The organism is Sphingomonas sp. NCPPB 2930 (assembly GCF_042867205.1).
Classification (GTDB): Bacteria; Pseudomonadota; Alphaproteobacteria; order Sphingomonadales; family Sphingomonadaceae; genus Sphingomonas.
On sequence record NZ_JBHZQU010000003.1, the window covers coordinates 57,672 to 115,342 of the forward strand.

The 57,671-nt window shown below is 66.4% G+C and carries 37 protein-coding genes and 1 riboswitch (2 of these 38 cut by a window edge); of the genes, 15 read left to right on the forward strand and 22 right to left on the reverse strand.

The genetic code is table 11. The annotated features are described in order from the left end of the window. The 8 genes from ACFX59_RS05465 to ACFX59_RS05500 form a co-directional block, all read left to right on the forward strand. Nucleotides 1-761, forward strand: partial view of an IclR family transcriptional regulator gene (locus ACFX59_RS05465; RefSeq protein ID WP_387430392.1) — the 3' portion only. Its footprint begins 43 nt before the window's first position; the window shows 761 of its 804 coding nt (coding positions 44-804); its start codon lies off the left edge, out of view; its stop codon occupies nucleotides 759-761. Between the two features lie 104 nt (nucleotides 762-865). Beyond that, the gene (locus ACFX59_RS05470) at nucleotides 866-1,681 is read left to right on the forward strand and encodes a rhamnogalacturonan acetylesterase (protein ID WP_387430394.1); all 816 of its coding nucleotides are present in this window, start codon (nucleotides 866-868) and stop codon (nucleotides 1,679-1,681) included. Then, nucleotides 1,669-2,868: a rhamnogalacturonan acetylesterase gene (locus ACFX59_RS05475; RefSeq protein WP_387430396.1), complete on the forward strand. Its 1,200-nt coding sequence runs from the start codon at nucleotides 1,669-1,671 to the stop codon at nucleotides 2,866-2,868. The genes ACFX59_RS05470 and ACFX59_RS05475 overlap by 13 nt, the downstream gene beginning before the upstream one ends. A 2-nt stretch (nucleotides 2,869-2,870) precedes the next feature. Next, nucleotides 2,871-3,839 carry an alpha/beta hydrolase gene (locus ACFX59_RS05480; protein ID WP_387430398.1) on the forward strand — a complete coding sequence of 323 codons (969 nt, stop codon included), beginning with the start codon at nucleotides 2,871-2,873 and terminating at the stop codon, nucleotides 3,837-3,839. Beyond that, nucleotides 3,836-4,153 (forward strand): L-rhamnose mutarotase, encoded by a 318-nt coding sequence (rhaM, locus tag ACFX59_RS05485; protein ID WP_387430400.1) that lies wholly within the window; start codon nucleotides 3,836-3,838, stop codon nucleotides 4,151-4,153. The genes ACFX59_RS05480 and rhaM overlap by 4 nt, the downstream gene beginning before the upstream one ends. Beyond that, on the forward strand, nucleotides 4,150-7,110 hold the full coding sequence (locus tag ACFX59_RS05490) for a beta-galactosidase (RefSeq protein ID WP_387430402.1): 2,961 nt from the start codon (nucleotides 4,150-4,152) through the stop codon (nucleotides 7,108-7,110). The genes rhaM and ACFX59_RS05490 overlap by 4 nt, the downstream gene beginning before the upstream one ends. Nucleotides 7,111-7,129: 19 nt before the next feature. Further along, on the forward strand, nucleotides 7,130-8,242 hold the full coding sequence (locus ACFX59_RS05495; protein ID WP_387430404.1) for a glycoside hydrolase family 105 protein: 1,113 nt from the start codon (nucleotides 7,130-7,132) through the stop codon (nucleotides 8,240-8,242). After that, nucleotides 8,242-9,747, forward strand: coding sequence for an MFS transporter (locus tag ACFX59_RS05500; RefSeq protein WP_387430406.1), 1,506 nt, complete (start codon nucleotides 8,242-8,244; stop codon nucleotides 9,745-9,747). The genes ACFX59_RS05495 and ACFX59_RS05500 overlap by 1 nt, the downstream gene beginning before the upstream one ends. Nucleotides 9,748-9,752: 5 nt before the next feature. Here the strand turns inward: ACFX59_RS05500 and ACFX59_RS05505 are convergent, their stop codons facing one another. Beyond that, nucleotides 9,753-11,687 (reverse strand): rhamnogalacturonan lyase, encoded by a 1,935-nt coding sequence (locus ACFX59_RS05505; RefSeq protein ID WP_387430408.1) that lies wholly within the window; start codon nucleotides 11,685-11,687, stop codon nucleotides 9,753-9,755. 207 nt (nucleotides 11,688-11,894) lie between these two features. Here ACFX59_RS05505 and ACFX59_RS05510 point away from each other — a divergent pair, with 207 nt between their 5' ends. After that, a complete protein-coding gene (locus tag ACFX59_RS05510; RefSeq protein WP_387430410.1) occupies nucleotides 11,895-15,029 on the forward strand; it encodes a TonB-dependent receptor in 3,135 nt (1,044 codons plus the stop codon). 64 nt (nucleotides 15,030-15,093) lie between these two features. On the opposite strand, the gene ACFX59_RS05515 is transcribed toward ACFX59_RS05510, so the two are convergent. The 6 genes from ACFX59_RS05515 to ACFX59_RS05540 all read right to left on the reverse strand — a co-directional run bounded on the left by ACFX59_RS05515 (nucleotide 15,094) and on the right by ACFX59_RS05540 (nucleotide 21,548). Further along, nucleotides 15,094-15,750: a DUF6250 domain-containing protein gene (locus ACFX59_RS05515; protein ID WP_387430412.1), complete on the reverse strand. Its 657-nt coding sequence runs from the start codon at nucleotides 15,748-15,750 to the stop codon at nucleotides 15,094-15,096. A 17-nt stretch (nucleotides 15,751-15,767) separates the two neighbouring features. After that, nucleotides 15,768-18,527: a Tat pathway signal sequence domain protein gene (locus tag ACFX59_RS05520; RefSeq protein WP_387430414.1), complete on the reverse strand. Its 2,760-nt coding sequence runs from the start codon at nucleotides 18,525-18,527 to the stop codon at nucleotides 15,768-15,770. A gap of 93 nt (nucleotides 18,528-18,620) precedes the next feature. Continuing rightward, nucleotides 18,621-18,806, reverse strand: coding sequence for a hypothetical protein (locus tag ACFX59_RS05525; protein WP_309695205.1), 186 nt, complete (start codon nucleotides 18,804-18,806; stop codon nucleotides 18,621-18,623). A 61-nt stretch (nucleotides 18,807-18,867) separates the two neighbouring features. Next, nucleotides 18,868-19,575 carry a VIT family protein gene (locus ACFX59_RS05530; RefSeq protein WP_387430416.1) on the reverse strand — a complete coding sequence of 236 codons (708 nt, stop codon included), beginning with the start codon at nucleotides 19,573-19,575 and terminating at the stop codon, nucleotides 18,868-18,870. A 60-nt stretch (nucleotides 19,576-19,635) separates the two neighbouring features. Further along, a complete protein-coding gene (locus ACFX59_RS05535) occupies nucleotides 19,636-19,992 on the reverse strand; it encodes a hypothetical protein (protein ID WP_387430418.1) in 357 nt (118 codons plus the stop codon). Nucleotides 19,993-20,012: 20 nt separating this feature from the next. Beyond that, complete coding sequence (locus tag ACFX59_RS05540) at nucleotides 20,013-21,548, reverse strand: murein L,D-transpeptidase (RefSeq protein ID WP_387430420.1); 1,536 nt, start codon at nucleotides 21,546-21,548, stop codon at nucleotides 20,013-20,015. A 195-nt stretch (nucleotides 21,549-21,743) separates the two neighbouring features. Here ACFX59_RS05540 and ACFX59_RS05545 point away from each other — a divergent pair, with 195 nt between their 5' ends. The 4 genes from ACFX59_RS05545 (at nucleotide 21,744) to ACFX59_RS05560 (ending at nucleotide 26,755) form a co-directional block, all read left to right on the forward strand. Beyond that, entirely contained in the window at nucleotides 21,744-23,549 is a 1,806-nt protein-coding gene (locus tag ACFX59_RS05545) for a DUF885 domain-containing protein (protein WP_387430422.1), read from the forward strand. Between the two features lie 54 nt (nucleotides 23,550-23,603). Continuing rightward, nucleotides 23,604-24,194: an NADPH-dependent FMN reductase gene (locus ACFX59_RS05550; protein WP_387430424.1), complete on the forward strand. Its 591-nt coding sequence runs from the start codon at nucleotides 23,604-23,606 to the stop codon at nucleotides 24,192-24,194. 99 nt (nucleotides 24,195-24,293) lie between these two features. Beyond that, a complete protein-coding gene (locus ACFX59_RS05555; RefSeq protein WP_309695192.1) occupies nucleotides 24,294-26,129 on the forward strand; it encodes a sodium:proton antiporter in 1,836 nt (611 codons plus the stop codon). Beyond that, nucleotides 26,126-26,755, forward strand: coding sequence for an OmpA family protein (locus ACFX59_RS05560; RefSeq protein WP_387430426.1), 630 nt, complete (start codon nucleotides 26,126-26,128; stop codon nucleotides 26,753-26,755). The genes ACFX59_RS05555 and ACFX59_RS05560 overlap by 4 nt, the downstream gene beginning before the upstream one ends. Nucleotides 26,756-26,818: 63 nt before the next feature. On the opposite strand, the gene ACFX59_RS05565 is transcribed toward ACFX59_RS05560, so the two are convergent. From ACFX59_RS05565 to ACFX59_RS05620, 12 genes are all read right to left on the reverse strand, one after another. Beyond that, complete coding sequence (locus ACFX59_RS05565) at nucleotides 26,819-28,720, reverse strand: prolyl oligopeptidase family serine peptidase (protein ID WP_387430428.1); 1,902 nt, start codon at nucleotides 28,718-28,720, stop codon at nucleotides 26,819-26,821. A 97-nt stretch (nucleotides 28,721-28,817) separates the two neighbouring features. Beyond that, nucleotides 28,818-29,936 carry a YihY/virulence factor BrkB family protein gene (locus ACFX59_RS05570; RefSeq protein WP_387430430.1) on the reverse strand — a complete coding sequence of 373 codons (1,119 nt, stop codon included), beginning with the start codon at nucleotides 29,934-29,936 and terminating at the stop codon, nucleotides 28,818-28,820. After that, nucleotides 29,933-31,831, reverse strand: a complete 1,899-nt coding sequence (locus tag ACFX59_RS05575; RefSeq protein ID WP_387430432.1) for an AI-2E family transporter — start codon at nucleotides 31,829-31,831, stop codon at nucleotides 29,933-29,935. Before ACFX59_RS05575 ends, ACFX59_RS05570 begins: the two co-directional genes overlap by 4 nt. Nucleotides 31,832-31,996: 165 nt before the next feature. After that, nucleotides 31,997-35,053, reverse strand: coding sequence for a TonB-dependent receptor domain-containing protein (locus tag ACFX59_RS05580; protein ID WP_387430761.1), 3,057 nt, complete (start codon nucleotides 35,051-35,053; stop codon nucleotides 31,997-31,999). Nucleotides 35,054-35,445: 392 nt separating this feature from the next. Further along, complete coding sequence (locus tag ACFX59_RS05585; protein ID WP_387430434.1) at nucleotides 35,446-38,760, reverse strand: PAS domain S-box protein; 3,315 nt, start codon at nucleotides 38,758-38,760, stop codon at nucleotides 35,446-35,448. 211 nt (nucleotides 38,761-38,971) lie between these two features. Next, nucleotides 38,972-39,565, reverse strand: coding sequence for a nicotinamide riboside transporter PnuC (pnuC, locus tag ACFX59_RS05590; RefSeq protein ID WP_387430436.1), 594 nt, complete (start codon nucleotides 39,563-39,565; stop codon nucleotides 38,972-38,974). Next, a complete protein-coding gene (locus ACFX59_RS05595) occupies nucleotides 39,565-40,674 on the reverse strand; it encodes a phosphotransferase enzyme family protein (RefSeq protein ID WP_387430763.1) in 1,110 nt (369 codons plus the stop codon). The genes pnuC and ACFX59_RS05595 overlap by 1 nt, the downstream gene beginning before the upstream one ends. A gap of 47 nt (nucleotides 40,675-40,721) precedes the next feature. After that, complete coding sequence (locus tag ACFX59_RS05600; RefSeq protein ID WP_387430438.1) at nucleotides 40,722-43,031, reverse strand: TonB-dependent receptor; 2,310 nt, start codon at nucleotides 43,029-43,031, stop codon at nucleotides 40,722-40,724. Between the two features lie 31 nt (nucleotides 43,032-43,062). Further along, a riboswitch (TPP riboswitch) is annotated at nucleotides 43,063-43,172 on the reverse strand. Nucleotides 43,173-43,204: 32 nt separating this feature from the next. Next, the gene (locus ACFX59_RS05605) at nucleotides 43,205-43,819 is read right to left on the reverse strand and encodes a methyltransferase domain-containing protein (RefSeq protein ID WP_387430440.1); all 615 of its coding nucleotides are present in this window, start codon (nucleotides 43,817-43,819) and stop codon (nucleotides 43,205-43,207) included. Beyond that, nucleotides 43,816-44,469 carry a PIG-L deacetylase family protein gene (locus ACFX59_RS05610; RefSeq protein ID WP_387430442.1) on the reverse strand — a complete coding sequence of 218 codons (654 nt, stop codon included), beginning with the start codon at nucleotides 44,467-44,469 and terminating at the stop codon, nucleotides 43,816-43,818. Before ACFX59_RS05610 ends, ACFX59_RS05605 begins: the two co-directional genes overlap by 4 nt. Then, nucleotides 44,466-45,476, reverse strand: a complete 1,011-nt coding sequence (locus ACFX59_RS05615) for an acyl-CoA dehydrogenase (protein WP_387430444.1) — start codon at nucleotides 45,474-45,476, stop codon at nucleotides 44,466-44,468. The genes ACFX59_RS05610 and ACFX59_RS05615 overlap by 4 nt, the downstream gene beginning before the upstream one ends. Then, the gene (locus tag ACFX59_RS05620; RefSeq protein ID WP_387430765.1) at nucleotides 45,455-46,459 is read right to left on the reverse strand and encodes a glycosyltransferase; all 1,005 of its coding nucleotides are present in this window, start codon (nucleotides 46,457-46,459) and stop codon (nucleotides 45,455-45,457) included. Before ACFX59_RS05620 ends, ACFX59_RS05615 begins: the two co-directional genes overlap by 22 nt. 221 nt (nucleotides 46,460-46,680) lie before the next feature. Between ACFX59_RS05620 and ACFX59_RS05625 the strand changes: the two genes are divergently transcribed. Together ACFX59_RS05625 and ACFX59_RS05630 are read left to right on the forward strand one after the other, a co-directional pair. Next, nucleotides 46,681-48,864, forward strand: coding sequence for a catalase (locus ACFX59_RS05625; RefSeq protein ID WP_387430446.1), 2,184 nt, complete (start codon nucleotides 46,681-46,683; stop codon nucleotides 48,862-48,864). 404 nt (nucleotides 48,865-49,268) lie between these two features. Then, nucleotides 49,269-52,349 (forward strand): TonB-dependent receptor plug domain-containing protein, encoded by a 3,081-nt coding sequence (locus tag ACFX59_RS05630; protein ID WP_387430448.1) that lies wholly within the window; start codon nucleotides 49,269-49,271, stop codon nucleotides 52,347-52,349. An 89-nt stretch (nucleotides 52,350-52,438) separates the two neighbouring features. Here the strand turns inward: ACFX59_RS05630 and ACFX59_RS05635 are convergent, their stop codons facing one another. The 3 genes from ACFX59_RS05635 to ACFX59_RS05645 form a co-directional block, all read right to left on the reverse strand. Beyond that, entirely contained in the window at nucleotides 52,439-54,637 is a 2,199-nt protein-coding gene (locus ACFX59_RS05635; protein ID WP_387430450.1) for a TonB-dependent receptor, read from the reverse strand. A gap of 119 nt (nucleotides 54,638-54,756) precedes the next feature. Next, nucleotides 54,757-55,875, reverse strand: a complete 1,119-nt coding sequence (locus tag ACFX59_RS05640) for an esterase-like activity of phytase family protein (protein ID WP_387430452.1) — start codon at nucleotides 55,873-55,875, stop codon at nucleotides 54,757-54,759. Nucleotides 55,876-55,995: 120 nt separating this feature from the next. After that, nucleotides 55,996-57,671: the 3' portion of a TonB-dependent receptor gene (locus ACFX59_RS05645; protein WP_387430454.1), read on the reverse strand. Its footprint extends 868 nt past the window's final position; only the last 1,676 of its 2,544 coding nucleotides appear in the window; its start codon lies off the right edge, out of view; its stop codon occupies nucleotides 55,996-55,998.

A 57,671-nucleotide genomic window follows, 5' to 3' on the forward strand; every position in this document is an offset into this window, starting at 1 on the left:
CCAAGGGCCCGACGGGCAGCCAGACCCTGCTACGCGGGCTCGACCTGATCGACGAGGTGTCCGACCGCCCGATCGCGCTGGCCGAACTCGCCGAGCGGCTGGGGCTGACGCGCAGCACGACGCATCGGCTGGCCAGCGCGCTGATCGACCGGCGCTTCCTGATCTTCACGCCGCGCCAGGGCTATCGTCTGGGGCCGAAGCTGCTCGAACTGGGGTTTCTGGCGCAGCAGCAGGCCGATGTCGTCCAGATCGGGCGCGATCATATCGAGGCGCTGGCCGCCGCGTCCGAGGACACGGTCCATCTGGGCGTCCGGGACGGCGACAAGGCGCTGTATCTCGACAAGATCCCCGGTCGCCGCCGGGTCGACATCTCCAGCCGCGTGGGTGATCGCCAGCCGATGACCTCCACCGGGCTGGGCAAGGCACTGATGCTGGACGACGAGGCGAAGCACTGGCGCCAGCGTTTCGACGACGAGCGGGCGGGCGATCCGCATGCGCCCGACTATGACGTCTGGCTGGAGCGGATGCGCGGCTATGTCGGGCTGGGCTGCGCCTATGACCTTGAAGAGAATGAGGATCAGATACGCTGCGTCGCCGCGCCGATCCGCGACGCCAGCGGTCGCATCGTCGCCGCGATCAGCGTGTCGAGCGCCGCGCAATATATGTCGGACGAGCGGATGACCGCGCTGACCGGCGATGTGCTGGGCACCGCACATGCGATCAGCCGCGACCTGGGGTGGCGAGAAAAAGATCGCCGCTGACCTTATTCCAAATCCCAAAACCCTCTTGCACTATGTGGGATATAGGCACATAGTTTAGGAAAGCGGATCGAAACAGGTCCACGACAGGGCGAGGGAGCGGGTGCATGACGAAGCGTCATCGGACGGCTGTCAGGATAGGGGCGGCCTGCGCGTCGTTGCTGATCGTCGGCGCAACCCCCGCTCCCCTGCCCCCGGCACGGCTGTTCATCGCCAGCGACTCCACCGCGCAGGACTATCGGCCCGACAAATATCCGCAATCGGGATGGGGCACGATGCTCCGCTGCGCCTTCGGGCCCGAGGTCACCATCGCCAACCATGCGATGGCGGGGCGCAGCACCAAGAGTTTCATGGCGGAAGGGCGGCTGGACGCGATCGCCCGTGACCTGCGCTCCGGCGACACGCTGCTGATCCAATTCGGGCATAACGACGCAAACCAGGCGAAGCCCGAACGCTATGCCCCCATTCCCGAATATGAGAGTAATCTGAAGCGGTTCATCGCGGTCGCACGCGCCGCCGGAGCCCGGCCGGTGCTGCTGACCCCGGTCACGCGTCGCGCGTTCAAGGATGGGCATGTCGTGCCCAGCTTTCCCACCTATTCGGACGCCGCCAGGCGGGTGGCGGCGCAGGAGCATGTGCCCCTGATCGACCTGGCCGCCTTGTCGGAACATTGGATCGACGGGCTCGGGCCGGACGGATCACGGGTCTATTATCTCCATTATGCGAAGGGCGAGGGCCTGCCGGGCTTTGCCGAGGCGGTGGATGACGACACCCATTTCAGCGAGCTGGGCGCGCGCCGGATCGCCGATCTGGTCGCGGGCGGATTGGCGGGCACCCATTTGCCGATCGCCCGCCATGTGCTGAAGAACCGGGCAAGCCTGACCCGCGCCACAGCCGCAGGCGGGCCGTCATGCGCCGGCTGATCGCCGTGGCGGCGCTGGCGGGGTCGGCGATGGCCACGGCACAGGCGCCGGTGCGGGACTTCGTCATGGCCGCGAATGCGGGCCATGGCTTCGACGGCGATCACGGGTTCGAGGGCGATCCGCACCTCTTCTCGGTTGCGGTACCGCCGGGCAACTATGCCGTGACCGTCACGCTGGGCGATCCCGCCCGCGCGAGCGACACCACGATCAAGGCCGAGAGCCGCCGCCTGATGCTGGAGGCGGTTCGGACACGCGCGGGCGAGTTCGTCACCCGGCGCTTCATCGTGAATGTCCGCACCCCCGCGCTCGCACCCCCGCCCGCCAACGCGCCGGGCGGCGATGCGGTGCGGCTCAAGCCGCGCGAGATCGGATCGTTCACCTGGGACGATCGGCTGACGCTGGAGATACTGGGCCCGGCGCCCGCGCTTCGCCGCGTCAGCGTCGCCCCTGTCGAGGTCCCGACCCTTTTCCTGCTGGGCGACTCCACCGTGACCGACCAGCCCGCCGAACCGGCCGCGAGCTGGGGCCAGATGCTGCCCGCCTTCCTGACGCCGACCATCGCGGTCGCCAATCATGCGGAGTCGGGAGAGACGCTCAAATCCTTCCTGACCGAGCTTCGGCTGGACAAGGTGCTGGCCAGCGCCAGACCCGGCGATGTCGCGATGATCCAGTTCGGGCATAACGACCAGAAAGCCCAGTGGCCGCAGACCTATGCCGACGCCGCGACGACCTATCGCGCCTATCTGCGCACCTATATCGCCGAATTGCGGCGGCGCGGGGTGACGCCGATCCTGGTGACTTCGCCCGAGCGGCGGCAATGGAGCGCGGACGGGCATATCCGCCCCAGCCTGGGCGACTATCCCGCCGCCGTTCGCGCCGTCGCGGCCGAGGCGGCGGTGCCGGTGATCGACCTGAATGCGGACTCCATCCGGTTCTATGAAGCCTTGGGCAAGGATCGCGCGCCGCTGGCCTTCAACGATCAGGGCCGTGACGCGACCCATCATGACAATTACGGCGCCTGGGTCCTGGCGCGCGACGTGGCGGAGCGGATGCGGGCGATAGGCTCGCTCGGCCGCTTCGTCCGAAGCGACCTGCCGCCTTTCGACCCGAGCCATCCGCCCGCCCCCGAAACCTTTCGTCTGGCGGCCAGCGGGATGCGCAGCAGCGAACGGCCTGCGGGAAATTGACGATGCCCCTCGACCGCCGCACCCTGATCGCCGCCGGACTGTCACTGGTCGCCACACCCCGCCTCGCGGCGGCCGCCCCTGCCCCGCGGCGCTTTCCGATCTGGCCAGGCTCACCGCCAGGGATGCCCAGCCCTGCGGTCGCGGACGCTTTCGTCCAGCGCTCGCCGAACGGCCCCGCCGACGACATCGCCTGGCCGCATGTCGCCACGCCGATGCTGACCGTCTGCCCCGCCGCGCGACCGACCGGGGCGGCGGTGTTGCTGATCCCCGGTGGAGGCTATGCCCGTGTGGCGGTGGGGCGCGAGCCTTCGCCGGTCGCGCGCTGGTTCGCCGCGCAGGGTGTGACGGCGTTCGATCTACTCTATCGCCTGCCGCACGACGGCTGGGCGGCCGGGCCGGACGCACCGCTTCAGGATGCACAGCGCGCACTCCGGGTCATCCGAGCCCGCGCGGGCGAATGGGGCATCGATCCGACCAACATCGCCGCGATGGGGTTTTCGGCGGGTGGTCATCTGGCGGCGCGACTGGCGGCGCGGTCTGCGCTCGTCACCTATGGCCCGATCGACGTCATGGACGCGCAGCCGACCACGCTTCTCACCGTCGGGCTGCTCTTCCCGGTCATCACCATGACCCAGCCCTTCGCGCATGCCCAGTCGAAGCGCGAGCTGCTCGGCCGGGACGCGGGTGCCGGGCGGGCGGCACGCTATTCGGCGGAGCGGGACCTGCCCGCCGACATGCCGCCGACCTTTCTGGGCCATGCCGCCGACGACCCCGTCGTGCCGGTCGCCAACAGTATCGCGATGTTCCAGGCCGTCCATGCTCTGCCCCGCCCGGCCGAACTCCATATCGTCGAAACGGGCGGGCACGGCCCCCGGCTGATCGCCCCCGACGGCACGCCGCATCCCTGGCTGGCCCGGTTCGCGACCTTCGCCCACCGCCACGGCCTGAAAATCCCAGGAGACGACGCATGATCCGGCCCATCGCCTTTCGCATGATGCTGAAGCCCGGCATGGCCGAGGAATATCGCCGTCGCCACGACGCGATCTGGCCCGAACTCGCCGAGGCGCTGCGCGCGGCGGGCATTTACGACTATTCGATCTTTCTGGACGAAGAGACGAACGCGCTGTTCGCCGTCCTGCGGCTGCATCCCGACGATAGCCGCGACACGCTGCCCGGCCAGCCGGTCATGCAGCGCTGGTGGGACCATATGGCCGATCTGATGGAGGTACGGCCCGACAATCGTCCGGTCGAAGTCCCGCTGACGCCGATGTTCTACCTCGCATGAGCCTGGTCGCTGCCCTGCTGCTGGCAGGCGCCGCCGCACCGCAGGCTTTGCCGGTGGCCGAGCCCCCGCGCGTCGCGTTCGACCGCCATTCGCTGCTGATCGACGGCAAGCCGACGCTGATCTGGTCGAGCGAATTCCACCCCTTTCGCCTGCCCTCTCCCGACCTGTGGCGCGACATCCTTCAGAAGATGAGGGCGAGCGGGTTCAACACCGTCGCCATCTATATCGACTGGGGGTTTCACAGCCCCAAAAAGGGCGTGTACAACTTCACCGGCATCCGCGACGTCGAGCGGGTGCTGACCATGGCGCGCGAGGAAGGGCTCTATGTCATCACCCGCGCTGGCCCCTATGTGAATGCGGAGCTGTCGCGCGGCGGCTTTCCGGGATGGCTTGTCAATCAACCGGGCAAGGCGCGGACCGACGCTCCCGAATATCTGGCGGCCGCCGACGAATGGCTGGACCGGATCAACCCGATCATCGCGCGCCACCAGCTGGGCCGCGGCGGCACCGTCATCCTCCACCAGATCGAGAATGAGCTGGCGCTGACCACCCCCGCGCAGAGCCGCTACATGCAGCATCTGTACGACAAGGCGCGGGCCGATGGGATCACCGTACCGATTTTCCACAATGACCAGGGGCGCAACGGCTATTGGGTGCCCAAAAGCTCGGGCGTGCCGCTGACCGTCACAGGGCCGCAGGAGCTCTATGCGTTCGACGGCTATCCCGGCGGCGTGTGCGGGGTCGACAATGTGCCGACCAAAGGTGCCCCCGCTCCGGACTGGGGCCTGTACGGTCCGGGTGGTGCCAAGGGCGGGGCGAGCGCCTCGCCGCACACGCCCGGTTTTATCGCCGAGTTCGGCGGCGGCTGGTTCGACTATTGGGGGTCGAACGGCCTGTATCCGTGCAACGCCGTCCAGCGCGGGACCGGCTATCAGCGGGTCTTCTACGGCACCAACATCGCCAACGGCATCGCGATCCAGAGCATCTATATGGGCTATGGCGGCACGAGCTGGGGATGGCTGCCCGCGCCCGTCGTCTATACCTCCTACGACTATGGTTCGGCGATCGACGAGGCGCGCAATCTGCGGCCCAAGGCGCTGGAGCTGAAGCAGCTCGGCCAGTTCCTCGCCGCCGTGCCCGATCTCGCGCGGCTGGAAAAGGCCCCGCCCGTCACCGTCACGGGCAGCGATGCGGTGCAGGTCTATCACGACCGCAATCCGGATACCGACGCACGCCTGTTGTTCGTCGCGCCCAAGCCGTCCAACGCGACCAGCGACGCGCGGTTCACCATCACCGCCGACCTGCCCGACGGACGCTACAGCTTTGCCAGCGAGCTGCATGGCCGTGACGCCAAGCTACTGGTCGCGGGCGTCGATCTGGAGCGGCAGCGGCTGGTCTATTCGACGTCCGAATTGCAGACGACGATCCGCCACGGCGCGGAGGATGTCGCGCTGTTCTATGGTCGCACGGACGAGCCGGGGGAGACGGTGCTGCGCTATGCAGCCCCGCCGAAAGTCACCATCTTGGAGGGACGGGTCGCCAGCGCCTTCGACCCGGCAACGGGGGACCTGCGGCTGACCTATGTGCATCGGGGTCTGGCCCGAGTGCGGATCGCGGGCGGCGGTCGCCCGCCCCTTCTGCTCCTGATCGGCGACGTCGCGGCGGCGCAGCGTTTCTTCCGACAGGACGGTCTGCTGGAACGCGGCCCCACGCTCGTCCGTCATGCGACGCCGAACCGGCGGGCGCTAGACCTGACCGGCGATAGCGAGGGTGCCGAGCCGTTGGAGGTCTGGGCCCCGCCGGGCATCCGCACGGTTCGCTGGAACGGAAGGGCGGTGCCCGTCGCGCGTTCGGCAAGCGGCAGTCTGGTGGCCTTGCGTTCCCTGCCCGCACCGCAACGCCTGACCCTGCCCGACCTGACCAGCGCGACATGGCGTCATGCATCGGGCTCGCCGGAGGCGGGTCTGGACTTCGACGACTCCGGCTGGACCGTCGCCGGGACCGCCCGCAACGTGGCGACCATCCGGCCGCCGACCGGCCAGCCCAATCTCGGCGCGGATGCCTATGGCTTTCATGACGGCGATGTCTGGTATCGCGGTCGCTTTACCGGCTCGGCGGACGCGCAAACTGCGACCGTGCATTACGGGGCGGGCGGCGCTGGGATGGTCCAGCTCTTCCTCGACGGGACGCTGATCGGCCAGCACGAACTGGCAGGCGGCCTGCCCCGGCCGATCACCACCGGGGTCGCGGAATTCGCCCTGCCTCGCCAGGCCCAGGCGCCCGGCGAGCATGTGCTGGCGGCCATGGTGCGGGTGAACGGCCATAACTGGGACCTCGACGTCGATGACGCGCACAAGGAGCCGCGCGGGCTGATCTCCGTCTCGCTGGCCCGGCCGGGTGGCAAGAGCTTCGCGGTGCCGATCGCGTGGTGGATTCAGGGACGAGCCGGCGGCGAAGACCTGCGCGATGTCGCGCGCGGACCAAGCAACAATGGCGGCCTTTATGGCGAACGCATGGGCTGGACGCTGCCGGGCTTTGCCGATGAAGGGTGGCAGGCGGTCACGCTGACCGAGGCGAAGCCCCATGCCGGGACCGACTGGTATCGCACCATGTTCGACCTGTCGGTGCTGAGGGGCGAGGATGTGACCCTGGGCCTGCAGATCGGCGACCCCGATACGCCGCGCTCGCCGGGGCGCTACCGGGTGCTGATCTTCGTCAATGGCTGGAATATGGGCCAGTTCGTCGCGAATGTCGGGCCGCAGGGTGTCTTCCCCATCCCCGAGGGCATATTGCATCATCGCGGGCGCAACACGCTGGCGCTTGCCGTGACGAGCGACGGGGCGCCCGGTGACGTCATCGAGCCGGTCCGGCTCGTCACCCTTCACCATGCGCGCGGCGGCGTCGCGGTCACCGACGTGGCCGCCCCGGCTTACCGCGACCTCTATCCCACCCCCTGATCCTTCGGAGAGCATTCCCGTGGCAGCCCTTACGCACGACATCCCCCGCGCCGAGGTGACGGCGCAGATCGCCAGGCTGATCGACAACCTCGTCAACATCCGGGACGAGACCGGCGAGTTCCTGCTGCGTCTGGACGATGGCCGGGTGATCGACACCAAGGGGTGGAACGATTGGGAATGGACCCATGGCATCGGCCTGTTCGGCCTGTACCGCTATTGGGAACAGACCGGTGACGAACAGGCCTGGGACGTGATGCTGAAATGGTTCGAGAACCGTTTCGCGGCGGGCACCCCGACCAAAAACATCAACACCATGTCGCCCTTCCTGACGCTCGCCAATCTCTATGAGCAGACCGGCGACCAGACCTATCTGCCCTATCTCGACATCTGGGCCGAATGGCTGATGGCCGATGACGGCTTGCCCAAGACGGAGGAAGGCGGGTTCCAGCATATCGTCTTCAACGACGAGAACCCGCAGGAGATGTGGGACGATACGCTGATGATGAGCGTCCTGCCGCTCGCCCGCATCGGCCAGATCCTGAACCGCCCGCATTATATCGAGGAGGCCAAGCGCCAGTTCCTCGTCCACATCAAATATCTGTTCGATCGCCAGACGGGCCTCTGGTATCATGGCTGGACCTTCGACGGCCGCCATAACTTCGCGGGCGCGCTATGGGCGCGCGGCAATTGCTGGGTGACGATCGCGATCCCCGAGATCATCGAGATGCTCGACTTGGCGGAGGGCGATGCCTTCCGCACCTTCCTGATCGACACGCTCGCGGCGCAGGTGAAGACGCTGGCCGAGCATCAGGACGAGAGCGGGCTGTGGCACACGCTGATCGTCGATCCGACCAGCTATCTCGAAGCATCGGCGACCGCGGGCTTCGCCTATGGCATCCTGAAGGCGGTGCGGAAGGGTTATCTGCCGCGCCGTTACGAAGCGGTCGGGATCAAGGCGATCCGCGCCGTGCTCGCCAATATCGACGAGCATGGCGAGCTGAAGCAGGTCAGCTTCGGCACCGCGATGGGCGACACGATGCAGTTCTACAAGGACATCGCGCTGACCTCGATGCCTTATGGCCAGAGCCTTGCGATCTGCGCACTGGGCGAATTCCTGCGGACCTATATCTGATGGGCCCCGCCACCGGGTCCCCGCCCCCTCGTCGCGTTCGCTGGTATAATTTCGCCGCCTATGGATCGAACGACATTCTGGGCGCGGGCTCGATGGCGGTCATCAGCACCTGGGTGCTGTTCTTCTACACGAGCTTTTGCGGCCTGTCGGCGGCGCAGGCGACGCTGATCTTCGGCATCGCCCGCGTGCTGGACGCGGTGGCGAGCCCGACCATCGGCTATATCTCCGACCGGTTCGGCGACACATGGGCGGGCCGCCGGTTCGGCCGGCGGCGGGCCTTCATCCTGGCGGCTATCCCGCTGCTCCCCTCCTTCGCGATCATGTGGGTCGCGGGGCAAAGCTTCTATTATTATCTCGTCACCTATGTCCTGTTCGAGCTGGTCTATGCGCTCGAGATCATTCCGTTCGAGACGCTGGCCGCCGAGATGGCGAGCGACTACCGGACCAAGGCCAAGTTCGCCGGGTGGCGGATCATGTGCGGCCAGATTTCCGCGATCCTCGCCGCCATCCTGCCGGGCCGGTTGATCGAGCATCTGGGGAAGGCTTCGCCCGACACCTATTTCTATATGGGCCTGTTATTCTCCGCGCTGTTCATGGCCTCCGCGACGATGCTCTATCTGTTCAGCTGGGAGCGACCGCGTTCGGCCGAGACCATGGCGCTGGCGCGCGAGCGGATGACGCCGCTGGCGGCGATCCGCGACCTGTACCGCAACCTGTTCTCGACCCTGCGGATCCGGGCGTTCCGGCTGCATCTGGGCATGTATCTGGGCGGCTATATCAGCCAGGACATCTTCAACGCCGCCTTCGCCTATTTCGTCGTCTTCGCGCTCGGCGGCACGACGCTGGCCGTATCCAACCTGGCCGGGCTGACCTATGCGGTCCAGACCCTCGCCGTCCTGCTGGCGATCAACTTCGCGCTGCGCGCCTCTCCGGCGCGGGCGTACCAGATCGCGGGGGGCAGCTTCGCGCTGGGCGTCCTGCTGTTCCTCGGTCTGTGGTGGACCGGCCGGGGCGCCAGCGGCTGGGTTTTCGTGCTGCCGGTCGCCTTCGCGGGTCTGGGGCGCGGCGCGCTCAACTATATCCCCTGGGCGACGTACAACTACATGGCCGATGTCGATGAGATCGTCACCGGCCGCCGCCGCGAGGGCGCATTTGCGGGTGTCATGACCTTCGTGCGCAAGATGTCGCAGGCCGTTGCGTTGATCGCGGTCGGCCAGATCCTGCAGGCGTCGGGCTTCATCGCCGGTGCGGCCAGCCAGTCCCCCGCGACCGTCCACGCCATCGTCGCGGTGATGGTCGGCGGCACCCTCGCGCTGCTGGCCTTCGGGTTATGGGTTTCGCTTCGTTTCCGGCTCGACCCGGCATCCCATGCCGTGCTGATGGACGAGATCGAACGGCTCCGCGCCGGTGAGCGCGAACCCGCCAGCCCCCGGACCCGCGCGGTGGTCGAGGATCTGTCGGGCTGGCGCTATGATCAGCTCTGGGGGCGCAATCCGGTGCTGTGACCGGGTCACTCCGCCCGTTCGGACGGCCTGGTCATGCCCAGATAGAAGCCGGTGTGGGGTGGCTGGTTATAGGCGGTGTTCTGCCAGGCGATCCCGGCGCGATAGACCGGGTTCTGGAGCAGCGTGGTGATCCGGTGCGTCGTCGGCCAGGGCGTCGTATAGATGCGCAACTCGCGATTGTCGGCGCTGCGCCACACCACCTCCTCGCGCCAGTCGCCGATCAGGTCGGCCTGTAGCCCGGGGTTGGCCTTGGTCCCGTTATTGGATGCCGCCCCCTCCGCCACCAGCAACGGCTCGGCCTTGCCGGTCGTCCAGTTCCATTTCGAGATGGTCGTCCCGTCGAGCAGTTCGCGAAGAAGGTCGCCGTCCCACCAGATGGCGAAGTTGGTCTGGCGCGGATGCGGGCCGACCGATACGCCGTGGACGTCGTAGAGATCGGGCTGGTTCGATCCCCACATCTCCTCGCCGACATGGCGCGGGTCGATATCGGCGGACAGGCCGCGCCCGGTGTCGCTGGTGGCGGGCTTGGTCCACAGAATTTGCCCGGTCCGCGCATCGAGCAAGGCCGATCCGATCCCGCCATTCCTGCCGACCTGTTCGTGCACGCCGAACTTCTCCAGCCCCGGCCGGGCGGGATCGAGATCGCCGACATGCATCGCATCGCCATGATAGAGCGGCCGTGTCCACAGCCCCTTGCCGTCCGCATCGACTGCCATCGAGCCGTAGATGATGTCGTCGCGACCGTCTCCGTCGACATCGGCGATGCTCAGCTGGTGGTTGCCGCGATCGACATAGTCCTGATGACCCGGTTGGTCGGTGTCGAACAGCCAGCGCTCGGTCAGCTGACCGTCGCGATAGTCCCAGGCGGCGATCGCCGTGCGTCCATAATAGCCACGCCCGAAGATCATGCTGGGACGCCGCCCGTCGAGAAAGGCGACCCCCGCCAGAAACCGGTCGACCCGGTTGCCATAGCCGTCCCCCCAATGCGCGGCCATCCAGGCGAAACCCGGATCGTGGCGCGGCCCGCGCGGCGGATCATAGGCCTTGGTGGCCAGCGCCTTGCCGGTCATGCCGTCGAACACCGTCAGATATTCGGGCCCGGTCAGGATTCGTCCGGCGAGCCTGGCGACCATGCGCCCGTCGGCGGTGATGTGCGCGCCGGTCCTGTCAGCCTGCGGCACCTCTCCGTCATGCTGGCGCCAGTCGGCCTTGGGATCGCCGATCACATGCCCCTGCCCGTCGACCGTGCCGTCGGCGGTCTTCATCGCCACCTCGGCCCGGCCGTCGCCGTCGAAATCCTGCACCAGAAACTGGGTATAATGCGCGCCCGCGCGGATATTGGGGCCGAGGTCGATCCGCCACAGCCGCTTGCCCGCCAGCGTATAGCCGTCGAGATAGACCGGTCCGGTATAGCCGCTCTGACTGTTGTCATGGCTGTTGGTGGGGTCCCATTTCAGCACCAGATCGGGCTGCCCATCACCATCCAGATCGCCCAGCCCCACATCATTGGCGGTATAGCCATAGGCATCGCCATCCGGGGTGACGCCGCCCGGCGGCGGGTCGAGCGGAATGGACGCATAGCCTTTCGCCCAGACCGGCACGGCCGGGCTGACCGCGCCCGCCGCGCCCGGCGCGATCATTCGCACGGCATAGCGGCTGGCGGCGCTGCCCCCGGCATCGCGGAAATTGGTCGAGTCGGTGATGGCGGAGACCGAGACCCTGCGTCCGTCGCGAAATACCTCGAACCCCGCGCCTGGCGCATCGCTTGCCAGCGAGCGCCAGCTGACCAGCACCCCGCCCCCGATGGCGGGCACTGCGACGACGCCGCGGTCCCATTTCTCGGCCTGGCGCTCCGGTGATGGCACGGCATGGACCGGACAGACGGCCGCCATCATCACCCATGATGCGATACCGCCCCTGATGCGCCGCCTGCCGATCATGCCTCTCTCCTATCCCAAATAAGCACGGCGATCAGGGTCATATGCCGCCTTTCGCATTGCCTGACAGCACCATAGCCCAACGAGTCAAAATTCCAATCTATATGATTGCATTCCATATTGTGGTTATATACACCAAGGCAGACTGGAGCAGCCCTATAGCGTCAGCCGAGAAACAGCGGCGGCACCGGGGGCGAGAGGGAGGATGCCATGACGGGTTTCGTCGCTATCACCGGGTCGCGTCACGCGGGCGACCGGCACCTGCTACGCGGGATGCTGCGCACATCGGCCTGGGGCGTGCTGGCCGCCGGACTGGCGCTGAGCGCGCCCGCCTTTGCGCAAAACGCCGCAAAGACCGCTGATCAGGGGAAAGGTGACAAGCTCGACGGGGTCAGCCCCGAGGACATCATCGTCGTCGGCACCCGCGCCTCGCTGCAATCCGCGATCGCCCGCAAGCGCAATGCGGGGACCGTCGTCGACTCGATCGTTGCGGACGATATCGCCAGCTTCCCCGACAAGAATATCGGCGACAGCCTCGCGCGGATTACCGGCGTCCAGCTCAGCCGTGAGTTCGGCGAGGGCAATCAGGTATCGATCCGCGGCGTCGAGCCTGACCTGAATCGCGTCGAGATCAACGGCGTCGGCCAATCCTCCGCGCTGGGTTCCCGCGCGGGCGACTTCCGCGAATTCGCCTCCGAACTCGTCAAGTCGATCGACGTCTACAAGGGCTATCAGGCCAAGCTGACCGAGGGCGGCATCGGCGGCACGATCCAGATCGAGACGCGCAAGCCGCTCGAGCTGAAGAATTTCATCGCCAATCTCAATTTCTCCGAACAGCATCTCGACACGACGCAGGACTGGAAGCCCCGCGCGACGCTGCTGATCGGCACGCCCAAATTCTTCATCGACGGGCTGGGTATCCTGGCCAACGTGACCTATAGCGACGTCTCGACGCGGCAGGATTATGCCAGCAACACCAATTACAGCCGCCTCGCCGATTTCGACCATTCCGACCAGAAGACGGTCGCCAACCCGGCCTATTCGGCGTTCAACACCTATGCCAGCTGCGCGGGTGTCGGCGCGACCGCGACCCAGACCTTCGTCACCCGCCGGGCGGCCTGCGAAAATCAGTTCTTCGACTGGGCGCCGACCGTGCCCCGCTATCGCAACCTGGTTCGCCGCGACAAGCGCCTGTCGGGCGACATCACGCTGCAATATGAATTCTCGAACAGTTTTCGCGCCTTTGCGGAAGTGCAGTTCAACAGTCGCAACCAGCGATTGATGGACGTCAACTATTCGCTCGATATGGGGCGTTACCAGCGTTACCAGCTCGATCCGTCGCTCGGCACGAACTCGACGCCACAGGTCAAGCTGGGTACATCGACGGTCGACGGCAACCATGTCGTCACCAGCTACACCACGGCCTTGTCGGCAGCGAATATCGGCAGCGCGTCCGCCCCCGTCTATAGCGGGTCCGCCAATATCCTGGGCGTTCAGCGCCGCGACTTCCAATATGACCAGAATTCCCGTTACTATATCACCGGCTTCGACTGGGTTGTCGATCGCCTCCGGCTGAAGGGCCTGGCCTCACGCAGCGAATCGCGGACGCTGGGTGAAACCAACCTGATCTCGATCAGCACCGGCATTGCGGGGATGCAGGTCGACCGGCGCAACGATCTGGGCATTCCGGTCTTCACCTATCCCAGTTCGGTCAATCCCGCCGATCCCAATATCTATACCGACTACAACCGCGCCGGGAACACTGCCCAGGCGGGGCCGAGCGTCCAATATCGTCCGGGCGACTCCGGCAATAACGAGAACCAGCTGAAGCTCGACGGGACCTGGGCGGCCGATTGGGGCCCGCTGAAGACTATCGAGTTTGGCGGGCAGTTTCGCTGGGCCGACTATTATAATTATGCAGGTGGCGGATCGCGTCTGCTGACCCCGGCGTCGGGCACCACCCCGGCGGTCTATCAATCGAGCGCCAATGTGTCCTTCACGACCCAGGTCGTGAACGCCGCCACCGTGCCGCAGCGGGTCAATGGCAGCACCTATTATCTGACGCGCGACGAATATGCTGGGCTTATCCGGTCCCTGGGTACCACGACCGGCGGCGCGCCGATGTTCGCAGGGCTGCAAGGCGCATCCGCCTCGATCCCCAATCGTCTCGCCTTCGCCAATTTCTCGCCGTCGCTACTCAGCCAATATTATGACCTGTCCGGTTTCGACCAGGATCTGGTACGCGAAGCCAACGGCCAGCCCCAGATTCCCCAGTTGAAGATCGACGAGACGGTCGCCGCCGGTTACGTCCAGGGCGATCTGGAAACCCATGTCTTCGGCATGCGCCTGACCGGCAATGCGGGCGTGCGCTATGTCTATACCCGGGATGTGGGCACGGGCACCAATATCCGCCGCCAGACCCGCTTCACCGCCACGGGCGGCACCGAAACCGTGGTGCTCGGCGCCCAGCAGCTCTCGCTGCGCAACAGCTATGTCGACATCCTCCCCGCCTTCAACGCGGCGCTGGAGCTCACGCCCGACCTGGTGTTCCGCGCCAACTGGGCCAAGAATCTCGCCCGGCCCAAGCCGACCGATCTGGTGCCCAACATCAACTGTCTGGACGATGCGACCGTCGCCGCGTCGGATGATGTCTGCACCGCGGGCAACCCTGCGCTCAAGCCCTATCGCGCCGACCAGTGGGAGGTGAACCTGGCCTGGTATCCCAACAAGGATACGCTGTTCAGCCTGGGCTATTACAAGAAATATGAGAGCAGCTTCGTCATCCTGAACGTGCTGCGCACCGGCGTCGACCTGTTCCAGGACGGCGTGACCTATACGGTGCGCCAGCCGGTGAACGGCTTCGGCGCGCTGCTCGACGGGATCGAGGCGAGCGCGCAGACCGCCTTCACCTTCCTGCCCGCGCCGTTCGATGGGCTGGGCGCCAGCGGCAATGTCACCTATGCCCGCGCCCTGCGCACCAACCTGACCAACAGTGCGACCGGCGATCCGCTGAACGACTATCCCGGCCTGTCCAAATGGACTTGGAATGCCAGCGTCTTCTACGACAAGGGATGGCTGAACGCCCGCCTGGCCTATAACTTCCGGTCGGACTGGCTGACGGTCGTGGCTGATTCCAATAACGGAAACCTGCCCATCTATCGCAAGGGTGAAGGCTATCTGGATGCCAAGGTCACGTTCCGCTTCCCCGAATGGCATTATCAGCTGTTCATGGAGATGCAGAACATCAACAAGGAATTTTCCAAGACCTATATCAAGAATATCGGCACGTCCGAGGTCTTCTATCCGGGGCAGCGCTTCTTCGCGGGCTTCAACCTGAAATTCTGAGCCTCAGCGGGCTCGCCTTTTCCCTCAACTATGGGGGCCGGGTCCGCGCGATCCGGCCCCTTTCTTATCGGCCCAGCGGCGTGATCCGTACATTGCGAACCCGTAAATGGCTGCGCGTGGTGCGCAGCGCGAACCAGCCGCTGCGATAGGGGGCGGCATCGTGCATCGTAAAGAGCCGCTGGCCGTCGCGATCGACCGCGATCTCGTGACCATCGGCGATCAGGCGGATATGGGTCCATCGGTTCGGGACCAGCATCGCGGCGGGATCGCTGCGGTCATGCTGGGGCAGGAGCGGCCGATCCCCCTTGCGCCCGACATAGCGGCGCATCCGCGTCGTGCTGTTTCGATTGCCGCCGATCCCGACATAATAGGTCTCCAGATCGTCATAGCTGGCAAAGGCGCCGTCGCGTCGCCGGGCCAGCACCGACCCGCCCTTCACCCTGGGGTCGCGCGCCATCCAGAAGGCGTTGACGTCGCTGACCGCGTCATGTGCCCCGCCCTCCGACACCGGCATCACGTCATAGTCGATCCCGACCGGCCCCTTCAGCCTTTGCCGATACCAGATCGTCACCCCATCCGCCGCGTCGATATCCAGCACCCCGTCCCGAGCGTCGACCTGCGCGCCCGGCTCGGCCTCGACGGACCAGCGCGACAGGCCGCCGCGAAAATCGTCGATGCGCGCACCTGGCCCCGTTGCGGCCAGCGCCGTCACGCCCAGCATGGCGCAGGCCCATCGCCTCACGACAGCCACCGGCCGATCAGCGCCAGATTGGCGGTCGCCGCCAGCCCCCATTGGGCGGCGTCGTTGGTCGAGATGTCGGGGATTTCGTCCACCGGCTTGAGCACCGCTGGACCGGACACGCGCACCGCGCCCTTGGCCTGATCGCGCGTGGCGCGGTCGCCCGCCCCCAGGAACTCCGTCCAGGCTCGGCGGGCCAGCGCGGGGTCGCGGCGCTGGACGGCGGCATAGGCGGTATAGCGCGAATGGGCCTGGGTCAGCCCCCGCCCCTTGCCCGGATCGCCGGTCTTCGCGCGGAACAGGTCGGTCGGGGCATTATAATAGGCGCAATAGTCCAGCCAGGCCTCGCGATAGGCGGGCACATCGACCAGTTCGAGCAGTTCGGCCATCGTCTCGAACACGCCGAAGACCCCGTTCAGATGGCTCATGCTCACCCGGTCGCCCTCGCCGACAAAGCGTCCTGTGGCGAGATCGAAAGGCGCGCCGCCCGCAAACCATTGGCGGGGCAGAGCGGCGAGCGACTGCATTCCCGCCACGATCCGGTCGCGCCAGCGCGGATCGCCCGTCCGTTCCCACTCGGTCATCCAGGCCGCCACCAGCGGCCCCCAGACGGTGCCGAACTGGACGAAGACCTGTCCCGGCGGCAGCCTGCCCTCCGCGACCACCGCGCCGGTGCCGCCGGGTGGCTCCGAACCGGGCGCGCGGGCCCCGACCTTGCGCCCGATCTCGACATGGCGAAGCGTCTGGTCGCTGTCGATCAGCGCGTGCATCAGGTCGCCGCACCGCTCGTCGGCGGTCAGGTAATAATAGATGCGGCGATAGGCGGCATTGGAGATGCGCGGCTGTTTCGAGCTGTCGCCCCAATGCTGCACCCCGTGACGCGTCCCAAGCCCCCGGAAGCGGCCGAGATGATAGACATCGACCTCGCCCGTATGCCGCGTCATCGCCTCCGCCATCCGGAAGACATCGGCGCGCCCGGTCCGCAGATAGGCGTACCACAGCCACAGGTCGGTCGACAGCTCGCTGTTATCCCACGCGAAACCGCCGATATCGTAGCGCCAGACATGGCGATCCGCGTCATAGCTGTGCATGACGTCGCCGTAATCCCAAAAGCCGTACCAGCGCCGCTGCTCGACTTGCCCGATATAGAAATCCAGCTCGCGCGAGGCTCGCGCCTCGATCCGTCCCGCCGCGTCGCCGCCGGGTGGTCCCGCCAACGTCCAGGCACCGAACACCCCCGCCGCATGAACCGCTTCGCCGGTCGCGAGCAGGCGGGGCGGCGCCTCGATCTGCGCCGCCATCCGGATCAGCCGCTCGCGGGTCGGCGTCGTGTCGAGCGCCCAGAGCCGGAATTCGGTCGTCCGCGCGATCCCGCGCGCATCGCCCCAGCCAGGCTCATAATCCTCATAGGTGATGTCCAGCCCTTCGTTCTGCCGGGCATAGTCGGTCATCCCCATCTCATCGTGATAGAAGCGCAGATCCATCGCGGGCGCGTCGGGCGCGTGATACCACAGGGTGAAGCGCGCCGCCTCGCCGGTCGCTTCGGCCACGTCCAGCCCGACCGGGCATCGCCGCCAGAAATCATGCATCGCAAAGGCGACGCCACCGCCCCGCGCACCCCCCACATAGCCCAGCCCCGCCGCGCGCCCGGCGCCGTCGACCGGCACCCAGCCATGGCCGCTGGCGGTCCGCTTGCGGATGGTGAAGCCGTCGGCATTGGGCTGGCGCAGCCGGAACTCGCCCCAGGCCGGGATGTAATCCAGCCGGTCGCGCACCGCCGCCGCCATCGTCGCCAGCGGCGGCGTTTCCCGTCCGGCAACCTGCGCCTCGCGGAAGGCGCGCCCCGGATCGCGGCGCAATCCCGTTAGCGGCCGGACCGCCTCCGCCCACAGGCCATCGCCCTGCCCGGCGAAGCGGACATGCCGGTCGTGCAGCGGATCGGTCATCGGCACCTGCCCGCTCAGCCCCAGCCCGCGCACGAACCGCCGCGCGGGATCTGCGTCGAAGATCAGGCTATGGACGATCCGCACCGATGCCGATCCGGCATGGAAATAGAGGCGCAGCGAAAAGGGCAGCCATTGTTCGTCGGGCGCGGCATGACGCCCCTCGACCCGCACGACGACCCGGATGGGGCCATCCTGCTCCACCGTGGCGCGCTCGATCCGCCCCGCATAGCGGAGCAGCCGGGGCGCGGCGCCATCCTCCTCGTCGGGCGCGTCCTGCGCCGTCGCGAAGAGGCCGACGTCGCGCATGACCGTCTTGCCGCCGCGCCGCGCCGAGCGGATAATCGCCTCGCCCTGTCGCCCGATCGTCCAGAGCGTATCGCCGACCGTCACCTCGATCCGATCGGCAAAGCTCCGCGCCGTGGCGGAAGAGGGCGATGCCTGCCGCGCCTTTCCCGGCTCGACGCGCAGGCTGGCGGCGCGCCCCGCATCGGCGGCCAGGGCATGGCCCGTCCATTTGATTGATCCGTCGGGCCAATAGGCGAGCGGCCAGCTTTGCAGCGGAGCCGATCCATCCCCCGCCAGGCGGTAGGCTGAGGACAGTTTCGTCCCCCTGGGCCAAGGCTGGCCCCAGGTCATTCCCTCATGGCCGTCCGGTGGTACACCGTCGAGCCAGCAGGTCGCACCGGCACCCTGGGCGGCCTCGGCGCGTATGGGGAGAGTGGCCGCCGGGGCGGATGTGTGCCCCATCGTCACGGCCATGCCGGTGGCCGATAGCAACAGGCTCCGCCGGTCGAAATGCACTGGGTCCACCATATCGAGAATCCACTATCTGGTATCGCTCGTCACAATACGAGATATTTTCCGAATGGGAATGCCCTGTGCGATCGGCCGACGGGATCGTCACGATCAGCTCGGATGCGCCTCGCTCTCGGCGATCGCATCATTGGCATCGGGCGCGGGGGCCGCATCCGCTTCGGTCAGGCGCATCTGCTCATAGGCGATTTCCAGATCCTGGACACCCGATCCGGTCGGCTGGATCGGCAAGTCGCCAAAGCTCTGGGGTTCGGTCGGGGTGTCGAGTTCGTCGCGCATGTCACTCTCCTGATGGAGACGGGTCAACGCACCGGCCGCGCGAATGGCTCAACACGGCCACCTAGACGATGCCGCCGGTCAGCGTCCCGATCAGCGCGGTGACACCCATGGCCAGCGCACCGAGCAGGACGACACGGATCGCCCCGCGCCCGATCGGGGCACCGCCCGCCCGCGCGCCGAGGGCCCCCAGTACGGCCAGGAGGAGCAGCGCGGTCCCCGGCACCGCATAAAGCACCATGCCGCGCGGACTGAGCGCGGCGAGCACCGGCAGGATCGCGCCCGAGGCGAAGGCCCCGGCGGAGAACAAGGCCGCCTGCAACGGATCGGACCCGCCATCATCCGCCAGCCCCAGTTCGTCGCGGCGATGCGCGCCGAGCGCGTCATGCGCCATCATCTGCTCGGCGACCTGCCGGGCCAGCCCGGCCTCGACCCCACGCGCCTCATAGATCGCCGCCAGCTCGCGCGTTTCGGCGAGCGGTGCGCGGACCAGTTCCGCCGCCTCGCGTGCCAGGTCGGCCTGTTCGGTGTCCGCCTGCGAACTCACCGAGACATATTCGCCCGCCGCCATCGACAAGGCGCCACCGACCAGCGCGGCGATCCCTGCCAGCAGCACCGTTCCGGCCGTGGCCCCCGGAGCCGCCGCGACGCCGACGATGAGGCTGGATACCGAGATGATCCCGTCATTGGCCCCCAGCACCGCAGCGCGAAGCCAGCCGGTGCGATGGACGAGATGCTGTTCGCCCGCGGCATGGACACTGGCTTCGCTCATGCGCTCTTATCCTTGCAAGGGGGCAGACGGGCCGTGCCGCCCGCCCTCACCGGGCCAGACTTACTCGCCGCCCTTGCGCTCGGTCGCGGGAGCATCGGCCGCAGGCGCATCGCGCTGCACGCGCGACGTCATGCCGGTGGCCGAGGCGTCGTCGAGCATCTGCTGGTCGACGGTCCGCTCGGGCGGCGGCGGCGGGATTTCCTCGGCGGCATTGGTCGCGGGCGCCGCAACCTCGTCCATATTGGCGACCGCCGTCATATTCTCGTCGGCCGCGCCGTCGGTCACGGTCAGCTCATTCTCGGCGGCGGCGGCCACCGGCTGTTCCTCCGGCGTGGACTGCGAACAGCCCGCCAGCGCGGGAAGCAGCATGGCAGCGGCCACCAGACCCCAGCGGCGCATATTGTTGGTCTTCATCATCTTATCCCCTTTCGCACTCATCAATTCGCGGTCGCGGCCGCCCGCTCGGCGGACCGCGCCTCCAGCTTGGTCGCCAGTTGCGCGTCCCAGCCATATGGGTCCTCACGGAAGCCCACCTGCCCGTCCGCCCCGGCAAAGGCCGTCCAGTATAGCAGATAGACCGCCACCGGTTCGGCCATCGTCGCGCGCACCGTCTTGCCGGAGGCGAGAACGGCGTCGACCTGCGCCGGTTGCCATTCGGGCGTCGTCTTCAGCATCAGCGCGGCGAGATCGGCGGGCTTTTCCAACCGGACGCAGCCATGGCTGGCGAGCCGGTCGAATTTCGAGAAGCCCGACTGGGCGGGCGTGTCGTGGAGATAGACCGCGAAGTCGTTGGGGAAGTCGAACTTGAACCGCCCCAGCGCGCTCTTCTCCGAAGCCTGCTGCAACCGCTTGCTGCCGTCGCCATTGTCGATCACGCGAAAACCGTTGCGCTTCAGATAGCCCGGATTGGCCTTTTCCTTGGGCCACAGCTCCTTGTTCGCGATCGAGCTGGGCACGTTCCACGGCGGATTGAGCACGATGCTGTGGATCGAGGAAACCAGCATCGGCGTCTCGTTGCCCGGCCGTCCCGTCACGGCCTTCATCGACATGACCGGATTGTCGCCGTCGAACACGGTCAGCACGGCGGCCGCGATGTTCACCTGGACGCGCTTGGCCTCCAGCTGCTGCGGCAACCAGCGCCAGCGTTCCATATTGGCCATGATCTGGCGGATGCGCTGGCCGACCGGCACGTTCAACGCCGCGACCGTCTGGCTGCCGACGGTGCCGACCGGGTTGAGGCCGTAGCGCCGCTGCGCCCGCCGCACCGCCGCCAGCAGGTTCTCGTCGAAGGTCGCGCCGGTCGCGCTGACGGCGGGGTCCTCCATCACCAGTCGCTTGCGTAACTGCTGGACCAGCGGGCCGCTCGATCCGAAAGCGATGGTCGTGGACGGCAGAGGCGACCAGCCCCCCGCCGCCGCCATGGCCCGGTATCGCGCCAGCCCCGTCACCAGCGCGTCATACCCCGCATAGGGTGGCGGCAGCGAGGCGACCCAGGCCGCCAGCCGGTCCTTCTGCACCGCATCGGCAAAGCCGGGCAGCGGGTCATAGGGCTGCGGCCTGATGCCCCAGTCCTTGGAGAAGTCGGACGGGTCGAGCCGTCCGGCATGAACCGCATGGGCATAGTCGAGCGCCACGCGGGTCAGCGCGGCGGGCGACAGCGCCGACAGATCGCGCTGCGCGCCGGAGCGCAGCCCCTGCGTCACCTCGCCCTTGGCGATGAGGGTGGCGAGCTGATGCGCCTGGGCATCGGTCAGGCTCGGCATCGCCACCGGCGCGACGATGCTGGGCGGCACAGCCTGGGGCACGGGCTGAACGGTCGCACCGGGGGGCGTCTGGGTCGAGGGCGCGGGCACCATGACGGGCGGCGGTGCGATCTGCGCCATCACGGGCGCCGCGACCAGCGTGCCGGTCGCGAGGGTGGCCAGAAGCCGGGCGACCGATTGGCCGGAGACGGAAAAACGCGATACGGTCATGTTGGTGTGATAGCCCCTATTCAGTCCAATGTCGTCGCAGGAACGCCCCATGCACGACGCAACCCTACGCCAAGCTGAACCGATCGTCAGGGGGACGGGGTCCTGAAATTTTTGCGGGACGCGCCGGAATTGCGCTGTCGACCTGTCAGGCCGGTGTCATTTGACGCCGCGCCTCGGGCCGGTCATCTATCGGGAATGAACAGAGCTATTTCCCGCCGCGACACGCTGATCGGGCTCGGCGCCGTTTCCGTCACGGCGTCGACCCAGGGACTGGCCGCCGCCACCGGCGACGCGGGCGCGCTGCTCGACCGGCTGGCCTGGCAGCTGCTGGCGCTGGCGCCGGAGCGGGCGACCAGTCTGGGTGTCGATACCGGCGTGCATGCCGGACTGCGGCGCGCGCTGGAGGATCGCTCGCCGGCGGGCGTGGCGGCACGGCAGCGTTTTCTTGGCGAGGGGCTGCGCGATCTGGCGCGGGTGCCGCGAACCGGCCTGGATGCCGCGACCGCGACCAGCCTGGCGGTGGTCGAGACCGCCTTTCGCACTGCGCTGGACGGCATGGCCCTGCCCTATGGCGTGGCGACCATCGGCGACTGGCGCAACACGCCCTATGCCGTGATCCAGAATGTCGGGGCGTGGCTGGACGTGCCGCAGATGCTCGACGGCGACCAGCCGGTCCGCGACAAGGCCGATGCCGAAGCCTATCTGGCCCGCCTCGCTGCCATGCCCGCCCAGCTGGACGGCGAGACGACGCGTATCCGCCGGGCGCGCCAGCAGGGTGTCGTGCCGCCCTCCTTCCTGCTCGACAAGACGATCGCGGGGATGACCGGCACGATCGCGGAGGCGGCGAAGAGCGACGGACCGCTGATCGGTCCGCTGGCACGCAAGGCGGCCGCCATCCCCGGCGACTGGACCGCGCAGGCGGCACGGATCGTCCGCGCCGCGATCGTGCCCGCGCTGGAGCGACAGCTGACCGAATTGCGCGCGCAGCGGGCGGTGGCGACCGATGCGGCGGGGATGAACAGCCGCCCGCACGGCCCCGAATGGTATGCATGGGGCCTGCGTGCGGGCACGACGACACGGCGCAGCGCGACCGAGCTGCACGCCATGGGCCGCGCACGGCTGGCCGATCTGCAGGCACAGATGGATGCGATTCTGCGCCAGGCGGGCCTGACCCAGGGGAGCGTCGCCGAGCGTACCATGGCCTATCAGCGTCGCCCCGGCATCGGCTTCCCCGATGGCGACGCGGGGCGGCGCGAGATCATCGCCTATATGCAGGGCCGGATCGACGCGATCCGCCCGCGCCTGCCCGAAGCGTTCCGGCGTCTGGCGCGGGGACATCTGGAAATTCGCCGCATGCCTCCGGCGCAGGAACCGGGCGCACCGGCGGCCTATGGCGGCCCCGGCACGATCGACGGACGCGAACCGGGCAAGGTCTGGGTCAATCTGGGCGACCCGTCGATCCACAACCGCGTCACCATTCCCGATCTGGTCTATCACGAGGGGATACCGGGCCATGTCTGGCAGGGCGAATATGCCCAGCAACTGCCGCTGATCCGCTCGATCCTGGCGTTCAACGCCTATTCGGAGGGGTGGGCCCTCTATGCCGAACAGCTCGCCGACGAGCTGGGCATGTACCGCGACGATCCCGCCGGGCGGCTGGGCTATCTGATGGGGCTGGCATGGCGCGCGGTGCGATTGATCGTCGATACCGGCATCCACGCGCTCGGCTGGTCGCGCGACAAGGCGCTGGCCGAGTTCATCGCCGCCACCGGCCTGCCGCGCAGTAACGCCGTGAGCGAGGTCGACCGCTATTGCGCATGGCCGGGCCAGGCCTGTGGCTATGAGGTCGGACGCGCCGAGATCGTCGCCCAGCGCGACCGGGCCAAGGCAGCGCTCGGTGCCCGCTACGATCTGCGAGACTTCGATCAGGCGGTGGTGGACGGCGGCAATGTGCCCCTGGACGTGCTGGCCACCAATGTGACGCGATATATCAGGGGATAAGAGTGGCTTGCCGGGATCATCTCATACGGTCATGATCGGGCCGCGAGGTGCGCGATGGCGGATACTATCCTGATCTTCTACGGTTCGTACCGGTCCGACCGGCAGGGCATTCGCCTGGCCGACTATCTGGTCCGCGCGTTCCGCGAACGGGGCGCGGAGGCCGAACTGATCGACGCCCGGGCGGTCGGCCTGCCGATGCTCGACCGGATGTACAAGGAATATCGTGCGGGCGAGGCACCCGAGGCGATGGAGCGGCTGGCGAGCAGGATCCGCAGCGCCGATGCTTTCGTCTTCGTGACCGGCGAATATAATTGGGGCCAACAGCCGGGCCTGAAGAACCTGATCGATCACTTCCTGGAGGAATGGTATTGGCGTCCGGCCGCCATCGCCAGCTATTCGGCGGGACGGCTTGCGGGCGCCCATGCCAGCGTCGCATGGCACGGCACGCTGTCGGAAATGGGAATGGTCGTCGTGTCGAGCACGCTGGCGGTGGGCGGCATCGGCCATGCGCTGGACGACCGGGGGCAGCCGACCGGCGAGGGCGGGGCCGCGCTGACCAAGGCCTTTCCGCGCTTTGCCGACGATCTGCGCTGGTGGGCGGCGGCCGCGCGTGAACATCGGGCCCGCAACGCGCCACCCTATTGACCCGTCATACGCGCGACCGCCCGGCGGACCGGGGGGCAAGTGCGATGCGTCGGCGGCCGCTGCGGTTACCTTTACCGTATCCGGGTGTTAAGTGGCCCTATGGAACAACACGCGCTTGTCTTCGCATTGATCGGTGTCCTGGGGATCGGTGCGCAATGGATTGCCTGGCGAACGGGATGGCCCGCCATCGCCCTGATGCTGGCGGCGGGGGTCATCGCCGGGCCGATCACCGGGCTGATCGTTCCCGAACATATCTTCGGCGAATTGCTGGAGCCGATGATCTCGGTCGCGGTCGCGCTGATCCTGTTCGAGGGGGGCCTTAGCCTCAATTTCCGCGAACTGCGCAAGACCGAGGGCGCCGTGACCCGGTTGATGATGATCGGCATTCCGCTCGGCTGGGTGCTGGGGGCGCTGGCCTGCTATTATGTCGCGGGGCTGGTCTGGCCGGTGGCGATTTTGTTCGCAGGCATCCTGGTCGTGACCGGCCCCACCGTCGTCATCCCCTTGCTGCGGCAGAGCAACATCGCGGCGCGGCCCCGCGCGATCCTGAAATGGGAGGCGATCGTCAACGATCCGTTCGGTGCGCTATGTGCGGTCATCACCTATGAATATCTCCGGCGCGTCGACCAGGGCGGAACCCTGATCTCGGTGGTCGTCGCGCTGCTCGGTGCGGCCGTGGTGTCGGGACTCATCGGCTATGCGATGGCCCGCGCGATCGCCTGGGCCTTTCCGCGCGGCCATGTGCCCGAATATCTGAAGGCCCCGGTCCTGCTGGTCGCGGTCATCGGCACCTTCGTCCTGTCCAACCTGATCCAGCAGGAGACGGGCCTGCTGGCGGTCACGGTCATGGGCGTCGCGGTCGCCAATATGCGGCTGGACTCGCTGCGCGACATTCATCCGTTCAAGGAGAATGTCACCGTCCTGCTGATCTCCGGCGTGTTCGTCATCCTGTCGGCCTCGCTGAATTTCGAGGTCCTGCGGCTATTCGAATGGCGGTTTGCCGCCTTCCTGCTTGCGCTGCTGTTTCTGGTGCGTCCGGCGACCGTGCTGATCGCGCTGGCCTTCAGCAAGATCCCCTGGAACGAGCGGCTGCTGGTGGCATGGATCGCCCCGCGCGGCGTGGTCGCGGTGGCGGTGTCGGGGCTGTTTGCGCTGCGGCTCGACCAGCTCGGCTATGGCAATGGCAATATCCTCGTCACTTTGTCCTTTGCCGTCGTGGTTGCGACGATCATCGCCCATGGGTTCAGCATCCGCTTCGTCGCGCGCTGGCTGAAGGTCACGGGCGCGATGCAGAAAGGGCTGCTGATCGTCGGCAGCACGCCATGGAGCATCGCGCTGGCCCGCCAGATCCAGTCGCTGGGACTGCCAGTCAGCATCACGGACTCGAGCTGGCAGCGGCTGTCGGCCGCGCGGCAGGTCGGGATCGCGACCTATCATGGCGAGCTGCTGGCGGAAGCGACGGAAGAACGGCTGGACCTCAGCCAGTTCCAGGTGCTGGTCGCCACCACCGAGAACGAGGCCTATAATGCGCTGGTCTGCAGCGAATTTGCCCATCATATCGGCCGGGATTCGGTCTATCAGCTGGGTGGCAGCGGCGACGACCATGACCATCGCAGCCTGCCGGGTGCCTTGCGCGGGCGCGCCATGTTCACCGCCGGGCATGGGGTCGAGGATATTCTTCGGCGCGAGGCGGCGGGCTGGACCTTCCGCAGCACCCGGATCAGCGAGCAGTTCAACTTCGACCATGCCCGCTCGGCATTGCCCGACGAGGCGGACATGCTGTTCGTCCTGCGCAAGGACGGCCGCATCCGCTTCTTCACCCATGCCGCGCGGCCCATGCCGCAAAAGGGCGACATCGTCGTGTCCTATGGACCCTCGCGCCACGCGGATCCGGAGGCTAGACTGCAATTCCAGAATGGAGAGGCTGTCGCATGACGACCAAGAGGCTGAACGAACGGGCCGCGCAATCGCTCGCGGCGATGACCCTCGCGCTGGGCATCGCCGCCTGTCAGCCAGCGGGCCCGGCGCCCGCGAACGACACCGCGCAGGTCGAACCCGTCGCCAATACGGCATCGCCGGACAACAGCGCGATGGGGAACGAGCAGGTCGAGACCAAATCGATCATCCGCGCGGATATCGAACCCGCCCCCACCCCGTCGCCGACGCCCGAGCCGATCGACCTGACCATCGCCTTCCCCGCCAAGGGCGCCAAGCCCGATGACAAGGGGCTTGCGCAGATCGACGCGTTGATCGCCGAACCCGTCTTCGGCCTGGGCGGTGCGATCACGATCTGGGGCCATAGCGACTCCCACGGCTCCGACGCGTCCAACCTGATCGCCTCGCGCCGCCGGGCCGAGGCGGTGCGGGACTATCTGGTCGAAAAGGGCACCGCCGCCGACCGGATCACCGTCATCGCCATGGGCGAGGCCAACCCGGTCGCGCCCAACCGCAAGCCCGACGGATCGGACGATCCGGAAGGACGCGACAAGAATCGCCGCGTCGAGATCAAGGTGGACCTACCCCCGAAACCCGCCGAGCCGACACCGGCCACGCCGTCCTGAACGACGCCCCCGCCGCCACGCGGGGGCCATCTCCGCTCCGTCCCTAGGCGGCGGGGCGGGCGGTCAGCGCTGGGGCTGGCCCAGATATTTGCCGAACCATGCCAGTTGCCGGTTCATCACATCGCCCGCCTGAGTCGGCACGCAATGGCCGGCATCGGGATAGATGACGAGGCTGGTCGGCACGTCCTGGCTCTTCAGCGCATTCCACCATTCGACCGACTGGGTCGGCGGCACCTCGATATCCCGCTCGCCGACATAGATGAAGGTCGGGGTGCGGGCGGTCTTGACGTGATAGACCGCCGAGACGTCCTCATAGGCCTTGTAGTCATCATAGACCGACTTGCCGAAATAGGGGATCATCCAGGTGTTGATGCCGTTGGTCCCGTAATAGCTCACCCAGTCGGACAGCCCGGCGCCCGCCACGATCGCCTTGAAGCGGTTGGTCTGGGTATTCGCCCACATCGCCATGAAGCCGCCATAGGAACAGCCGGTCAGGCCCAGCCGCGCATCGTCGACCGGGGCCAGCTTCTCGACCGCATCGATCCCCGCCAGGATGTCGCGCAGGTCGCCGCCGCCAAAGTCGCGCTTGTTGGCGGCGGTGAAGGCCTCGCCCTGACCATAGGAGCCTCGCGGATTGGGGAGGAAGCGGTAATAGCCCGCATCCTCGAACGCGCTGGCCAACCCCTTCTCGATGAAGCGCGGCGTGCTGGCCGCCGCCGGACCGCCATGGACCTGCACGATCATCGGGGCCTTCACACCGGGCCGCGCCGACAGCGGCGACAACAGCCAGCCCTGGACGGTGAAGCCCTCATTCGTCCAGGTCACGCTGCGCGCCTGGACGGCGGGCTGCGCGGCGTCATTGTCATGGGTGATCTGGCGCAAGGCGGTGGCAGGCCCCGCATAGATGGCGGGCGCATGGGTGAAGTCCTCGACGACGCTGGCGGCCATCTCGCCCTTCGCATCCCAGGCGATCCGGCCGTCCCCGGCGGAGAGGCCCACCGGCCGGGCGAATAGCGGGCGCGGGGCGCGACCGGGCTCGATGGCGACGGCCCCCATCTGGTCGTTGCGCAGCGTCGCGGCGCGCAGCCCGCCCTTGGTCCAGGCCAGCGAGGTGAAGGTGATCGGCTGCCCCTTGGTCTGGTCGGTCGGCGTGCCCCCGGCCAGCGGTACCGTCCAGACATCGCCGCCGATCGAGCCGAAATCGCTCATCAGGCCGCCGATATAGGCGACCGTCTTCCCATCAGGCGAGACGCGCGGCATGTTGATCTGGGTCGACGGCTTGGCGATCGCGGTCACCGCGCCGGTGGTGGCATCTACCCGGTCGAGCGTCGCCACCCACCAGTTCGCATCGCCATTGCCGAGCGCCGAGGTCACGACCAGCGCGCTCCCGTCGGGCGTCCAGTCATATTCGTAGATATAGCGGCCCTGCGGCGACAGCGGCATCGCCTTGGCGATCGCCCCCTCTCCTACCGGCACGATGGCCAGACGCTGTTCGTCATTGGCGACGCCGATCTCACCGACCTGCCGCGCGCCCGCCTGGGTCGCACCGACATCCTTGGTCGCGCCCAGAGTGATGAGCATCGCCACGCGCTTGCCATCGGGCGAGAAGCGCGGGGTCGAAGCTAGCCCCTCGACGGTCGCGACCGGGCGTACTCCGTCACCGCGCGCGATCATCAGGGTCACGACGCCCCGCTCCCGGTCGCGCGCCAGAAAGGCCACGCCGTCCCCCTTGGGCGTGAAGGTCAGCCCCGAATAGCTGCACGTCGCGCAGGGATCGATCCGGCGCATCACCCGCCCGTCCGAGGCATTGCGCAGCACGACGGCCGGATGCGTGCCGCCGTCCAGCTCGATCGTGGCCACTTCCCCACCCGACGGCGCGAGGGTCAGGCCGCCATAGCGATGGACGGCCGCCTGCACCGGAAAAGCGAGAGACGACGCGAGGAGCAGGGCAACGGGAAGACGCATGAAACATCCTTCGAACGAGGCAAGGCGGCAGGGTCTGCGGCCGTCATTTAAGCCACATCCCGGCGCACGGATAGCCTGTGCTCGCCCGGTGGAGGGATCAGACCCGGCGGCGCGGCGACCGGCCTCGCCATGCGGCATGCGCGGCAAGCGAAAGGGCGACGATCCCGACTGGCCGCCCCCGGCGCAACAGGGCGAAACCGATCGTGGCCATGGTCCCGTTCCCCGCCCAGGCCATCAGGGTCGCGGTCGGGGTGCTGGCCGAGGGTTCCTGTGCGGAATCGGGATTTGTCGGCGTCACCGGGCCATCGGCCGCGGTGCTCGCCTCGGCCCCCTCGCCTTCCACCTGCCGTTCCAGCTCGGCGTTGAGCTCCGCCCCCATCAGGAACACATAGGCGGTCAGCCAGAGCCAGGTGAGCGTGACGATGACCGCGCTCAGCGAGCCATAGGTCGCGCCATAATTGCCGAAGTTGGACACATAAAATCCGAACCCTGCCGTTCCCGCCAGCCACAACAGGGTCGCGCCCACCGACCCCGGCGACAGCCATATCCAGTGCGGATGGCGATGATCGGGGCCGAACCGGAACAGGATCGCCGCCGCCGTGACGACCAGCAAGGCCAGCAACACATAGCCCCCCAGCCGGATCAGTAGCAGGATCGGGGTCGGCGCGTCGGGGATCAGCCCGCTGAGAAAGGCGAGCAGCATCGTCGTGCCGATCGCGACGAAGATCAACGCGACGCCCCCGGCCACGATCGCGAATTGCAACAGGTTCAGCCGCACGAAGCCGCGCGTCTCCTGGGTATCATAGGCCACATTCAGGCCGGTGACGATCGCCGACGACCCCTTGGTCGCGCCGTACCAGGCCAGCAACAGCGCGACGACCAGGCCCAGGCCCTGCTTATTCTTCGAGCTTTCGACCACCGTCAGCAACTGATCGGTGATGATCGATGCGGCATCGCGCGGCAGCGAGGCAAACAGGCCCTCGACATTCTGCCGAACCGTATCCGCATCGGCGAACAGGCCATAGCTCAGCACCACCGCGCCCAGCGTAGGCACGATCGCGGCAAAGACGTAGAAGGCGATCCCGGCCGCGATGATCCCGATATTGTCGGTGCCCATCTCCGCCCAGGTTCGCCGAAGAATGGCGAGCCATCCCCGAGGCGGCACCTGCAACGGCGTCCGGGCACCCTCGCCGGCACGATCGTCCGCCCCGGTCATGCCGCCGCCTCCCGCTCGGCCCCGGCATGGTCGAGACAGGCCTCGACCATCGCGCCCAGCGTGCCGACATAGATATCTGCGCCCAGCGTCCGCTGGATCTCGCGGTCGGTCAGCGCCGCCTCTCCCTCCGGCCACAGCCCGACAAGGATCGGGACGGGCCCGACGCGAGAGCGGATACGGCGGACCAGATAGCGCAGATGCGATGGCGACCCGCCAATCTCCAGATAGGAGATGCACACCATGCGGGCGCCCGACGCATCGAGCCGGTCGATATTGGCACGCGACCCCGCCTCGTGGGGCACCCGGTTCGCACCGAAGCCCCGCTTCGTCAGCAACTGCTGAAGCATGGCGGTGACCGCATCGTCCAGCACGCCGCGCCCCGCGATGCACAATACGCTGCCACCCTGCTCCCAGCCGGACGGCGCCGAAGGAAGCGAAGCGGGCGCCGTTTCATCGAAGCCCGAACGGTCGTCGGGCAGCGGCCGCAACAATCCGCCGCGCGGTTCCAGCGTGCTTGCGGTATCGTCCTGATGGTCGAGCTCGCCGACGAGGACGAGCATCGAGTCCACGACACGCGTCGCGCGGTCGCGGGTGATCGCACCACGCTCGACATCCGCCGCCGCCAGCTTCAGCGCGGCCAGCGCCACTTCGTCATAATAAGCCGTCAGCGACCGGTCGGCGAGCTGGCTTTCGGCCTGCTCCAGCGCCTCGTCGGGGTCTTCGGCCAGCATCCGCTGATAGAAGCTTTCGACCGGGGTCAGCGCGGGGCGATCACCGAGCAGCACGTCGAGGAATTCCAGGCTGGGAATATGCCGCCCGAGGACGACGAGCAGCAAGGTGAGCGGCATCGACAGGACCAGCCCGACCGGCCCCCATATCCAGGTCCAGAAGACCGCCGCCAGCACCACCGACAGCGGCGAAAGCCCGGTCGAATGGCCATAGAGAAGCGGCTCGATCACATAGCCGATCAGGGGCTCGAGGACGATGAACAGCCCAGCGACCATCAGCATGGTCGACCAGCCGGGATCGATCCCCGCGGCGACCACCAACGGCAGGGCGGCCCCCAGCAGCGCACCGATATAGGGAACGAAGCGGAGCACGCCCGCCAATATGCCCCATAAAGCGGGAACCGGCAGGCCGATCAACCACAGGCCGATCCCGACCGTCAGGCCGAAACTGGCATTCACCGCCAGTTGCGACAGGAAATAGCGGCTGAGGCGTCGCCCGGCATCGTCCATCGCGGCGGTCGTGCGATGCAGGTCGGACGATCCGAACAGCCGGATCAGCCGGTCGCGCAGATCCTCCTTCTGCATCAGGATGAAGATCGCCACGACGAGCACGATCACGAACGTCTCGAACGGGGCAAGGACCGGCTCCAGATAGCCGCCGACCTGTTGCAGGACCGGTGCCTTCTGCTCGACGACGCGGACGTTCAGCGGGTGGGTTCGGGTGCCGCGTACCAGCCGGGGATCGGCGCCCACCGCCGGGGCCGGGCTGTTGGCGCCCAGGAACGGCAGCGACCTGGTCAGGAAACCCGTCGCATTCTCCATCTTGGACTGGATGCTGGTGACATAGCGGGGCGCCTCGTCCGACAACGAAGCCGCCTGGACGCCGACCAGGGTCCCGATACCGCCGAGCACGCCAAGCGCGCTCAGCACCGCGATGAACACGGCAAGGCCCTTCGGAATCTGCAACCGCCGCAGCAGCAGGACGATCGGCGACAGGACGAACGACAGAAGGACGGCCAGCGTGATCGGGATCAGCACGTCCTTGGCGAGGAACAGCCCCGCCACCACGACGACGGCAACGGCCAGGCCGAGCAGTCCGTCGCGGCTGGGCACCTTGGCGGCGGTCACGCTGGCGGCCGATGCCTGCTGCCCCGATCGATCGTTCATCTGTTTTCCCTTCGGAAAACGCAAACTCCCGCTGATCGACTTTGGTCCACGCATTCTTGCGCGGACGTTCGGGCCCGCTTTCGTCGCCGACGAACCGGCCCCAAAACGAAAGCGCACCGGGCGGACACGAGGTCCGTCCGGTGCGCAAGGGTCAGGCGTACTGGCTTAGAAGTTGAAGTTCGCGCCAGCGCTGAAGTTGCGGCCGACCAGGCCCGCATAATGCCAGCTGCTCAGATAGTTCGGATTGCTGGTATAGGCGGCCGCCGCCAGCGGAGCGCGGGCGTTGGTCAGGTTCTGGATGTTGAAGAAGAAGCGGAACTGGTCGTTCACCCGCACGCCCAGGTTCAGGTCGGTGTAGATGAACGGGCGGATATAGCACTGGTTGTTCACGTCGCTGCCCTGCACGATGGGTGCCATCGTGTTCTTGCACGACAGGTCGATCACGCCGTTGACCGGGGTGATCTGATCGGCCGCGACCTGCTTGATCCGACCCACATAATAGGTCGTCGCGGTGATCGAGAAGTTGTTCACCTCCAGCGAGTTCTGCCAGTTGCCACGGATGCGCGGCGTACCGCCACCCGACGAGAGCTGGTAAGGCCCAAGCGTACCGGCATATTTCTGCACCACGCCCGCCGGGGTCACCAGGTCGAGGCGAAGCACGCGGGTGACGTCGAGGCGGCTGATCAGGCGCGCGCCATTGGCCAGCTCGAAAGCGGCATTGGCCTGCACGTCGATGCCCGAGCTGACCTGATAGTTGGCGTTGACGTAAGGCACGTTGAACACCAGCAGACGGGGCAGCGCGTTCGGGTTGTTGGGATCCGGCGCATCGATGACGTTGCACTGATAGCCCGGACCGACCGCCGCCAGCGCGGCGCAACCGGCGGTCGCGTTGGTCTGTCCGTAATAGGCCGCGATCGCCTGGGCGCGGAGCGGTCCGCTGACGATCAGGTTCGACTTCTTGATGTTGTAATAGTCGACGGTCAGGTTGAACCAGTTCACCGGCTTGAAGATCGTGCCGACGGTGAAGCTGCGCGACACTTCGGGCAGGATATTGGCATTGCCGGTCGAGCCGCTGCCGATGCTGTAGGTGCTCGTATAGGCACTGTTGCCCGGATGCGCGGCGATGAAGCTGGCGGGCGGCGTAAAGGACGAGAAGCCCGAATAGCTGCTGGCCGGGTTGTTTTCCGCGAAGGTCGGTGCGCGGAAGCCCTGCGAATAGGTCGCACGCAGCGAGAACTGCTCGACCGGAGTGAACTTGGCGCCCACCTTCGGCGAGAAGTGGCTATAGCCCTGCGAATAATGGTCGTAACGGCCCGAGACGTTCAGGTCGAAGTTCCGCAGGAACGGCGCATCGATCTCGAAGAACCCGGCGGTCACGGTCTGACGGCCCTGTGCCGACGAGGTGTTCAGCGAATAATAGCTGAGGTCCGCATTCTGGTTGCGGTTCATCAGCGTCTCGCGACGGATCTGGAAACCCGCGCCGACATTGAGTTCGCCGCCCGGCAGTTCCATCAGCGACTTGAGCAGCGAACCGCCGATCGTCGCGACCGTCGAATAGGACGGCGTGGTACGGTCGGGCGAAATTTGGTTGCGCACCGCCGCCGTGTTCTGCTCCGGATTGACGAAGTTGTACGACCCCGTGTTGATCGCGTTCAGCAGACCCTGGATGTTGATGAAGCCGCGCTGCGTCACGCTGAAATTGTCACGCGCATAGACGCCGTTCAGACGGAACTTGAACCCGCCGCCCAGATCGCCCGAGATACCGCCGGTCGCGCGGAACACGTCGACATAGCGATGGCTGTTGGCGGGGATGTCGCCGAACAGATAATAGATGCGCGCCGCGCTCTGCGTGGGATCGGCACCGGCAACCGCATAGGGGTTGTTCGGGTTCAGACGGCGATCGGCCGCCGTGGCGCAGTTCACGCCCGCCGAGCAGACATACATTGGCAGGACGATACCGGGGCTGCTGGAGGCCAGCGCCGCCGAACCGCCGAAGGGCTGGGTCTGGCGGATGCCCGACGGGGTGCCGCGAATATCGACTTCGGAATGCGAATAGCTGCCGCTGGCGAATGCTTCCCAACCTTCGGCCAGGCGGACGTTCAGGCGGGCCGTAGTCGAGTAACGCTCCTGGCGCGGCTGGATGATCGAATATTCGTCGGGCAGGTTGTGCTTGCAACCGGTGCCCTGCGCCGAACCGGACGAGACCGTGAAGCTGCCGAAGGGGCAGGCGCTGGGATTGATCAGCAGCTGGTACTGGTTGGTCAGCGGTGCGCCGACCTGACCGGCGAGCGGATTGTTGAGATCGGTCTGCCGAACGCGGGTCACGACCGCCTGCGGATTGGGCTGGACCAGCGAGTCATCGTTGCGGTTACGGTCCAGCAGGCCGCTGGGGGTCAGATCGAGTGTGTTGAACGGGTAACCGCGCGAATGATTGGTAATATACCCGTCATAGGTATATTCGCCGTTCACATAGAAGTTGAAGCCCTGTTCGCGATAGTCGCCGAACCCGGCGGTCAGCGTCGCGCGATAGTGCGAGCCATCGGCCTTTTCGGTGGTGCCGCCCTGGACCGAGCCCTGAATGCCCTGGACATTCTTCTTGCTGATCAGGTTGACCACGCCGCCGATCGCGTCCGCGCCATAGGTCGAGGAGGCGCCGTCCTTCAGCACTTCGATGCGGTCGATGGTGCTGAACGGGATCGAGTTCAGGTCGACATACGCGTTATGGCCGTCGTCGTTGAGCGGGAAGTTCGCCGAGCGGAGGCCGTCGATCAGCACCACGGTCGACGAGACGCCCAGACCGCGCAGCGACACGGCCGCGCCGCCCGCCGAGAAGCCGTTGCGGAAGCCGGTCGAGATCGAACCCGCGCTGTCCGCCGAGACCGAGCGGATTGCGTCCTGGGCGGTAGTGATGTTCGCGCGCTGGAGCGTCGCGGAAGTCAGGACGGTGACCGGCGAGATCGAGCTGGCGTTGGAATCGCGGAACAGCGTGCCGGTGACGACGACCGTGCCGCTCTGCGGTGCCTCGCGCTTTGCCACGGGCGCGGCGGGGCGCTGCTGGATATTCGCATCCTGTGCGACCGGGGTCTGCGGCGCTTCGGCCTGCTCGGCGGTATCGGTCGCCTGTGGCGCCACCGCTTCCTGCGCATAAGCCGGAGCAGCGATCGCGGTCAGCAGAGCCACCGTCGAAATCCCAAACCGCAGGGTACACAATGCGGAATTCATCAAAGTCACCAAGCCCTTCCCTGTTCACGCAGCGGCGACTTTTGTCGCCAGTTTGATACTCGCCATGATCTGGCACTGCGGTGCGGGAGCGCTTACGGCACGCAAAGTTACCGGCTCGTTAAAAATGATGGACCTGTAGTTACGGAATGCAACAAGTTGAAATCATGGGACTCGACGGGAAGCACCATAGAAATATCTGATTAACGATACATGCAATGTTTCCGAACCTGTCACGGTATCGGGATAGGCCTGTGATCGACATGCCGAACTGCCATCGACCCGACGACAAAGCCTTCCCGCGCGAGATCACCAATGGGATTATCCATTGTTCGTCAGAGCGTTGCACAGGACGTCCATATCGGTCGCGGCCTGTCCGATCACGGCGCATACGCCTATCGCGGTTCGAGCATCTCCGCGATCTTGTTCCCCAGCTCGGTCATCACGAACGGCTTGGTGACCACCTCCATGCCGGGCGCCAGATGGCCGTTCCCGACTGCGGCATTTTCCGCAAAGCCCGTCACGAACAGGATTTTGAGGTCCGGGCGCCCTTCGCGGGCCGCATCAGCCACCTGGCGGCCGTTCATCCCGCCGGGCAGGCCGACATCGGTAATCAACAGATCGATGTCGATATCCGACTGGAGGATGCGCAAGCCGGACGGCCCGTCGTCCGCCTCGATCGCGGTATAGCCCGCGTCCTTCAGAACCTCGACGATCAGCATCCTGACCGTCTCTTCGTCATCGATCACCAGCACCGTCCGCCCGGCACCGTCGTCCGGGATCGCTTCGTCGGGCCCGTCCTCCTGACCGACCTCGCCCATGAAGCGCGGGAGGTAGAGGCACATGGTCGTCCCATGCCCTTCCTCGGTATAGACCCGGACCTGCCCGCCCGACTGGCGCACGAAGCCATGGATCATCGACAGGCCCAGACCCGTCCCCTGCCCGATCGGCTTGGTGGTGAAGAACGGATCGAAGATGCGGTCGACAATGTCCTTGGGGATGCCGGTGCCGCTGTCGGTGACGCAGATCGACAGATATTGCCCCGGCGCCAGGTCGCGTTCGCGCGCGCCGCGATCGTCCAGCCACTTGTTGGCCGTCTCGATCGTCAGCCGCCCGCCGCCGGGCATCGCATCGCGCGCATTGATCGCCAGATTGAGCAGTGCGCTTTCCAGCTGCGCGGCATCGACCTTCGCGACCCATAGCCCGCCGGCGCCGACCACTTCGACCTTGATCGACGGGCCGACCGTGCGGCGGATCAGGTCCTCCATGCCGAAGACCAGCCGGTTGACGTCGATCGGCTTGGGGTCGAGCGTCTGCCGGCGCGAAAAGGCCAGGAGCCGCTGGGTCAGCGCCGCCGCCCGTTGTGCCGAGGTCTGGGCGCCGTTGATGAACCGGTCGATCCCGTCGGTCCGCCCCGCCGAAAGCCTGCGCTCGATCACCTCCAGGCTGCCGCTGATCCCGGCCAGCAGGTTGTTGAAGTCATGCGCGATGCCGCCGGTCAGCTGGCCGACCGCCTCCATCTTCTGCGCCTGACGGAGCTGTTCCTCGGCCTGGGCCAGACGCGCCTGATCGCGCAGCCGGGCGGAGACATCCACCGCATATTGGAACGCACCGATGAAAGCGCCGTCGCGGTCGTGCAAGGCGTTGAAGCGCAATTCATAATATGGCCGCGTCCGGTCGGGATCGCCGAATGCCTCGACAACCATGAACTCCTCGCCGTCCAGCGCGCGCTGCCAGATGCCGAGCACCGCCTCGCGATGCGCCGGAACACGCTCCATCAGGTCGGGGAGCGCGTCGCCCACATGCGGGCAGACGCCATAGATGCGCTCGAACTCGACCACATAGGCCGAGTTCAACGCCAGGAAGCGGAAGTCCGGCGACACCACGGCGATCAGTGCGTCGGTATTCTCGATGACATCGGCCCAGAGCTTGCGCTCCGCGACGGCCTCTTCCACCCGACGCTCCAGCGTGTCGTTCATTTCGCGCAGCTGAAGTTCGGCACGACGACGGGCGCTGATGTCGTTGAACAGGATGGCGACGCGACGCGCCTCGGGTGTCCCGACCCGCAGGGCATAGACGTCGAACCACCGGCCCATCACGTCGGAGCCGTTCTCGAAACGGATCGCCTCGCCGGTCCGCGCGACATGGCCATAGCGGTCGAACCAGAATTGTTCGAGGCCCGGCACCAGCTCGCGAGCGGTGCGACCGACCGCGTCGATCAGCCCCGTCTGTCGCTCAAACGCCGGGTTGGCCTCGACAAAGCAATAGTCCAACGCGCGATCGCCGTCGAAATCGACCTCGACGATGCAGAAGCCCGCATCGATTGCCTCGAACAGCGTCCGATAGCGTTCCTCGCTGATCCGCAGCGCATTCTCAGCCTCGCGACGCTCATGGATGTCGATGACCGAGCCGATATAGCCCAGGAACAGACCATCGGTGCCGAAGCGCGGCGATGCAGCGTCGATCGCCCAGCGATAGGTCCCGTCACGATGACGCAGGCGGTATTCGAGGCGGAACGCTTCCTGCCTGGCATTGGCGGCCAGGAAGACGTTGGTGGACCAGTCCCGATCGTCCGGATGCACCGCGTCCAGCCAGCCGAAATCTTCGGCCACCCGGTCGTCCTGTCCGGTGAAGGCATACCATGCACGGTTCAGATAGGTGCAGCGTCCTTCCAGGTCGGTCACCCACATCATCACCGGGGCATGATCCGCCATGTTGCGGAACCGCTCCTCCGACTCGCGCAGCGTGGCATCCCTTGCGCGCTCGGCGGTGATGTCGCGTGCCTCGATCACCGTGCCGATGGGCTGGCCGTCATCGTCGAGCAGCGGGCTGGCGGTGAAGGCCACCGGATAGAAGCTGCCGTCCGGGCGGACGAACACTTCCTCGCCGCTCATCTGCGCGCGTTCCGGAAAGGCCCGGTCGATCGGACACTCCTCCAGCGGATAATGCGATCCGTCGGGATGGGTGTGATGGACGACGTCGTGGAGCGGCCGCCCCTGCATCTCGGCGAGCGCATAGCCGGTCAGGCCCTCGGCCGCCGCATTGGCATAGACGCACTGCTGATGGTCATCCATCAGGAACACCGCCATGCGCGTATTGTCGAGCACCGCGTTCAGCCGCCGCTCGCTCTCGCGGTGCGCATGGTCGGCCGCGCGCCGCCTGAGGATCTCGGCCTCCAGCCGCTCCGCCCGCTCGTCGCGAAGCGTGATCTCGCGGCGCAGCTCCAGCTGGGTCATGACCTGCCGCGCGAGCACCTCAAGCGTAAGGCGCTGACGCTCGGTGATGCCCTCTGGCCTGGGTTTGGTATCGAGCACGCACACCGTGCCGATCGGCAGCCCGTCCGGGGTTTCCAGCAGGGCCCCGGCATAGAAACGCAGGCCCGGCCTTCCCACCACCAGCGGGTTGCAGGCGAACCGTTCGTCCGTCATGGTATCCGGCACGACGAAGATGCCCGGTTGCAGGATCGCATGGGCGCAGAGCGACACTTCGAGCGGGAGTTCGTCGGCGCCAATGCCGACCTCCGCCTTGAACCACTGGCGATCCGCCGCGATCAGATTGACGACCGCGATCGGCGCATCGAAGATATCGGCGGCGAGCCGGACGATATCGTCAAACTCCACCTCGCGCGCCGTATCCAATATCGCATAGCGGTGCAGCGCCGCGACACGGGCTTCCTCGCTCCAGGGCGGCGCGACCTTGGGGCCCGTCATGCGGCGGTCGGTTCGTCGGTGTTAACGGCGGGGCGGCTGGTGTCGGATCGCGGGCGCGACCGGAGCGTGGAAGGGAGCATAGGCGTCCCCCGCATGGTACCGCCAGCGTTGAACCATCGACCACATCCACTTCCATGCCGCATAGGAGAACCTAACGCTCAAATATCGGCCCCGCTCAATCGAAATCTGACTGCTGCGCTTTTTTTCTTCATCAGGCGGTCGGCGGCAGGGTGGGACGCTCCCCTTCCGAGGCCGCCGAGGGCCGCCGCCAATCCCGGTAGCCGATCACCGCCAGCCCGATCATCACGGCATAAAGGCCAGCGGTGGGCAGTAATCCCTTGTAGAGAAACATGCCCACATAGGCGACATCGACCACGATCCAGAGCAGCCAATTCTCCCGGTGACGCCGCGCCGTCCAATATTGGGCGACCAGGCTGAACGCGCTGAGCGTCGCGTCCATCCAGGGCAGCGCCGCATCGGTATGCCGGCTGGTGAACCAGCCGATCGCCACTGCGCCGAACGCGCCCAGTGCCAGCCCAGCCAGCGCCTTGGGGCGCGACAGAGGCATCACCACGACCGCGCCGGTATCGCGGCGCTCGCGGCTCCAGACGATCCAGCCATAAAGGATGCCCACCCCGAACACCGCCTGCAACGCCATGTCGGCATAGAGCCGCACGTCGAGGAACAGCTTGAAATACAGCACGCAGGCAAGGAGGTTGAGCGGCCAGCAGAACAGGCTTCGCCGCGCGGTCAGCCAGATCGCCAGGAAACTGATGACCACCGCCGCCATCTCGAGCGTCGACATCACAATTTCCGCCCCGCCCGAAGCTCTGCAAGGAAATTGCGCCCCGCCGCCGATCCGAACCAGTCGGCATGACCCAGCAGATACCCCTCCCAGGCCAGCATGGCGGCGTCTTGGTCGCCCACGACCCCGGCGAAATAATCGATCTCCGACAGGGCGAACTCGACATGGACCAGCGGCAACATTGCGATGATGCTTTCCATCATGGCGGGGTCGATGGGGGACATCGCCTCATAGCCCGCGATCAGCGCCAGTGCCGATGCGGGGTCGGCGATCGCGTCATCGTGCCCCTCCCCCAGTTCCAGCCACGCAAAGGCGGTGCGTTCGATCGCGATCGCCAGATCGTGCGCGGCACAGCTGCGATCGGCCAGCCCAAAGTCGAACACGGTCCGGACCGTATCGTCCGCCGCCCATAACAGGTTGGAGGGATGCCAGTCATTATGGGTCCACAGGGGCGGCTGGCCTGCGATATGCCGGGCCAGCCCCTCGCCCCACGCGGCGAACAGCGACGACAGGCGGCGGCGCCAGGCATGCCCAGCGAGAAACGCGGCCAGGGCCGGACGCGCGGCGACATAGGCTTCGGCCGCCGCCATCGGATCGGTCGCCGACAGGATGCCGAAGCTGGCGACCAGGGGCTGGACAGCACGCGGCGGCGCATCATAGCCGAGCGACGCGCGGTGCAGCCGCGCCAGCGAAACCCCGGCGGCATGGGCGTGCGCGAGCGACCGGAACGGCGTCCAGGACAGCCGGTCGCGATACAGATCCTCGCCCGGCGCCTGGCGATGGACCTCATAGGTCGCCTCGCCCAGCGCGACCGCGCTTTCCCCCTGCCCCGTGCGCCATATCTCAGGCACCGGCGCGCCCGCAGCAGCGAGATGCGCGATGAAGCGATGCTCCTCCACCAGTCCGGCGGCCGTCCGCACCCGGCGATCATGCCGCTTGACGAGCAGCATGCCCTCCGTCGTGTCGATCAGCGTCGCGGCGGAAAAGGGACGCGGCGAGTGCCAGCGAAGCGCCTCGATCCGGGCGGCCTGCGGATAATGCGCCAGCACGGCCGCCGCTTCCTCGGGCGTGATCGCGGGCCAGGTGGGTGCCTCCATCGCCAGCCCCATGCCATGGACGCGGTGACCGGCGCCCGCCTCGTCCGCTATGGTCACGATCAGAACCCGCGCGAAATCGTCGCGACGACCGCCGATCCGCCGCCGATATAATAGGACGGCGCATTGCCCTTGATGATCGTGCCGCCGCGCCCGACGACATCGCGCGCGTTGGTCGTGACGGACTGAACCCCCGCCAGCACATGCGGATCGGTGACGTTGATCGCATTGACCCGCAGGTCGGTCCGCTTGCCGTCAAGCCAATCGGCCAGATGGACGCCGATCGCCAGGTCGAGCGTGGCATATCCCCGGATGCTCTCGTCGTTCATGAACGTCGCATATTGGCGACCGACATATTTGCCCGCGATGCTGCCGAACAGATGCCCATCGTCATAGGTGCCACCGGCGCCGAACTGGAGCGTCGGGCTGGATACCGCCCGCTTGCCCCGCGTCGGCAGATAGTCTCCGCCGACCGGCAGATCGTCATCGATCCGCGCGCGCAGATATTCGCCCGAAACATAGACGCTGACGCCCCTCGCGGGCCGGTAATCGATCTCGGCATCGACGCCATAGGAGGTCTGTCCGCCCGCGTTCAGCGTCGAATTGACCAGCGCCCCACCATTGTCGACCACGGTCGCCAGCTGGCGGTTGCGGAACTTGTAGTGGAAGCCGGTCACCGAGGCGGAAAGGCTGGGCCCGATATAGCGATAGCCGAGCTCCTGCGACACCGAATATTCGTTCTTCAACGCGTCCGTGCCGCGCGTCGAGACCACGCCGCCGTCATAGCTGTCGTACAGCGTGAATTCGTTGGGCGTCCGGAAATTGGTCGTGACGTTGGCAAAGGCCTGCTGGCGATCGTCGAGATCATAATGGACGGCGGCGCGCGGCAGGGCGGCGAAGCTGTCGCTGCGCACGCGCGTCTGCGGTCCGGGCAGGTAATTGCGGCCGTTGCGGAGCAGGTTGACGCCCTTGAAGCCGATATCGACCGTCAGCCTGGGGCTCAGCGCGATGCTGTCGGCCACGAAGACGCTCTTCGTTACGGTCACGGTGCGCTGGTTCTCATAGGCGAGCAGGCGCCCATCGGCGGTGCGGATCGCCTTGCTGCGATAGCCCCAGCGGTCGGTCGGGCGTCCGTCGGTGCCGACGGCGGTATAGGTCTGGGTGACGCGGTCGGTGCCATAGTCGAACCACAGGCCCGCGGTCAGCCGGTGGATGCCCGCGCGCAGCGTCAGGCTGGCGACCTGGCCGGTCCGCATCTGATCGCCCGTATAATTGCCCAGCACCGTCGCGACCCCATTCACCGCGCCGGGCAGCGCGATCGGCTGCGCCAGTTGTTCGCTCCCCAGGTAATTGCCGGTGGTCGCAAGCTGGGTGCCATAGGGCGAATTGCCATAGCCGAACTGGAGATAGGTCGTGGCGTCCAGCGTCAGCCGGTCGCCCAGGACCAGATGCACGGGGGCCGAGGCATAGAGGTTGCGGAAGGGCGCGCGGTACAGTTCCCAATAATTGGTATTCCCCGGCGTATATTGCGCGTCATAGTTGAAACCGCGTCCCCGCGCGCGCCAATCGGCCAGGGTGGGGCTGGCATAGCTGGAGGAATTGGCGTCATTGTACGATAGGGCGAGGCTGGCACGGTTCCCGTTTCCCCATTCGCCCAGCAGCTTGGCATCGACATGCTGGCGCAGGTCATAGCCCGCGCCCCGCCAATTGTCCGCGCGGGTGTTGGAATAGGACAGGAACGCCTTCAGCCCGGTATTTCCGATCGTCCCCGTATCGACCCGGACAAAGGCCCGGTGCATGTTGTACGACCCCAGCGACAGATCGGCGAGCATTCCGCGCGCCGCCTTGGGATCGTCGAGTGACAGCGACAACAGACCGCCCGCGCCGCCGACGGTCGGCGAGGCGAGATCGACCGCCCCCTGGGCCAGCCGGATCGCACGCACATTCTCCGCATCGGCGAATTGCGACGGATAGGCGTAATAATAGCCGATGTCGTTCTGCGGCGCGCCCTCCATCAGCACGCCGATCTCATCCTGCCCCAGACCGCGCAGCGTCAGGCTCGAACTGGTCGACAGGCCATAGGGATCGCTGGATGCGACATTGGCGCCGGGCAGCAGGCTCACCAGCTGGAAGGCGTTCAGCGTCGGGGCCTGCTTGACGATGAAGTCCGAGGAGATCTCGCTGACCGCCTTGGGTTCGGTCTGGTCGGGCAGCAGCCCCTCGGGATCGCGGTGGCCGATCACGCGAATATCGGCAGGCGCGTCGGCCGCCCGCTGCGCCGAGGCCGCGCCGGGCAGCGCCAGCCACGCGGCGGACAGCAGCAGGGCACCATATCGGATCGTCTTGCGATCGCGCGAAATCTGAACAGCCATCGTCTCTCGTCCACTTCACACGGAAGGACGACGAAGGAACCGCCACCCTCCCTACGCCGGTATCAGCCGGATCAGGTTCGGCGGGTCATGGGCTGCTGCCCATCTCTCGACCGCGCATCAGCGGTTCCCCGGGGATGGCGTCGTCTAGGCGCTTACGGCCCGTAAGCAAATGATTATCGATGGCGGAAGGAAAGACCCGTCCGGTGCCCTGCGTCGCCCCGCCGCGCGACGAGGACATGCCAGCGCGCCCGGCGGCGCATGGTCTCGACCTGCCAGGTCATGCCGGTCATCAGCAGGAAGCGTTCCTGGATATCGGCGGCGTGCTGCGCGAAGTCGTAATAGTCGATGCGATGATGCGCCAGGACCAGCCGCCCGCCGGGGCGCAAGGCCGCCGCGACGCCACGCGCGACATGCCGCATCGCGATGGGCGAAAGATAATAGAGTAGCTCGGCGATGACGATCGCATCATAGTCCCGTCGCGGAAACCGCGCGGGCAAGACCAGCGATATCGCCCGTGCTCGCGGCGAGGCAGCGATCGCCAGCGCCGTCAGGCGGGTGCCCTCGACCGTCCCCTCGGTCGCGTCGAGCCGAAGCGCGCGGCGCGCGATGGCGCGGCTGTTCGATCCATTGCCGCTGCCCAGTTCCAGGACCCTGCCCGATGGCCCCTGGCCCAGCGCATGCAGGATCGCCCGGCGCTTCACCGCCTCGTCCCGGTTGGAGAAGGTCCGCCAGGGATCGTCGTCCGCCGCGAACTTCTCGGCGAAGCCATTGAGGTCGATCGCCTTCATCGCCTCACCGGAAGGAAACGCTCGACCGGGTGGGAAAAGGCCGTGAGTTCATGGCGTGCGATCGAAAAGCCCCGAGGATCGTCGGTGATCGCGCCTAGCTGGGTCCGATGCACCCGGATCAGCGCGCGCTTCGCCGCCGCGCCGCCGGGGATCGAGACGGTCCGGCTCCGCGCCGCCATCCGCCTTTGCGGCGGCCAGACCTGATAGGTCAGACGCCGCCTGCCGAAGCGAAAATGGCCAAGCGCGGTCGCGACCGCCCGGTGATCGGGATGGGCATCCGTGGCGGCGGGCCCGACCAGCAGGTCCAAGCCCCGATGCTTCCGGAGCGCCCGGTGCAGCCGCTCGCGACAAGGATCGCCCTCCGCCATCAGCCCGCCATCGGGTAGCCCGAGGAACGTCACCCGGTCGCTCCGGACGCCCAGACGGCGCAGCGCATGGCGGCTTTCCCGCTCGCGCGCGGCGATCAGACGCGCGGCGGGCCATGTCCGGCTGCCAGGATGCGAGGCGGCGCCGTCGCTGACCACGATGACCCAAACCCCGCTCCCCCGCCTCCGCAGCGCCTGGATCAGCCCCGCCGCCCCGATGATCTCGTCATCGGGATGCGGCGCGACGATGACCGCCCGGCGGACGCCGTTGAGGTCCAGCCTCATAGCGACAGCTCCAGCAAGCCCTGCGCCACCGCCTGCCCGACCCGGAGGCGTTGCGCGTCGGGCATGGGCTGGCGCAGATAGACCGCCAGATCGGCCAGCATCGCGGAGAGCGGATGGGTGAGGAACTGCCCCGCCAGCCCCACCGCCTCCCGAGCGATCACGATCGCCTGCTCGGCCGCGTCGGCCACCGCCATGCGCGCAGCCGCGACCCGCGCCAGCCGCGCCTCTTCGACCTCCTCCCCGAACCAGCATCGCGCCGTGCGCCGCACGATGGCCGCCGCCAGTTCCGCCAGCGCGAACAACCGCGCGAGCCGCGCCGACTGGAACGGGTCGTCGGCGCGTCCCGCCTCGACCAGATGGCGGCGGGTCAGGTCGCACAGCCCGGCCACGCCCCCGGCATGGACCGCCACGAACCGCAGCGCCCCGCCGCTGAAAAAAGGCTCGCGCGCATAGAGGTTCGGCGCGCCGATCCGGTCGTCCTGCGCGATGACGCCGTCCCGCCAGCGGACCAGATGCGTTTCGGACCGCTGCATGCCCGTCACCCGCCACCAGTCGCGATCGATCACCGGCGCGACCCTCGCCAGATCGAGCAGCAGCAGTTGCACCCCCTCGATCGTGTCCGCCGTGACCAGCGCGTGGCTCAGCACCCCGGCGCCCGAGGCATGGCTCTTGCCCCCGGTCAACCGCTCGCCGTCCAGCCGCAGGGGCTCGCCCGCCAGTCCGGCGTTCCAGACGCCCAATGTCGCCCCATGCGCCAGCATCCCGCTCAGCCGTTCCACCTGCGCCGCCGATCCGTATCGGCGCACGATCTGCACCGCATCGACATGCCCCTCGACCAACCGCCCGAGCGGCAGATCGCGCCGGCCGATGTCATACAGCCGGGCCAGCAGCGCGACATGGTCCTCGACAATCCGGGGATCGCCGGGGGGATGCTCGGCCCAGCCCATGACGGCAATCGCGCTTCGCAGTTCGTCGGCCATGGCGGTCATGCCGCGATCTCGCACCATCGGCTCTCCAGTTCGGTCAGAAGGTCTTCGGCATCCGGCAGCGACACCTGGCCGGAATGAACGGCCGGTGCCGGGACGATCCGCATCGCGAACGCCTCCGCATTGGGGCAATCGCGCGCGACGCCCAGAACATGGTCCGCCGAAAGGCCCAGCCGCTCGCCGAGCGCGATACGCCGGTCGACCCGGTCGATCATGGCGAAGCTCTGCCGCGCGGCCGCCTGCGCGCGCCATTGCCAGGCCGCACCGCGTGGATCGGCCATGCGCGGCGGCTCGCCCTGATCCAGCGCCAGCAATTGGCCCGCGAGCCCGCCGCCGATACGCCCCTGTCGGCGGGACGAGGTCTCCACGATCATCGCCGCATCCCGACGGACGCGCAGCCCGGCGCGCGCGGCATCGTCGAGCAGGCGGGCGTCCTCCCCCGACGGGATCGGCAGGAACCCGCCCAGCGCGCGATAGGCGGAGGCGCGTATCGCGATATTGGCCCCGCCGCCGAAGTGATGCGTGTCCCGCGCCTCCCACGGCACCGGGTCGATGGCCCGGCGATATCGGTGCAATCGGTCATAATAATGCTCGATGCGGCTTTGCTGCGGATCGGATGCGGCATCGACCCGCTGGATCCGCCCGGCGACGACCTCCGCCTGGCTCAGCCCCCGACGACCCGCCGCGATCCAGTCGTGCTGCGGCGTGCTGTCGGCATCCGTTGTGAAGAGCAGGCCCTCGCGCCCCGCCAGGACGGACAGCCCCATCGCCAGCGCCGCGCGCCGGGCGGCCCCGGCATTGGGCACAGCATCGCGCCCGCCCCTGGCGACATGCAGCCGAAACGGCAGGGTCGGGCCGAGACGATCGACCAGCGCGATGCTGCCATCCCGGCAGTCGTCCAGATACAGGCATGCCTCCAGCTTCCCCCCATCGACGCGCAGCGCGGCAAGCGCGGCGAACAGCGCGGGCAGCATTGCCTCTTCATTTCGGGCGGGGATGCACATCACCACGGGCGCGTCGTCGAACAGAAGCCTTCTCCCTCCCGCCGCCGAAACCCACCGAAGCCCCGCACGGCCGGGAACGGAGGGCTGATCCCGATCACTAGCATGGGTTTACCCCAAGGCGGCAGGAATCACCTTAATGAATATCAAGCATTTATTTGGAGGGCGATTGGCCGATCCGCGCGTTGGACGGGCACGTTCCCTCAACGATGAAAGACACCATCATGGCCAGTTCGAAGAGCAAGCAGGGCAGCGGCAAGGCCAAGGGCGTATCGCCCGCCCAAGCGCCCTCCCTTCCCGCCGGGGCGGATATGCCGAGCCATTATGCCGAGCCCCAGGGCCATGGCGGAGAGACGCATCAGGCCACCGACGACACGGCCCGGACGCTGACCACGCAGCAGGGCGTTCCCGTCGCCGACAACCAGAACAGCCTGCGCGCCGGGGAGCGCGGGCCGACGCTGCTCGAAGACTTCATCCTGCGCGAGAAGATCTTCCACTTCGACCATGAACGCATTCCCGAGCGGGTGGTCCATGCCCGTGGATATGGCGCGCACGGCGTCTTCGAGCTGACCGATAGCCTGGCCGAATATACCCGCGCCGACATACTAAGCGAGGTGGGCCAGCAGACCGAAGTCTTCGTCCGCTTCTCGACCGTCGCGGGCAACAAGGGCTCGATGGACCTGGCGCGCGACGTCCGGGGCTTTGCCGTCAAATTCTATACGAAGCAGGGCAATTGGGACATTGTCGGCAACAATATCCCGGTCTTCTTCATCCAGGACCCGATCAAGTTTCCCGACCTCGTCCACGCCGTCAAGCAGGAGCCCGACCGCGCCTTTCCGCAGGCCCAGTCCGCGCATGACAATTACTGGGACTTCGCCAGCCTGAGCCCCGAGGCATGGCACATGGTGATGTGGCAGATGTCCGACCGGACGATCCCACGCTCGTTCCGCACGATGGAGGGCTTTGGCGTCCACAGCTTCCGGCTGGTCAATGCCGAGGGCAAGTCGACCTTCGTCAAATTCCACTGGAAGCCGCGCCAGGGCCTGCAATCGGTGCTGTGGAACGAAGCGGTCAAGATCAACGGCGCCGATCCCGACTTCCATCGTCGCGACCTGTGGCAGGCGATCGAGGCGGGCGACTTTCCGCAATGGGATCTGGGCGTCCAGCTGTTCGACCAGGAAACGGCCGACCGCCTGCCCTTCGACCATCTGGATTCGACCAAGCTGATCCCCGAGGAGGACATTCCCGTCCGCATCATCGGGACGCTGACGCTCAACCGCAATGTCGACAATTTCTTCGCGAATACCGAACAGGTCGCCTTCTGCACGCAGAATGTCGTGCCCGGCATCGACTTCTCCGATGATCCGCTGCTCCACGGCCGCAACTTCTCCTATCTGGACACGCAGCTGAAGCGGTTGGGCGGGCCGAACTTCACCCATATCCCGGTCAATGCGCCGCGTTGCCCGGTGATGAATTTCCAGCAGGACGGCCATATGGCGATGCGCAACCCCAAGGGGCGCGCCAATTACGAGCCGAACAGCTGGGGCCCCGATGGTGGCCCGCGCGAAAATCCGACGATCGGCTATCGCAGCTTCCCGGCCGAGGTGCAGGGCACCAAGCAGCGCATCCGTGCCGAGACCTTCGCCGACCATTACAGCCAGGCAAGGCAATTCTTCGCCAGCCAGCAGCCGATCGAACAAAAGCATATCGGCGACGCGCTGGTATTCGAGTTGTCGAAGGTCGAACGGGTCGATATCCGGGCGCGTGCCGTCTCCCACCTCCGGCTGATCGACGAAGGGCTTGCGGCGACGGTCGCCGATGGGCTCGGCCTGGACCTGCCGGAGCCCGCAAAGGCGGCGAAACCGACGCTCGACCTGCCTTCCTCGCCCAAGCTGAGCATTCTGGCCAACGGCCCGCAGGACTTCAAGGGGCGCAAGATGGGCATCCTGCTGACCGACGGCAGCAGCGCGGCGCTGTTTGCGGCGGTGACGAGCGCGCTCGAGGCCGAAGGGGCGCTCTGGGAAGTCGTGGCGCCCAAGATCGGCGGCGTGACGCTGGACGACGGCACCAAGGTCGCCGCCAAGCAGAAGATCGACGGAGGCCCTTCGGTCCTTTACGACGCGGTGACGGTGCTGCCCTCCGAGGCGGGCGTCGCGATGCTCGCCAAGGATGCGACGGCCAAGGACTTCGTCGCTGACGCCTTCGCGCACTGCAAGTTCATCGGCCACAGTTCGACCGCGACCGCGCTGTTCGACGCGGCGGGCGTGACCGAACGGGACCAAGGTTTCGTAGCGCTGGCCAAGCCGAAGGACGCCAAGGGCTTTGTCAGCCAGTGCCGCGCGCTGCGCTTTTGGCCGCGTGAGCTGTCGGTCGACCTTGATGCGGCTTCGCTACAACCCTCCGTCTGAGCCCATCCCCGGCGGGAAGGATCGCAAGTCCTTCCTGCCGGTCTTTGCCGGGTCCGTGTTACCTGCGCATCGTTGCTCAATATCACGGCTTTGCCGCTGTCAGAGCCAGCATGATCCGCACCGCTTGGATTCGCCGCCCCCTGTCGGGCGTATCGGGCTGGAAACGCCTCTAAAAAAGCACCGTAAAGACCAATAACGGTCAACACAGCGCACCGTGCTACAAAAATGTCATTCCATCAGAAATGCTTAGCAAACCTGTTAAATACCATTCATTGAAAAGTCATATATTGATATTGCCCGCAAGGATGAAACATGTTTGAAATTCCCATCTCGTCGATCGAATGAGATTCGGCTTCGCTGTCGAAAAAAGGGGACAGCGAAGTTGTCGAAATGGGGGGAAGCACATGAGACATATCGGTTTTTTGCTGGCCACCAGTTGCGTCGCGATGATGTGGGCCGCGCCTGTTGCCGCGCAGTCGGAAAAAACGACGCCGGCCACTGACGCGAACGCTGCCAAGTCCGAAAGCCGCAAGAATGCGGAACGTGAGAATGTCCGCTTGGATACCGGCGATCGTGAGGATCGTACCGAGACGTCGCCCAACGATGTGATCGTAACGGGCTCGCGGATCGTCAACCCGAACCTGGCATCGGCGGCGCCCGTCCAGGCGGTTTCGGCCCAGGAAATCAAGCTCAGCGGCGCGGTCAACATCGAGGATGTTCTCAACCGGCTGCCGCAGGTCGTGCCTTACGCCCCGCAGGCAGATGACGAAGGCAACGGCACCGCACGCGTCAATCTGCGCAACATCGGCGGATCGGGCAATGCCGCGCTGATTCTGCTCGACGGTCAGCGCCTCGGCGGCCAGGTGGCGGCCGACGTCAACTCCATTCCCCCTGCCCTCATCCAGCGCGTCGACGTGCTGACCGGTGGCGCCGCCGCCGTCTATGGTCCCGACGCCCTGACCGGCGTGGTCAACTTCATCCTGAAGAAGGATTTCGAAGGGGTCCAGATCGACGCCAATTACGGCTTCTTCAACCATCTCAATCGCGACAACATCGTCACCCAGACGGCCCGGTCGCGTGGCTTCCCGACCCCGCTGGGCTGGACCAACGATGGCGGGCGCGCCACGATCAACGTGGCCGCCGGTAAGCGGCTGTTCGACGACCGCCTGTCGCTGTCGGGCTATTTCAGCTATCGGCATACCGACAATCTGCCGTACAATTCGCGTTCCTCGCAGGCCTGCCACCTGTTGCAGGCTGGCATTGACGGCGCGCTGAGCTGCGACACCTCAATCTATTCGCGCTATGGCTATATCTACAACCTGAACAATCGGGTTGCGCAGATCAATGCCAGCGATGGCAGCCGCACCTTCCGGCCGTATCGCAATACCCAGGACGCGACCACCGACCGTCAGAATCGCATGGACGACAGCTATCAGATGCTGCGCGCCAACGAGCGTTACAATGCCGGTGGCTTCCTGTCGTTCAAGGCGACCGACTGGGCTGAATTCTACGGCAGCTACATGTTCACCCGCAACACCAGCCAGGGGACGTACCTGCCCGCCACGATCGGCGAGCAGACCAATGGCGCGGGCGGCTATCAGCTGAACTGCAACAATCCGCTGATGTCGGCGCAGCAGGCGCAGGTGCTGTGCGGCGCGGCAGCCGGTACCTCGGCGACCGTGCCGATCGACTTCGGTTATCGGTTCCAGAACTATCCGACCCGCACGATCGATTATCAGCAGATCTACAACCGTGCGACCTTTGGCGTTCGCGGCGACTTCGGTGGCGCGTGGCATTACGATGTCGGCGGCGTATGGGCCAAGAGCCTGGTCAAGAGCGCGATCAACCGCAACTGGGCACCCTCGGGCGCCAACATCGCCAAGGCGCTGAACGTCGTCAGCGTCAACGGCGTGCCGACCTGCGTGTCCAAGGTCAACGGCACCGATCCGAATTGCGTGCCGCTCGACATCTTCCGCGGGGACTCGAGCGATCCGGCGGTCTATCAGTATATCTTCCAATATGCGCCCAACGGCCCGCGGCGTAACGTCGGCTATTTCTTCGACGTGCAGGCCAATATCAGTGGCGACCTGGGCCAGTATGGCATCCGTTCGCCATTGGCGACCGATGGCGCACAGGTGAGCTTCGGGGCGGAGTTGCGTCGCGACATCGCGAACAACTTCACTAGCGCCGACTATAACACGATTATCCAGGGTACGCCGAACCCGTCCTCCTTCTCGCGCGGTACGCAGACCGCCAAGGAACTGGCCGCCGAGCTTCAGCTTCCGCTGATCCAGGACAAGTCCTGGACCCACCTGCTGGGCTTCAGCGGCGGCTATCGCGCGTCCAACTATGACACCTCGTCGCGCCCCTTCTTCAGCACCTGGAAGCTGGAGGGAACCTGGGCGCCCGTTCGGGATATCCGGTTCCGCGTCGCGCGCAATTTCGCCTCGCGCGCACCTGGCGTCTTCGAAGCGACGCAGAACATCAACTTCAGCCGCAGCCTGAACTTCGTCGATATCTGCGGCGCGTCGACCGCTGCGGGCGGTGCCCCGCTCGCCAGCCTCGCGGCGTGTCAGCTGCAACCCGGGTTCAACCCCACCAGCTATGGCAGCACGTCCATCCGCTGCCCCGAAGCCGGTTGTATCTATCGCAACGGCGCGGTCGATCCGGCGCTGGGGCCGCAGACCGCGAACACGCTGACCTATGGTTTGGTGCTGACGCCGCGCTTCCTGCCACGCTTCAGCTTCTCGGTGGATCACTATGAGATCCGCTATACGAACCAGATCGTCGGGCTGGATCAGGACACCCTGGTCGCGAACTGCGTCAACTACGCCACCGATCCGACCGAGCTCAATAAGATCTCGTGTCAGCAGTTCGTCCGCAACGGCAACGGCACGCTGTATGGCAACATCAACAACCCGAATTCGGGCTATGTCAGCTCACTCGTCCTGAACGTGCCAAACCGCATCGGCACGACCGGTTATGACTTCCAGGCGCATTACGACCTGCCGGTCAGCACCGGCACCCTGGCCGCCGACTTCAACGGTGGCCTGGTGAACAGCGCCCGCTCGGTCTCGAACCAGTCGGGCAGCGTCGGCTATTTCGGCGACGGCGTCGGGAACCCCATTCCGAAGTGGCGCCACAATCTGCGCACGACGTTCACCGGACAGGATGGGCTCTTCCAGATCTCAGCGAACTGGCGCTTCATTTCAGGCACCCAGAGCGGCACGCTGCGCCGTACGACGCAGAACACCTTCGCACGCATCCCCGATTACAGCTATTTCGATCTGGCAGCGAACGTGAACATTGCCAAGCGGATGACGCTGGGGGTCATCATCAACAACGTGCTGGACAAGGATCCGCCGATCATTCCGGCGCGCGGCGGCAACAACACCTATTCGATCAACGGATGGCAGAACTCGCCCGTCAATTTCTATGACATTTACGGGCGCTACATCCAGTTCTCGGTCACGACCAAGTTCTGATGATCGATCCCGGGGTGTGAAACCCTGGTCGCAAGGAATGCTCCCCGATGGCGATGCCGTCGGGGAGCATTTTTATGGGCACCACCCGATCAGAAGGTTTCGGTCAGCCTGAGTCTTGCCGATCGCGGCTCCAGCGGGTGGAACTGGTAGCCTTCGACGCCATCGTCCGGCTCGCCCGGCAGGCGCGTGGCGTAGTAGTACGCCGATGCGTTGGCATGGGTGTTCAGCATGTTGAAGATGCTGAGCTGGACCGTCGTCCGCGCGCCGAGATGGTATCCGACATCGAGATTGGCCTCGGTATAGCCGGGGTCGTGCGGTTCGCGCGGACCGTCGACCAGGGGATAGGGACCGAGATTGCGGATCTGGAAGCCGCCGAACCAGGGCCCCAGATCCTTGACCAGCGCACCGAAGGACAGGGTCGAGCGCGGTGCGTTGGCGATGAAGCGCCCGGTCAGCCCGAATGGCTTCAAATCCCCGCGATACCGCGCCTTGGCGAAGGCGATGTCGGCATTCAGCTCCAGCCAGCGCGTCGGATGATATTGCGACGACAATTCGATCCCGACGCGGCGGCTCGGCGCGGAGGCGCTGTCCTGGCCGACATCGGCATTATACGCCAGTTCGGATTCGAAATCCTGCCGGAACAGCGCGAACTGCACCGCAAGCCGCCGGATCGCATTCGTCCGCAACCCGAATTCATAGCCGACCGCCCGCGCCAGCAGCGGCGTCCGTCCGGCCGAACCGGGGACCCCTTGCTGCGGCACGGTGCCGAAGACGCCGCGCACATCGTCGCTGTGGAAGCCGCGTCCGGCGCTGATATAGAATTCGGTGGTGTCAAAGGGGCGGATCGCAATGCTGCCCTTGGGCTGGAAGAGCATCTGATGCGCACGGCCCGAAAAGCGGGTTGTCCGGCTGGTGTCGGTGGCGCCGTAATATTCCTCGCGCAGGCCGATCGTGCTGCGCAGCCACGGCGTCCAGTCGGTGCTGTTCTCCACAAAGCCGCCGAGATCGAGCAACGTCACGTCGTCGGCATTGCAGATACCGCCCGCTGCGGGCACCTGCGTCGTCCCGTTGGGCCCCTCGACCGAGCAATAGGATAGCGGCACGCGATCCTTCGTGTGAAGCCGCGCGACATAGGCGCGGTCATAGCGCGCCTGCAGCCCGATCGTCGTCACGCTGGGTCGACCCAGAAATTCGTCGCTGCGGCGATAGGCGATCCGGCCGCCCGCCGTATCGCGGTTCTCATATTGCTTTTCCTGGTCGCCATTGACCGGATCGTCGAGATAATGGGTGAAGTCGTTCCACAGGATCATGTCCGACCGGATATAATAGGCACTAGCGTCGATCGCGGCGTCGCCGATCGGCTTGGCGAACCGGCCCGACAGGCTGAACCGATGCGACCGGCTGCCATCGCTCGGGTCGAGCGTGCCGTACGGGTCGATCAACCCTTGCCGGACCGCGCGCCGAGGCTGGTCGGTGGTCAGATTGCCCTTGCTCGCATAATAGAGCGCGGTCAGGCTGGTGCCGTCATTGGTCGTTCCCTGGCTATAGCGGGCAGCGAGATTGACCTTGTCGAAGTCGTCGGGATGCGTCCATGGGCCGTCGAGATGGCCATATTCGCCCGCGAGCAGCAGGCGGTGGTCGGGTGCCAGCGCGATCGTCGTCCCGCCGGAGACGCCATAATCGCCCAGCGTCCCGGCGCTGAGCGACAGCGTCGTCGGGATATGATCGACCAGCCGCATATGCGCCGAGCCGACCGCGCCGAAATCGCCCACCTCGGCGTGATACGGCCCCTTGGTGAAGTCGATCCCCGCGATCAGCATCGGCATGATGAAATTCTGATCGGCATAGCCCTGCCCATGGGTATTGGTCGGGCGATTGATCGGCATGCCATCGAGGAAGCTGGCGAAGTCGGTGCCATGATCGAGGTTGAAACCACGCAACAGATATTGCGATGCCTTGCCCTCGCCCGAATGCGCGGTCACCACCAGGCCGGGGACGGTTTCCAGCAACTGACCGGGCCGATAGATGGGCCGCAGCGCCACTTCGTCGGCCGTGATCCGCCCCTCGCTGGCGGTGGTCCCCTTGCCCAGCATGTCGAGGCGCGACGCGGTGACGACGATGTCGCCGGTGCTCGACCGGTCCGCCCCTTCGTCCTTCTTCACACGTGGCGAGGCGGCGGTGGGGTGCGCTGCGTCCGCCATGATATTGCCCCTGGCCATGGCTGCGACGCTTGCCGACAAGGCGAGCGCGCCGATCACCATCTTTGCCGAATATTTTACGACTGTCATTCCGCCCTCGTGATAAGTCCGGGGGCGCCCCTCCATTCAGCGGTAATGCGAGTCAATATCAGTATAATGACAGCCGATTCACACTTCGTGCAAACCACTCGCAGCGCTAGGAAATAATATTACATTGCCGATCGGGTCGTCACCAGCCTGCCCCGCCATGCGAAGGCGAGGAACTGGGAAAGCTGGTCCTTATTGAAATTATCGTCCGCCTCGACGATCATGGTCCGCCGACCATCCGGCAGCCTCGGTCCCCAGGCCATCCCCTCCAGATTGTCGATCTTCACGCCCCGATATTGCTGCGGCAGGTCGAGCAGCACCGTGCGGGTCATCGGAACGGCGGGGCAGGACGGCAGCGCCGGGCAGGACAGGACGTCGGTCGTGCGATCGGTGATGCCGGACACTATGATCCTGGCCCTCACGCCCGTCCGGGAGTCGAAAGGAACGACCCGTTCGATCGACAGGAAATGCCGGTCGTCGATCGCCAGAAGCTCGGAAACGCTATACTGGCCGTCGGGCACGTCATAGACATATTGGTGAAGCGGCCGGCCGCTCCTGGGGTCGAAGCTGGTCAGCCGGTGCCGCGTGGCCTGGCCGGGTCCGTCATCGACGGCAAGGTCTTCATAGGCGGGAACCTCGTTGACCGCATAGACCGTCCCCTGTGGCCCGACCGCCAGCCCTTCGATCACCCCATTGGATGCCGCGCCCCGGCTCCGGTTGTCGGCATAGAGATAGACGGGCGGCAGCGAGAAGCTGCGCAGGATGCGTCCCGTTGCATCGGCCTCATAGATGGCGGGCTGGACCCGCCGCGCGGGGTCGGCGTTCCACGTCCCCTCCGACGACCAGTAGATATGATGTCCACCGGCGTGGCGAATGGCCTCGGGATCGACCACCGGATGATCGGTGGGGAATGGCAGGCCCTGGGCATCGCGCAGCACCTGCTGCGCCTCTATCAGCACGCGCATCCGGTGATGGGCGGGATCGAGCGCGATCGCCAGCCGGTAATAGCGCGGCGGCCGCCCATCGCCCTTATCGTCCGAAATGGCGAGATAGTCGCCGCCCGGCAGCCGGTCGAGCCCCGACAATCCGCCGATCGGCAGGCCCTGAAAGCGGGTGCCATGGGGGATACTGGTCGCACCGATCAGCTCCAGTGTCGGGGTCCCGTCCTTTCCGGCCACGGATGCCGTGGCACCCAGCCCGATCGCCAATATCGCCCCGATATTCCGCATCACCTTGCGCATGATGACCTTTGCCTTCGTCTCGAAATCGAAGGCCGGGCGTGACGGTGTCTTTCCATCTTGCCCGGCCCCTCCTTGTCCCTTCGCGGCGGCAAGCGGCTCAGCCGCCGCCGCGATCCGCCGTCAGAACTCGAAATGCATGCTGGCGATCACCGTGCGCGGATTGCCGAAGTTGAAATAGCCGCCCCTGCTGGCCACCGTTCCCAGGTTCGAGAAATAGGCCTTGTCGAGAAGGTTGACGATGTTGAACTGGAGATAGGTCTTCTTCAGGCCGATCCACTCCATCCCGATCTGCGCGTCGAGATCGACCAGCGTATAGCCCGCCACCTTCACGTCGTTGACATCGGTCACGAAGCGGTCGCCGACATGCTTGGCGGACAGACCGACCACGCCGAAGGGCAGATTGACCTGCGCGCGGCCGCCATATTGCCAGTTCGGCGTATCGACCAGTGACTTGCCCTTGGTCGCGATCGCCACCTGCCCCGTGGCGGCGTTGATGACATCGTCCTTCAGCTTGGCCGTCATGTAGGAGGCAAAGCCATAGAGGGACAGCCAGCGCGCCGGACTGACCGACAGCGAGGCATCGATACCCTTGCTGTCGACCCCGCCGACATTGCGGCTGGCGCTGATCGTGCCGCCGCCCTCGACCGGCGTGGTCACGTTGACGATGCGGTTGTCGTAGCGGATGTACCAGCCGCCCAGCTGGGCCTGGGCGATGCCCATCGTATAGCGAAGGCCCAGATCGTAGGAATCGGTGCGTTCGGGCTTCACCTCGTCTCCGCCCAGCCGGATGACCTTGTCGTCATAGGCATAGACATCGGTGCTGGGTGCCGAAAAGCCCTTGGTGTAGCTGGTGAACAGGCTGACCGCCGGCGTCATCTGCCAGGTCAGACCGATATTGGGCAGCAGTGCGCGATATTCCTTGATCCGCCCCGTATAGGGCGGCGCGAAACCTTTGGTGCGGCTGTCCGCCTGGACCTGCGCCTGCGTCTGCGAGGTGCAATAGGCTTCGCTGCCGCTGCCCGGAATGGTGTAGCAGGCATTGTTCATGTTGCGCCGGAACAGCGCCGCGCGAAGGCCGAGGGTGAAGGACAGCGAGTCGTCGAACGGCTTGCCGCGATATTCGCCCGACAGCTGATGCAGTATCGAATAGGTCAGGCGGTTGCGCTTGTTGAGCACATGGCCCGCCGCATCCAGCATGGCATGGGGATTGCTCGCATCGCTGGTGCCGAACGGCAGCCACGGCGTACCGTCCGCGCGCAGATAGCTTGCCTCGCCCGTCTGCGTCGTCCGCGCCCGATCCCAGGTATAGGCCAGGCGCAACAGATTGCTCGGATCGATATCGTAGCGAAGCCCGGCAATCGCGATCAGGCGATGGGTCTGGGTGTTCGACGGATAATAGGCGCGGACATAGTCGAGCATGTCGCCATCGCCATTCAGGTCGCGCCCCGAGGCGACACCGCCGCCTACGCGGCCATATTGGTTGCCATTGGCCCCCTTCTGCCCGGCATTGGCGTCGCTCTCGGCGAACACGGTCGAGCCGCCGCCATTGGCACGGGTAAAGGCATAGCCGCCATCCATCGAGAAGGTCAGCCGATCGGACAGGGTGAGCAGGCTGTTGAAGCGGAGGTTGCCCGTATCGACGGGGTTCAGACCCGTCTGACGGGTATTGGTGCAGCTCGAACGGTCGTCCTGCACCGTGCCCTTCGCGGCCTGCATCTGGGACGGCAGCGCGCAGGTGGTGCTGTTCAGATAGCTGTTGCTCTGGTCGGCGAACAGCTTGTCGAACTGCGCCCGCG

Coding starts and splice junctions, on each gene's coding strand:
- ACFX59_RS05480 (WP_387430398.1), top strand. CDS start 2,871: ATGCCCCTCGACCGCCGCACCCTGATCGCCGCCGGACTGTCACTGGTC.
- ACFX59_RS05540 (WP_387430420.1), bottom strand. CDS start 21,548: ATGACCGTATCGCGTTTTTCCGTCTCCGGCCAATCGGTCGCCCGGCTT.
- ACFX59_RS05630 (WP_387430448.1), top strand. CDS start 49,269: ATGAGACATATCGGTTTTTTGCTGGCCACCAGTTGCGTCGCGATGATG.
- ACFX59_RS05525 (WP_309695205.1), bottom strand. CDS start 18,806: ATGCGCGACGAACTCGACACCCCGACCGAACCCCAGAGCTTTGGCGAC.
- ACFX59_RS05530 (WP_387430416.1), bottom strand. CDS start 19,575: ATGAGCGAAGCCAGTGTCCATGCCGCGGGCGAACAGCATCTCGTCCAT.
- ACFX59_RS05595 (WP_387430763.1), bottom strand. CDS start 40,674: ATGGGGCTGGCGATGGAGGCACCCACCTGGCCCGCGATCACGCCCGAG.
- ACFX59_RS05545 (WP_387430422.1), top strand. CDS start 21,744: ATGAACAGAGCTATTTCCCGCCGCGACACGCTGATCGGGCTCGGCGCC.
- ACFX59_RS05585 (WP_387430434.1), bottom strand. CDS start 38,760: ATGACGGGCCCCAAGGTCGCGCCGCCCTGGAGCGAGGAAGCCCGTGTC.
- ACFX59_RS05620 (WP_387430765.1), bottom strand. CDS start 46,459: ATGTGCATCCCCGCCCGAAATGAAGAGGCAATGCTGCCCGCGCTGTTC.
- ACFX59_RS05520 (WP_387430414.1), bottom strand. CDS start 18,527: ATGGTGGACCCAGTGCATTTCGACCGGCGGAGCCTGTTGCTATCGGCC.
- ACFX59_RS05605 (WP_387430440.1), bottom strand. CDS start 43,819: ATGAAGGCGATCGACCTCAATGGCTTCGCCGAGAAGTTCGCGGCGGAC.
- ACFX59_RS05560 (WP_387430426.1), top strand. CDS start 26,126: ATGACGACCAAGAGGCTGAACGAACGGGCCGCGCAATCGCTCGCGGCG.
- ACFX59_RS05550 (WP_387430424.1), top strand. CDS start 23,604: ATGGCGGATACTATCCTGATCTTCTACGGTTCGTACCGGTCCGACCGG.
- ACFX59_RS05580 (WP_387430761.1), bottom strand. CDS start 35,053: ATGAATTCCGCATTGTGTACCCTGCGGTTTGGGATTTCGACGGTGGCT.
- ACFX59_RS05575 (WP_387430432.1), bottom strand. CDS start 31,831: ATGAACGATCGATCGGGGCAGCAGGCATCGGCCGCCAGCGTGACCGCC.
- ACFX59_RS05555 (WP_309695192.1), top strand. CDS start 24,294: ATGGAACAACACGCGCTTGTCTTCGCATTGATCGGTGTCCTGGGGATC.
- pnuC (WP_387430436.1), bottom strand. CDS start 39,565: ATGTCGACGCTCGAGATGGCGGCGGTGGTCATCAGTTTCCTGGCGATC.
- rhaM (WP_387430400.1), top strand. CDS start 3,836: ATGATCCGGCCCATCGCCTTTCGCATGATGCTGAAGCCCGGCATGGCC.
- ACFX59_RS05490 (WP_387430402.1), top strand. CDS start 4,150: ATGAGCCTGGTCGCTGCCCTGCTGCTGGCAGGCGCCGCCGCACCGCAG.
- ACFX59_RS05610 (WP_387430442.1), bottom strand. CDS start 44,469: ATGAGGCTGGACCTCAACGGCGTCCGCCGGGCGGTCATCGTCGCGCCG.
- ACFX59_RS05635 (WP_387430450.1), bottom strand. CDS start 54,637: ATGACAGTCGTAAAATATTCGGCAAAGATGGTGATCGGCGCGCTCGCC.
- ACFX59_RS05615 (WP_387430444.1), bottom strand. CDS start 45,476: ATGGTGCGAGATCGCGGCATGACCGCCATGGCCGACGAACTGCGAAGC.
- ACFX59_RS05500 (WP_387430406.1), top strand. CDS start 8,242: ATGGGCCCCGCCACCGGGTCCCCGCCCCCTCGTCGCGTTCGCTGGTAT.
- ACFX59_RS05515 (WP_387430412.1), bottom strand. CDS start 15,750: ATGCTGGGCGTGACGGCGCTGGCCGCAACGGGGCCAGGTGCGCGCATC.
- ACFX59_RS05535 (WP_387430418.1), bottom strand. CDS start 19,992: ATGATGAAGACCAACAATATGCGCCGCTGGGGTCTGGTGGCCGCTGCC.
- ACFX59_RS05600 (WP_387430438.1), bottom strand. CDS start 43,031: ATGGCTGTTCAGATTTCGCGCGATCGCAAGACGATCCGATATGGTGCC.
- ACFX59_RS05565 (WP_387430428.1), bottom strand. CDS start 28,720: ATGCGTCTTCCCGTTGCCCTGCTCCTCGCGTCGTCTCTCGCTTTTCCG.
- ACFX59_RS05510 (WP_387430410.1), top strand. CDS start 11,895: ATGACGGGTTTCGTCGCTATCACCGGGTCGCGTCACGCGGGCGACCGG.
- ACFX59_RS05475 (WP_387430396.1), top strand. CDS start 1,669: ATGCGCCGGCTGATCGCCGTGGCGGCGCTGGCGGGGTCGGCGATGGCC.
- ACFX59_RS05625 (WP_387430446.1), top strand. CDS start 46,681: ATGGCCAGTTCGAAGAGCAAGCAGGGCAGCGGCAAGGCCAAGGGCGTA.
- ACFX59_RS05570 (WP_387430430.1), bottom strand. CDS start 29,936: ATGACCGGGGCGGACGATCGTGCCGGCGAGGGTGCCCGGACGCCGTTG.
- ACFX59_RS05505 (WP_387430408.1), bottom strand. CDS start 11,687: ATGATCGGCAGGCGGCGCATCAGGGGCGGTATCGCATCATGGGTGATG.
- ACFX59_RS05640 (WP_387430452.1), bottom strand. CDS start 55,875: ATGCGCAAGGTGATGCGGAATATCGGGGCGATATTGGCGATCGGGCTG.
- ACFX59_RS05470 (WP_387430394.1), top strand. CDS start 866: ATGACGAAGCGTCATCGGACGGCTGTCAGGATAGGGGCGGCCTGCGCG.